The 42,539-nt window shown below is 37.2% G+C and carries 38 protein-coding genes; 33 read left to right on the forward strand and 5 right to left on the reverse strand.

Annotation, left to right across the window (positions count from 1 at the left end; genetic code table 11):
• Window positions 1-765 precede the first annotated feature (765 nt).
• The 3 genes from AW17_RS11695 to AW17_RS11705 form a co-directional block, all read right to left on the reverse strand.
• A complete protein-coding gene (locus AW17_RS11695) occupies window positions 766-1,506 on the reverse strand; it encodes an MIP/aquaporin family protein (RefSeq protein WP_029276559.1) in 741 nt (246 codons plus the stop codon).
• 108 nt (window positions 1,507-1,614) lie between these two features.
• Window positions 1,615-3,105 carry a glycerol kinase GlpK gene (gene glpK / locus AW17_RS11700; protein ID WP_029276560.1) on the reverse strand — a complete coding sequence of 497 codons (1,491 nt, stop codon included), beginning with the start codon at window positions 3,103-3,105 and terminating at the stop codon, window positions 1,615-1,617.
• Window positions 3,098-4,711 carry a glycerol-3-phosphate dehydrogenase/oxidase gene (locus tag AW17_RS11705; protein ID WP_029276562.1) on the reverse strand — a complete coding sequence of 538 codons (1,614 nt, stop codon included), beginning with the start codon at window positions 4,709-4,711 and terminating at the stop codon, window positions 3,098-3,100. The genes glpK and AW17_RS11705 overlap by 8 nt, the downstream gene beginning before the upstream one ends.
• Before the next feature lie 158 nt (window positions 4,712-4,869).
• On the opposite strand from AW17_RS11705, the gene AW17_RS11710 reads away from it, so the two are divergent.
• On the forward strand, window positions 4,870-5,634 hold the full coding sequence (locus tag AW17_RS11710) for a DeoR/GlpR family DNA-binding transcription regulator (protein ID WP_029276564.1): 765 nt from the start codon (window positions 4,870-4,872) through the stop codon (window positions 5,632-5,634).
• A 44-nt stretch (window positions 5,635-5,678) separates the two neighbouring features.
• The gene (locus AW17_RS11715) at window positions 5,679-5,852 is read left to right on the forward strand and encodes a response regulator (protein WP_209444244.1); all 174 of its coding nucleotides are present in this window, start codon (window positions 5,679-5,681) and stop codon (window positions 5,850-5,852) included.
• A 33-nt stretch (window positions 5,853-5,885) separates the two neighbouring features.
• On the opposite strand, the gene AW17_RS11720 is transcribed toward AW17_RS11715, so the two are convergent.
• On the reverse strand, window positions 5,886-6,563 hold the full coding sequence (locus AW17_RS11720) for an acetyltransferase (RefSeq protein ID WP_051691787.1): 678 nt from the start codon (window positions 6,561-6,563) through the stop codon (window positions 5,886-5,888).
• 718 nt (window positions 6,564-7,281) lie between these two features.
• On the opposite strand from AW17_RS11720, the gene AW17_RS11725 reads away from it, so the two are divergent.
• The 27 genes from AW17_RS11725 (at window position 7,282) to AW17_RS11855 (ending at window position 37,337) form a co-directional block, all read left to right on the forward strand.
• Entirely contained in the window at window positions 7,282-8,040 is a 759-nt protein-coding gene (locus AW17_RS11725; protein WP_029276567.1) for a polysaccharide biosynthesis/export family protein, read from the forward strand.
• Window positions 8,041-8,062: 22 nt separating this feature from the next.
• Complete coding sequence (locus tag AW17_RS11730; RefSeq protein WP_029276569.1) at window positions 8,063-10,351, forward strand: GumC family protein; 2,289 nt, start codon at window positions 8,063-8,065, stop codon at window positions 10,349-10,351.
• Between the two features lie 335 nt (window positions 10,352-10,686).
• Window positions 10,687-11,235: a UpxY family transcription antiterminator gene (locus AW17_RS11735; RefSeq protein ID WP_029276571.1), complete on the forward strand. Its 549-nt coding sequence runs from the start codon at window positions 10,687-10,689 to the stop codon at window positions 11,233-11,235.
• Window positions 11,228-12,526, forward strand: a complete 1,299-nt coding sequence (locus AW17_RS11740; protein ID WP_029276573.1) for a nucleotide sugar dehydrogenase — start codon at window positions 11,228-11,230, stop codon at window positions 12,524-12,526. The genes AW17_RS11735 and AW17_RS11740 overlap by 8 nt, the downstream gene beginning before the upstream one ends.
• Window positions 12,527-12,530: 4 nt before the next feature.
• Window positions 12,531-13,973, forward strand: a complete 1,443-nt coding sequence (locus AW17_RS11745) for a lipopolysaccharide biosynthesis protein (protein ID WP_029276575.1) — start codon at window positions 12,531-12,533, stop codon at window positions 13,971-13,973.
• Window positions 13,970-15,127: a DegT/DnrJ/EryC1/StrS family aminotransferase gene (locus tag AW17_RS11750; RefSeq protein ID WP_051691788.1), complete on the forward strand. Its 1,158-nt coding sequence runs from the start codon at window positions 13,970-13,972 to the stop codon at window positions 15,125-15,127. Before AW17_RS11745 ends, AW17_RS11750 begins: the two co-directional genes overlap by 4 nt.
• A 14-nt stretch (window positions 15,128-15,141) precedes the next feature.
• Entirely contained in the window at window positions 15,142-16,011 is an 870-nt protein-coding gene (locus AW17_RS11755) for a glycosyltransferase (protein ID WP_036669738.1), read from the forward strand.
• Window positions 16,012-16,017: 6 nt separating this feature from the next.
• The gene (locus AW17_RS11760) at window positions 16,018-17,112 is read left to right on the forward strand and encodes a glycosyltransferase family 4 protein (RefSeq protein ID WP_029276581.1); all 1,095 of its coding nucleotides are present in this window, start codon (window positions 16,018-16,020) and stop codon (window positions 17,110-17,112) included.
• Window positions 17,109-18,326, forward strand: coding sequence for an O-antigen ligase family protein (locus AW17_RS11765; RefSeq protein ID WP_051691789.1), 1,218 nt, complete (start codon window positions 17,109-17,111; stop codon window positions 18,324-18,326). Before AW17_RS11760 ends, AW17_RS11765 begins: the two co-directional genes overlap by 4 nt.
• A 60-nt stretch (window positions 18,327-18,386) precedes the next feature.
• On the forward strand, window positions 18,387-19,661 hold the full coding sequence (locus tag AW17_RS11770; RefSeq protein ID WP_051691790.1) for a DegT/DnrJ/EryC1/StrS family aminotransferase: 1,275 nt from the start codon (window positions 18,387-18,389) through the stop codon (window positions 19,659-19,661).
• The gene (locus AW17_RS11775) at window positions 19,658-20,260 is read left to right on the forward strand and encodes a sugar transferase (RefSeq protein WP_029276587.1); all 603 of its coding nucleotides are present in this window, start codon (window positions 19,658-19,660) and stop codon (window positions 20,258-20,260) included. Before AW17_RS11770 ends, AW17_RS11775 begins: the two co-directional genes overlap by 4 nt.
• 6 nt (window positions 20,261-20,266) lie before the next feature.
• Window positions 20,267-21,367, forward strand: a complete 1,101-nt coding sequence (locus AW17_RS11780) for a glycosyltransferase (RefSeq protein ID WP_051691791.1) — start codon at window positions 20,267-20,269, stop codon at window positions 21,365-21,367.
• 20 nt (window positions 21,368-21,387) lie between these two features.
• Window positions 21,388-23,229, forward strand: coding sequence for an asparagine synthase (glutamine-hydrolyzing) (gene asnB / locus AW17_RS11785; RefSeq protein WP_029276591.1), 1,842 nt, complete (start codon window positions 21,388-21,390; stop codon window positions 23,227-23,229).
• A gap of 4 nt (window positions 23,230-23,233) precedes the next feature.
• Window positions 23,234-24,127 carry a glucosamine inositolphosphorylceramide transferase family protein gene (locus AW17_RS11790; RefSeq protein ID WP_029276593.1) on the forward strand — a complete coding sequence of 298 codons (894 nt, stop codon included), beginning with the start codon at window positions 23,234-23,236 and terminating at the stop codon, window positions 24,125-24,127.
• Entirely contained in the window at window positions 24,102-25,223 is a 1,122-nt protein-coding gene (locus AW17_RS11795; RefSeq protein ID WP_029276594.1) for a glycosyltransferase, read from the forward strand. Before AW17_RS11790 ends, AW17_RS11795 begins: the two co-directional genes overlap by 26 nt.
• A gap of 120 nt (window positions 25,224-25,343) precedes the next feature.
• A complete protein-coding gene (locus AW17_RS11800; RefSeq protein ID WP_029276596.1) occupies window positions 25,344-26,435 on the forward strand; it encodes an NAD-dependent epimerase in 1,092 nt (363 codons plus the stop codon).
• A 211-nt stretch (window positions 26,436-26,646) separates the two neighbouring features.
• The gene (locus AW17_RS11805; protein ID WP_029276598.1) at window positions 26,647-28,047 is read left to right on the forward strand and encodes a pectate lyase family protein; all 1,401 of its coding nucleotides are present in this window, start codon (window positions 26,647-26,649) and stop codon (window positions 28,045-28,047) included.
• 78 nt (window positions 28,048-28,125) lie between these two features.
• Window positions 28,126-29,280: a glycosyltransferase family 4 protein gene (locus tag AW17_RS11810; RefSeq protein ID WP_245235049.1), complete on the forward strand. Its 1,155-nt coding sequence runs from the start codon at window positions 28,126-28,128 to the stop codon at window positions 29,278-29,280.
• Window positions 29,281-29,332: 52 nt separating this feature from the next.
• Complete coding sequence (locus AW17_RS11815) at window positions 29,333-30,136, forward strand: phytanoyl-CoA dioxygenase family protein (RefSeq protein ID WP_029276602.1); 804 nt, start codon at window positions 29,333-29,335, stop codon at window positions 30,134-30,136.
• A gap of 11 nt (window positions 30,137-30,147) precedes the next feature.
• Window positions 30,148-31,119: a hypothetical protein gene (locus AW17_RS11820; protein ID WP_029276604.1), complete on the forward strand. Its 972-nt coding sequence runs from the start codon at window positions 30,148-30,150 to the stop codon at window positions 31,117-31,119.
• A complete protein-coding gene (locus tag AW17_RS11825; protein ID WP_036669741.1) occupies window positions 31,116-31,610 on the forward strand; it encodes a GNAT family N-acetyltransferase in 495 nt (164 codons plus the stop codon). The genes AW17_RS11820 and AW17_RS11825 overlap by 4 nt, the downstream gene beginning before the upstream one ends.
• A gap of 39 nt (window positions 31,611-31,649) precedes the next feature.
• Window positions 31,650-32,687 carry a GNAT family N-acetyltransferase gene (locus AW17_RS11830; protein WP_029276608.1) on the forward strand — a complete coding sequence of 346 codons (1,038 nt, stop codon included), beginning with the start codon at window positions 31,650-31,652 and terminating at the stop codon, window positions 32,685-32,687.
• Between the two features lie 24 nt (window positions 32,688-32,711).
• Window positions 32,712-33,776 (forward strand): GNAT family N-acetyltransferase, encoded by a 1,065-nt coding sequence (locus tag AW17_RS11835; RefSeq protein ID WP_245235050.1) that lies wholly within the window; start codon window positions 32,712-32,714, stop codon window positions 33,774-33,776.
• Between the two features lie 31 nt (window positions 33,777-33,807).
• Window positions 33,808-35,736, forward strand: a complete 1,929-nt coding sequence (locus tag AW17_RS11840; RefSeq protein ID WP_029276612.1) for a polysaccharide biosynthesis protein — start codon at window positions 33,808-33,810, stop codon at window positions 35,734-35,736.
• Window positions 35,737-35,870: 134 nt separating this feature from the next.
• Window positions 35,871-36,287, forward strand: a complete 417-nt coding sequence (locus AW17_RS11845) for a helix-turn-helix domain-containing protein (protein ID WP_051691792.1) — start codon at window positions 35,871-35,873, stop codon at window positions 36,285-36,287.
• 151 nt (window positions 36,288-36,438) lie between these two features.
• Window positions 36,439-36,996, forward strand: a complete 558-nt coding sequence (locus tag AW17_RS11850; RefSeq protein ID WP_029276616.1) for a hypothetical protein — start codon at window positions 36,439-36,441, stop codon at window positions 36,994-36,996.
• 41 nt (window positions 36,997-37,037) lie between these two features.
• On the forward strand, window positions 37,038-37,337 hold the full coding sequence (locus AW17_RS11855) for a hypothetical protein (protein ID WP_029276618.1): 300 nt from the start codon (window positions 37,038-37,040) through the stop codon (window positions 37,335-37,337).
• Window positions 37,338-37,788: 451 nt separating this feature from the next.
• Here AW17_RS11855 and AW17_RS11860 read toward each other — a convergent pair whose 3' ends face one another.
• The gene (locus AW17_RS11860) at window positions 37,789-38,802 is read right to left on the reverse strand and encodes a zinc-binding alcohol dehydrogenase family protein (RefSeq protein ID WP_029276620.1); all 1,014 of its coding nucleotides are present in this window, start codon (window positions 38,800-38,802) and stop codon (window positions 37,789-37,791) included.
• A 122-nt stretch (window positions 38,803-38,924) separates the two neighbouring features.
• Between AW17_RS11860 and AW17_RS11865 the strand changes: the two genes are divergently transcribed.
• The 4 genes from AW17_RS11865 to AW17_RS11880 all read left to right on the forward strand — a co-directional run bounded on the left by AW17_RS11865 (window position 38,925) and on the right by AW17_RS11880 (window position 42,028).
• The gene (locus AW17_RS11865) at window positions 38,925-39,764 is read left to right on the forward strand and encodes an AraC family transcriptional regulator (protein WP_029276622.1); all 840 of its coding nucleotides are present in this window, start codon (window positions 38,925-38,927) and stop codon (window positions 39,762-39,764) included.
• Between the two features lie 131 nt (window positions 39,765-39,895).
• A complete protein-coding gene (locus AW17_RS11870; RefSeq protein WP_029276624.1) occupies window positions 39,896-40,810 on the forward strand; it encodes a pentapeptide repeat-containing protein in 915 nt (304 codons plus the stop codon).
• A 469-nt stretch (window positions 40,811-41,279) separates the two neighbouring features.
• Window positions 41,280-41,480 (forward strand): hypothetical protein, encoded by a 201-nt coding sequence (locus AW17_RS11875; RefSeq protein WP_029276626.1) that lies wholly within the window; start codon window positions 41,280-41,282, stop codon window positions 41,478-41,480.
• On the forward strand, window positions 41,477-42,028 hold the full coding sequence (locus AW17_RS11880) for a hypothetical protein (RefSeq protein ID WP_029276628.1): 552 nt from the start codon (window positions 41,477-41,479) through the stop codon (window positions 42,026-42,028). The genes AW17_RS11875 and AW17_RS11880 overlap by 4 nt, the downstream gene beginning before the upstream one ends.
• The last annotated feature ends 511 nt before the right edge of the window (window positions 42,029-42,539 follow it).

Here is a 42,539-nt window from a genome sequence, read left to right on the forward strand (position 1 = left end):
CCCATGAAAAAACAAAAAATGCCGGCTGAAAATTTTTCTTTCGAAGCTAGTGGGTTGGCTTGATGAGTGCGGCCCGAAAAATTTGTTAGGCCGGGTTTAAGTAGAACGGGGATACCGTGGTGCGGCCTAGTTGGGCGGAAACACAAAATCGCTTAAAATGTTGATTATTAGTAGTTTGTAAAATAACGTCAATGGTAGCGAAGTGCAGCGCAGTCGAGAAATCTGTCTAGATAGATCTCTCCATTTCGCTGTGCTTCAGTCGAGATGACGATTTTCCCGTTTTCATTGTACCTGCAGTTAGGATCTCTTTAATTTGTCCGTGATGTCAGATGTTACCATCTGACACTAAATAAGGTTTGGGATTGAAATTCTTCAATTCCCGTTTTGTTCATTGAATTTAGATTTGTTTATGGTCAGATGGTAACATCTGACTGCACAACTACAATCATGAAAGGAGAGTTGTCAACTTTCTAGCGAAAAAGCTATTAAAAGTTGACAACTCAAACGCCATTATTTATTAACCAACAAAAATGCAGCTGCAGCTAATACCGAGCAGATTGTTTGTGATGTCAGATGTTACCATCTGACACTAAATAAGGTTTGGGATTGAAATTCTTCAATTCCCGTTTTTGGTCAATGAATTTTGTTTATAGTCAGATGGTAACATCTGACTACACAACTACAAACTTTAACTGAAATCACGACAAGAGAGTTGTCAACTTTCTAGCGAAAAGGCAATTAAAAGTTGACAACTCAAATGTCATTCTATTTACTAATCAATAAAAAGGCAATAGCAGCCAATGTTGATCCAATAATTGGTCCAACAATCGGAACCCAGGCATAAGCCCAGTCGCTACTTCCTTTTCCTTTCATAGGGATTAAAAAGTGAATAATCCGGGGTCCTAAATCTCTTGCCGGATTTATGGCATATCCTGTAGTTCCACCTAATGCCAAACCAATTACCCAAACCAAAAACGCTACCGGGATGGCGCCCATCGAGCCTAAGCCGATAGGAGTGGTAACGGTTTCTTTAGTGCCCATACTGGCATCAGTAAAATAAAAGATCACAAATATTAAAACGAAAGTGCCAATAATTTCCGACACCAAATTTGACGACATATTTCTGATGGCTGGAGCGGTTGCAAAAGGCGCTGCCTTTAATCCCTGATCATCTGTGGCATCGAAATGATCTTTGTAAATAAGCCAAACCAGAAAAGAGCCTATCATTGCGCCAGCCAGTTGTGCAATAATATAGAATGGCACCAATGCCCAGCTGAAGCCCTTTCCGATGGCAAGTCCGAGGGTTACAATTGGATTTAAATGCGCCCCACTGTACGGACCGGCAACAACAACCCCTACAAATACAGCAAGTGCCCAGGCGGTTGTAATTACAATCCAACCACTATCGTTGCCTTTGGTACCTTTAAGTACTACGTTAGCCACTACACCATTTCCTAAAAGAATCATTAGTGCAGTACCAATAAATTCTGCGAGATATATATTCATCGTAAAAAATTTAAGCGATTCATAATTAATTTACTATTCAGGAATAGATTAATACTTATTCCGGAATAAAAGACCCTGAACTAAATTCAGGGTGACGACGGCTCTTTGTTAGTCTTCTGCATTTACCCGGGCCGCCTTTATAGCCCTATTCCAGCCCTTTATTCTTTCCGTATTATCAATTCCGTCCTCAGCAACAAAAGTTCTGTTAATTTTCCATTGCGAACGGATCTGATCTATACTTTCCCAGAAACCGGTAGCTAATCCGGCCAGATATGCAGCACCAATAGCGGTAACTTCTGTTACATCCGGCCTGATTACCTTACAGTTTAACAGATCGGCCTGAAACTGCATCAATAAATCGTTCGCCGTAGCACCACCATCTACCCTTAATTCGGTAATATTTACGCCTGCATCCGCTTCCATTGCTTTTAAAACATCCATGGTTTGATAGGCAATACTTTCTAAGGCTGCCCTGGCGATATGCGATTTGTTTGTGCCACGGGTTAATCCTGTTATGGTGCCCCGCGCATGTTGGTCCCAGTGTGGAGCACCTAAGCCTGCAAAAGCAGGAACAACATAAACTCCATCAGTGTCTTTTACTTTTTTAGCCAAGGTTTCTACATCTGCCGATTTGGAAATGAGTCCCATTTCATCGCGAAGCCATTGTACAACAGCGCCTCCAATAAAAATACTCCCTTCTAAAGCATAATTTACTTCTCCATTAATTTGCCAGGCAATAGTAGTTAGTAGATTATTGGCAGAGATTTTTGGCTTTGAACCGATATTCATCAACATAAAACAGCCAGTACCGTAGGTGTTTTTTACCATCCCGATTTCAGTACACATCTGCCCGAATAAGGCCGATTGCTGATCGCCAGCTATACCTGCAATAGGGATTTTTGCTGCTAATATGCGTCCTGCAGTTTCGCCATAAACTTCACTCGATGATTTTACTTCCGGGAGCATTGCCTTCGGTATCGAAAAAAGCTCAAGCAATTCGTCATCCCAGCTTAAAGTGTGGATGTTATAAAGCATGGTTCGTGATGCGTTACTTACATCGGTTACATGTTTTTCGCCTGCTGTTAATTTCCAGATTAACCAGGTGTCGATAGTTCCGAAGGCAAGTTTCCCTGCTTCAGCTTTTTCCCTTGCCCCGGCAACATTTTCTAAAATCCATCTGGCTTTTGTAGCCGAGAAATAAGAATCTATAATCAGGCCTGTTTTTTCCTGTATTTTATTGGCCAGCCCTTGTGCTTTAATTTCGTCGCAATAAGCAGAAGTACGCCTGTCTTGCCATACAATGGCGTTGTAAATCGGTTGTCCGGTTTCTTTATCCCAAACTACGGTGGTTTCTCGCTGATTGGTAATGCCGATAGAATCGATATCACCTACGGTTAATCCAGCTTTAACAATCACTTCTGTTACAACAGCCAATTGTGTCGACCAGATTTCCATTGGATCGTGCTCTACCCAACCGGCTTTGGGATAAATCTGTGTGAATTCTCGTTGTGCAATGGCAACAATTTCGCCATTGTGATTAAAAATAATTGCTCTCGAACTTGTGGTTCCCTGATCGATAGACAAGATGTATTTACTCATAATTAGGAATTTGGTTATTGGCTAAAGCCGATTCAGTTATTTTAGGTGTTGAATGATAAATATAACCATCGGCTAATTTATTAAAAGTTTCGATTTGGTTGATCTCCCAGTTTTTATCAGCAGATAATTCTTTGGCCAGGAGCGAAGCTACTCTAGGTGCCATATCTTTGGCAGCTTGTGCATTAATAAACAATATTCTTAATCTTCTGCTTAAAATATCTTCAACTGTTTCTGCCATTTCGTTTCGTGCCGACCAAAGCACTTCGGCTTCTGTATAAGGGAATGCAGGATTTAATTTATTGGCAAGACTTGGATCCTGTACAATTAAAGCCTCAATTTTACTGCGATCAGATCCATATATAGCCAAATGACTATCCGTGGTTGCGGCTACACTACCATGGATGCTTAAATTTTGGGTTACGCATGCTTTCGATTCTAAACCAGCATGAGTAATGGCTAAATCAACCGTTTCTTCTGCCATTCGGCGATAGGTGGTCCATTTACCACCAGTAATGGTAATTAATCCCTTTGCAGAAACAATAAGTTTATGATCTCTGCTAATTTCTTTTGTACTATTTCCATCTCCGTTGGTAGGAGCGGCCAATGGGCGCAAACCTGAGAATACACTTAAGATATCTTTTTCCATGGGTTTGCGGTTAAAATAACTCGCCGCTGTACTCATAATAAAATCTACCTCTTCTTTTAATGCCTTGGGTTCTAAACTATGTTCGTTTAAAGGGGTGTCTGTTGTACCCACCAGTAAATGTTCGTGCCATGGAACGGCAAATAGAACACGTCCATCAGAGGTTTTTGGTATCATTAACGCCGATTCACTATTTAAAAAACTTTTGTCTAGCACCACATGTACACCTTGGCTAGGGCGTACCATTTTTTTTGAATTCGGGTTATTCATTTGCAGGATGTCATCCACAAACACACCTGTTGCATTAATTACTATTTTGCCAATATATTTGGCTGTTATGCCAGTTATGGTGTCTTCTGTTTCGATGCCTGTAACCACATCGCCACTTTTTAACAAGCCGGTTACCTTTGTATAGTTCAACAATGAGGCACCGTTTTCAATAGCGGTTTGTGCAATGTTTATCGCTAAACGGGCGTCATCAAACTTTCCATCGTAATACCTGATGCTTCCTTTTAATCCCTTTTCTTTAATGCCAGGCATCATGGTTAAGGTTTCTTTTTTAGAGAAAAACTTAGACTTGCCGAAGCTATATTTGCCTGCTAACCAATCGTAAAGCGTAAGTCCGGTTAAATATTTTATAACAGAGAACCAATCATAACAGGGAATCAGAAATTCTTCTTTATTTACCAGGTGCTTTGCATTTTGTTGTAATAAACCACGTTCTTTTAAGGCATGTTTAACTAAACCGATATCTCCTTGTGCAAGATAGCGGACACCACCATGTACCAGTTTAGTGCTCCGGCTGGATGTTCCTTTGGCAAAATCAGATTGTTCTACCAATAAAGTTTTAAAGCCCCGGCTCGCAGCATCCAATGCCGTACCCAAACCTGTGGCACCTCCGCCAATAATAATGAAGTCCCAATTTATGTTTTCTGTCAGGTGATGCGGGTGTAATCTTTCCATTTAGATGTGTAAAAATAATAAAACGAAACAATACGCAATTATAAGAAATCATAATCGAAATAATATAATATGTGTGTTAAAAATTTATTAAATATTTGTGCAAAATATTTTAAAGAATGTTTTTATTGTTAATTTGCAGCACGCTAATTAAATATACTATGATGAATTTGGCTGAGAGGCACCAGTTTATATTAAGTCGCCTGCAACGTGATCAATACATAAATGTAGTCGATTTATATAAGGAGTTGAAAGTTTCGTCTGTAACAATAAGAAAGGACTTAAAACTACTTGAAGATAAGAGCCTGTTGTTTAGGACCCACGGTGGGGCTACTGTAAACAATCCATATACGGTAGACCGTCCGGTTAATGAGAAAGAGAAAATACAATCTACAGAAAAGAACAAAATAGGTATTGCCGCTGCTGCATTGTTAAATGATAATGATTCTATCGTTATTGCATCAGGTACTACAGTGCTTTATTTTGCCAAGAATATTGCGCCAGCAACAAATTTAACCGTTGTAACTTCTGCATTAAATGTAGCGCTCGAATTAATGCGCGAACCTAGTATTGAAGTGATACAATTGGGCGGATTGCTTAGGAAAAGTTCTTCATCGGTAATGGGTGCTTATGCGGAACAGGTTTTGCAGGATTTTTATTTTAATAAACTATTTCTAGGTGTTGATGGGATTGATCTTGATTTTGGAATAACCACGACTAATGCCATGGAAGCGCATTTAAACCGCAAAATGATTGGTGCATCACAAAAAACGATTGTACTTGCGGATTCTACTAAATTTGGGAAAAGAGGCTTCGGAAAGATATGTGGATTAGAAGAAATTGATCATATTATTACCGATAAAGGAATTTCTGAACAAATTGTTAAACATTTGGAGAGTTTAGGTGTTACTGTTACTATCGTATAGCGCATTCCACGCGAACGGTATAATCCAAACATTATAATTTGAACATGGAAAGAATACGAATACATATTTTAGAGGATGATCAAGAGATCAGAAACGTTATTGAAATTCTATTAAAAGATGAGGGTTTCGAATTGCAGCTTTCATCATCATTTGCTGAGTTAAAGAAAAATATCCAGGATGGTACGTACAGTGGTGTGAGAGGACAGATAGGGAACTAATCCCTATCTTCCTACTCGATCATAAAACATTTCTTAAGTCTGTTTTACATCTTGTGCTTTGTTGAACATCACAAAACGTTTAGAATCGCCAACGCGTTGAGGTACTGTTGCATTTGAAACAATGGCGTAATCTTCAGTATTCTTGTTTATAAAAACGCCTGCGCCAATAATGTTGTGGCTGCCAATAACAATATCTTCTTTTACAGCAGAATTAATTCCTAAAAAAGAATTATTACCAATGGTTACATTTCCCGCCAGGATATTGCCCGATAACAGAACATTGTTTTCTATCGTAGAGTGATGACCAATCCGCGCGCCGATAAGCATGCAATTATTACCAATGCTTACAAAAGGTTGTATATCGCAACACTGATCTATAAAAGTATTGTGTCCAAATAACAAATCGGGCCACACGTTGGCTTTCGATGAAATATAATTTGCAAAACTATAACCAGATTCGCTTACCCTGTGGTATGCACCTTCCCTGGCACTGTTTCTACCAATGGCAATATGCATTTTATGGGTTTCTGGGGGAAAATCTTTAATCACCTGGGTGAGACTTAAAATGGGTAATCCTAATAGCATACTTCCTGCAGGAGGTACATACGCATCATCAACACAAAAGGCAACAACATTATTGTCGCTGTCATTCATAAAGGAGTAACAGATAAACTCAGCCATTTTTCCAGTTCCATAAATAATAACTTTCATATTTAATTCTTGTTTTTAGGTTTCTAACGAATTTATGCATAAAACAGGCTTTTAAACCATTTTAAAACATACTGTACATATTTTGCTAATTCCCGTTTACAGCTTTCACAGTTGCGCATTTTTTTTACTTTTTGCGCTGTTTTAAAGGGATATTGCTTTTATGTTAATCGTTTTATCTGATTTGATCGCCAATAACATACCGCTGTTAAGGAAAACTCAATCGTGTTAAGCAGAATGTATTTTTAAACAATTAGAAATGTGTTGTAAAACAGCTTGCACAGAAATATGCGAAGCATGGCTTGTTCACTACCTGGTTAGGAAAAAATAATAGGTTAAGCAGTAAATCCAGCCTTGGTAATCGGCAGCTTTTCTTTAAAATTTTATAAAAATCATTTTATACCCCTAATAAATTGTAGTATTAAATAGCTTTTTTAAATGTTAAAACATTTTCTGATGTTTTTTGAGTTTTACCGATTAAGATCTTACTAAAAAACAGGCTTTTTTGAGTAAAAATAGAGGCCGAATATTATACAAGTTACGCGTTGTAAAATTTACAAATGATGTGCAATTTATGAGCACAGTATTTAAAATGCTGTGCATGCTGGTCATATTTTATACAATTTAAATACAACCCCAATCTGCCTATAAAACATTGACGCTTAATTGCATAGCTTAGTTCTCAATAAATCGAAACAAAAAACTAAACATTACTTAAGCTATGAAGAAAGTAATATTATTTATCGCAATATATACAAGCATTATCACCGGATGCGCTCCCAGAAGAGATCTTGTATACTTTAGTAACCTGGCCAAACAAACCAGCGAAGTTAAGCTTCAAGGTCAGGAAGTTAAAATTCAGCAAAACGACCTTTTAAGCGTAAGCATAAACAGCTTAAATCAGGAGTCGAATGTTTTATTTGCTGTTAATACCAAAAATGCAGGCGCTGAAAACAATTATAAAGTAGAAGGTTACCGGGTAAGTAAGGATGGAATGATTAACCTGCCCGTTGTAGGTAACGTTCGCCTGGAAGGTTTAACCATTGAGCAGGCACAAGCTACCATATCGAAAGAATTGGATAAATATGTTAAAAAACCGGTAGTTGACGTTCAGTTGGTCAATTTTAAAGTAACAGTAATTGGCGAAGTAAACCGACCATCAACCTTCACTGTACAGGGAGATAATATTAACCTCTTAGAAGCATTAGGAATGGCGGGCGATATGACCGTTTATGGCAAAAGGGAAAATATTTTAGTGATCAGACAACAGGATGGTCAAAGGGTGATGAAAAGACTTAACCTAAATAATCAGGATGTGATGGATTCTCCATTCTTTTACCTGAAACAAAACGATGTGGTGTATGTAGAGCCTGATAAATCAAAAGCGATTGAATACAGTCCCAATACACGCATTATGCCAGTGGTAATTGCTTCTATATCAGCAGTTGCAGTATTAATCACAGCTGTTCTTCGTCGATAAACGTCTCTTAAAACATTATATCATGCTTAAACAAAGTACAAATGGTGGCGCAAAAGATTTTGCAGAAACTATGACAAAATTTGCCAGAAACTGGCACTATTTCTTAATCAGTATCATTATTTCCATGGCTGCTGTATATGCTTATCTATACATTACCCCACCAAAATATAAAGTGAGCAGCACACTTTTAATCTCCGATGATAAAAATGGTGCAGCAATGTCTAATAGTACCGCTTTTAGTGATCTTAATATGTTTCAAACGGTTAAAACGGTTGATAATGAAATTGAGATCTTAAGGTCGAGAGATTTGATTTTTAAAGTATTGAAAAAACTAAATCTAGAAACTGCTTACTTTAAAAAAGAGGGGATTAGAGAAAAAGAGCTTTACGGAAAAACGTCCCCACTTGTAGTTACTGCTATCAGTTTAAAAAATGGTGCCTACGGAAGAAAAATTAACGTTTCTTATCTGGATGAAATCTCTTACATCGTTCAGGATAGCCTAAAAACAAATATTGTAAAGTATGGCGATACCATTAATACCAAAAACTACGCAATTAAAATAGATAAGGGACCAGCATATAAAACCGAATTTGGTAAAATTAGACTTCAGTTTAAAAACTTATATAAAATGACCGAGGCTTATAACCTGGTTTCATTAAAAATAGTTCCGGTTGTTAAAGATGCCAATACCATTACCATTAGTTTGAACGATGTGGTTCCTCAGCGGGGAATTGATATTCTTAACGATCTAATCGAAACTTATAACATCAATAACGTTAATAATAAAAATACCATTGCCCGTAATACCATTAAATTTATCGATAACCGCCTAAAATACCTGGTTGCAGATCTTACAGGTACTGAAGAGGATGTAGAAAACTACAAACAACAAAACCGTGTTACCGATGTTAATATGGATGCGCAGATGAATGCTGCACGCTCAGGAGAGTATAATCAGTTACTGGAAACATCATCAGTGCAGCTGAGGATATTACGGTCAATCGAAAATTATTTCAGAGGCAAACAAAGTCAATATAACCTGGCGCCAAGTGCAATGGGCTTAAAAGACCCGATTTTGAATTCATTGATTTCAAAATTTAACGATCTCCAATTGGAAAGAAATAGGATGTTACGTACCGCTAATGCAGAAAATCCTTTGGTACTAAACCTTAACGAGCAGATAGCAAGCTTAAAAACCAATATCTTAGAAAACTTATCTAGTATTAAACAAGGTTTCGTTATTGAAAGAAACAACCTGAGCGCCAACTACTCTCAATTCGATAATAAAATTAAATCTGTACCTACTATAGAGCGGGGCTTATTAGAAAGAAGCCGTGAACAAAGTGTAAAATCGGGTTTATATAAATATTTACTGCAAAAAAGAGAGGAAACTGCATTATCGCTTTCTGCAACCGTTCCAACTTCACAGGTGGTAGATAAACCGGCTTACAATACTATTCCTGATAGCCCTAAGCAACCACTTTTATACCTGTGTGGATTCATTTTTGGATTTTTGGTACCAGCTGGAGTAATTTATGGCAAAGGATTTTTCAACAACAAGGTACAGGATGCCAGTACTATTGAGTTAACCGGTGCCAAAATGCTTGGTGAACTTTCTCATAACCTGGATAAAAGCACCATCGTTTTTCAAAAAGACAACCGTTCTACCATATCAGAGTTGTTTAGGTACATCAGAATGAATTTAGGACTAATGTCTAACAATATCGAGAATAAGGTAATGTTGGTTACCTCGAGTATGAAAGGAGAGGGTAAAACATTCTTTAGCGTAAATCTGGCTACTACATTAGGCATGCTTGATAAAAAAGTTGTTGTACTGGAGTTCGATCTAAGAAAACCTGACCTCTTGAATAAAGTTGGTTTAAAGCAAACTAACGGGTTAACCGATTATTTAATTGGTGAGGCTGTGTTAGATGATATTATTAAACCTACCAGTGTTTCAGATAATATATGGGTTATTGGATGCGGTCAATCGCCTGAAAACCCTGCTGAAGTAATGATGAGCCCTAAAATGGATTTATTGTTTGATGAACTGAAAGAGAGGTTCGATTACATCATTATCGATACTTCGCCGGTTGGCCAGGTGGCTGATGCCTTTAGTTTGGCCGAATATGCCGATGTAAGCATTTACCTGGTGCGGTATAATTATACCAATAAATACCAGCTAGCCATATTGAAAGATATTTGCGAAAACAATAAGCTTAAAAATCCGATGGTTGTTTTTAACGATGCCAAAAGGGAGAAAAGCCAGAAATACAGCTACGGTGGTTACGGTTATGCCATGGCAAACTAAATCTACCTTGTTTTAAAAGAGAATACCTTGTCCTTTACCAAATAAACGTCCCCAAACGATTTAATTCTGTTTACAAACAATAAGGCCTAGATGCTTAAACTGTGCATCGATTAAAGGTATTAGCTGTTTGCAAACAACTCTTAATTAGATTGCCCCTTTGCCCAAAAAGCAAAATAAGATTTAAAAATAAAAATTGTCACGTAAGTGATATAGCGAAGCTGTATCCGGCCGACTGAATAAAGCCTTTTAGCTAAAAAACAGATACCTATCATGTAAGTGATATAGCGAAGCTGTATCAAATTACCTAAAAAATAAACTATAACCTCATCAAAAAAATGGAATCTACAATTAACATCAAACCCTCGTTCGCAAAAAAATGGTTTGTGATCTATACCCGCCCGCGTTGGGAGAAAAAAGTTGACCGTTTGCTGCAAGAGCAGGGTTTCGAATCTTTTTGCCCGGTGCGTAATGTAGAAAATCAATGGGCCGATAGAAAGAAAATAGTTAGTCTTCCGCTTTTTACCGGATATGTATTTGTGAAAATTGATGAGCGTGAAGGTTACAAAATCAGGTATACCCTAGGTGTTTTAAACTTTATTAATTACATGGGCAAGCCTGCAGTAGTTCGGGATAGTGAGATTGAAAAGTTGAAACACATTATGGATACCTACAATGATGTAGATGTAGTGAGTTTAACCGGTGTTTCCAAAGGAGACCGTGTTCGGATCAGTAATGGTCTCTTCCATAATCAGGAAGGAGAGGTGATCCAGATTCAAGGTAAGCATGTTTTAATGTCATTCGATCATTTAGACTGTGCCTTAGTTACCAGAGTGCCAATAAGCAACTTAACATTAACCGTAAATACGCAACAACATTATGTATAACGCTGAAGATAATCTGAAAATGACGGTAATTGGTCTTGGCTACGTAGGCTTACCGTTGGCAGTAGAGTTTGCAAAAAAATACAAGGTATTTGGCTTTGATATTAACCAGAGTAGGATAGCAGAGTTAAAAGCCGGATACGACAATACATTGGAAGTTAATGAATCTGAATTGAATGAGGTTTTAACCTTCGAATGCACAACTTTAAAAGGCCTGTACTGTACCAATGAAATCGAAAAATTACGCAGCTCGTCGGTTTACATTGTTACAGTACCAACGCCCGTTGATAAAAATAACAGGCCAGATTTAACACCTTTAATTAAAGCGAGTTCAGTTGTCGCTAAGGTTTTAAAGAAGGGAGATATAGTGGTTTACGAATCAACCGTATATCCTGGTGTAACTGAAGACGAATGTGTACCCATTTTAGAAAAAGGGTCTGGTTTGGTTTTCAATAAAGATTTTTTTGCTGGTTATTCTCCAGAGCGTATTAATCCTGGAGATAAACAACATACCGTGGCTAATATCTTGAAAATCACATCAGGTTCTACGCCCGAAGCTGCAGAAAAAATAGATGCATTGTATCGTTCGGTAATTACTGCCGGAACTTATAAAGCTTCGTCTATTAAAGTGGCGGAAGCAGCAAAAGTGATTGAAAACGCCCAACGCGACATCAATATTGCTTTTGTAAATGAACTAGCCATGATTTTTAACCAGATCGGTATCGATACTGCTGAGGTTTTAGCGGCAGCCGGAACCAAATGGAATTTCCTGAATTTTAAACCAGGTTTGGTTGGTGGACATTGTATTGGCGTAGATCCATATTATTTAGCTCAAAAAGCACAGGAAGCTGGCTATCACCCTGAAATTATTTTAGCCGGACGACGTGTAAACGATGGAATGGGTAAATATGTGGCTGATCAGATCATCAAAAAAATGATCGCTAAAAACATCCATATTGTGGGGGCAGACGTGCTGGTGTTGGGCTTTACCTTTAAAGAAAACTGTCCTGATGTACGCAATACTAAAGTAATTGATATTGTAAGGCGGTTGGAAGAATACAAAGTTAAAGTAACCATTCACGATCCCTGGGCAAATGCCGATCAGGCCAAGCATAACTATGGTATTATTTGCGAAAATGGTTCATCAAAAACCAGAAAGTACGATGGAATTATACTGGCAGTAGCGCACGAAGCTTTTAATAGTTTAAATATCACAGCATTGCGTAAACCGGAATGTGTGGTGTACGATATAAAAGCAGTATTGCCACAATCATTAGAAACGGTTCGATTGTAAGATCATGAGTTTAACATATAAAGCGCGATCGGGCATTATATGGTCGATCGGACAGCAGTTTAGTGTTAAATTCATAAACCTGTTCGTTACCGTCATATTGGCCCGCTTATTAAGTCCTGCAGAATTTGGCTTAATCGCAATGCTCTCTATTTTTATCGCCGTTGGTAATTCGTTGATGGATAGCGGCCTAACCTCGTCGCTGATCCGCACAAGGATGGCGGGACAAAAGGATTTTTCTACCATATTTTTTTTTAACCTGTTTGGAAGCATCATTGTATATGGTGTTTTGTTCTTTGCAGCACCGCTAATAGCTGGTTTTTACAGGCAGCCAACACTTACCGATATTGTTAGGGTTTATGGATTAACCTTTTTAATCAATGCCTTTTTTAGTATTCAGAGTACTTTATTAACTAAGGAAATGAAATTTAAACTGCAAACGGTCATTCAAATACCTGCAGTAGTACTAGGCGGTTGTTTAGGTATTTACCTGGCAAAAAACGGTTATGGAACCTGGAGTTTAGTTTGGATGAGTTTATTGAGTGCGAGTGTTTCTACCATCTTACATTGGTTTTATTCAGATTGGCGGCCACGACTGATTTTTAATAAAAAAAGCTTCAGAAAGCACTTTCATTTTGGCTACAAGATGACGCTTTCTGGCCTGTTGGACACCATTTATCAGAATTTATACACCGTTATTATAGGTCGCTTTTATGCGGCAACACAATTGGGCTTTTATGCCAGGGCAGATAGTTTAAGTCAGTTGCCCATTGGGATTATTTCTACTGCAATTAGTAAAGTTACCTATCCTATGTTTTCGAACATCAGTAATGATGATGTAAAGCTTAAAATGGTTTACCGTAGGTTAATGCAGCAGGTATTATTCTGGAATGCACCCATCCTGATTTTTTTAGCACTTATTGCTCAACCTTTAATCTCGTTGCTTTTAACCGATAAATGGCTGCCATCTGTACCTTATTTTCAGATTTTATGTATTGCGGGTATTCTATACCCGGTACACGCATATAACCTGAATATTTTAAAAGTTAAAGGTCATAGCGGGCAGTTCTTGAAATTAGAAATTATAAAAAAGGTGCTAAGTGTAGTTGGAATTATCTGTGTTATTCCATTTGGCATTATGGGGCTTCTATATTTTCAGCTCTTCTTTACTGTTTTCGCCTATTATATCAATTCAATATATAGTGGCAAATTAATCAATTACCCAATTAAAGAACAGCTTCATGATATAGTGCCTATTTTGATGTTGTCTAGTCTGTTAGGTGTAGCTTGTTATTGCCTCGATACCTGGTGTTTAACACATTATCACATCAACAATATTTTGCGCATTGCTGGCATAAGCATCATCTATGGCAGTTTTTACCTCGGCATAAGTAGCAGCATCAAACTCGCTGCACTCCTTGATTTTAAACAATTAATCCTCAAACAATGATACCTGTAACTAAACCCTTTTTGCCAAAACAGGCAGATTTTAAAAGCTATGTAAGTAGCATTTGGGCCAGACAGTGGCTCACTAATAATGGTCCTTTGGTAAATGAACTGGAGTTGAAGTTGCAACAATACTTAGAACTACCTCATTTATTATACGTAACCAATGGTACTATCGCTATACAGCTAGCCATACAGGCATTAGAAGTAAAAGGTGAAATTATTACCACACCGTTTTCTTTCGTAGCTACCACCAGCAGTATTGTTTGGCAAGGTTGCAAACCTGTTTTTGTTGACATAGATGAAGATACCCTTAATATTGATCCCAATAAAATTGAAGCGGCCATTACGCCTAATACCTCGGCAATTTTGGCTACACACGTTTTTGGAAATCCTTGTGATATTGAAGCGATAGACCGCATTGCAAAAAAACATGGACTAAAGGTAATTTATGATGCCGCCCATTGTTTTGGTACAAAATATAAAGGTAAATCGATCTTCGCTTATGGCGATGTAAGCACAACCAGCTTCCATGCAACTAAACTGTTTCATACCATTGAAGGTGGGGCTGTTTTTACTCAAAATCCTGATACTTTAAAGAGAATGGCGCTGATGCGTAATTTTGGTTATAGTGGGGTAGATACCTTTTCAGAGATCGGAACTAATGCTAAAAACTCAGAGTTTCACGCTGCAATGGGTCTTTGTAACCTAAAACATATCGGTCAGATTTTAAGTAAACGCAAAGAGCTATCACAGCATTACGAAATGCGCCTGAATAAAATTGAAGCGCAGTTTCAGGTTATTCAAGCCGATACGGAATTTAATTATGCATACTATCCCGTAATATTCCGGTCCGAAGAAATTATGCTCGATTGCATGAAACAGTTAGAACTGGTTCAAGTGTATTGTAGGCGATACTTTTACCCATCCTTATCGGCCTTGCCATATATTGCTAAGGTAAATATGCCGATCTGTGATTCTATTTCTAAACGCATTATGTGTTTACCTCTTTACCATACTTTAACCAGTGCCGATCAGGATCTAGTGGTCAGGATTATTTTGAGAACCCAGAATTACCGCAAAAAACAAGTGCTTAAACTCGCCGATTACAACACATTGGTTAATGGCAGTATTGGCATGGCGGTTAACGGCAATTAATAGCAGCTTCTATTATGAAACAAGACGATACAGGTATAATGGTTAGCATTTTTTGCATCACTTATAACCACAGTAAATTTATTGCGAAAGCGCTGGATGGATTTCTGATGCAGAAATGCAATTTTAATACAGAAATTATTATTGGTGACGATTGCTCTACCGATGGCACCACAGAGATTATTGATGAATATGTTGCCAAACATCCTGATAAAATTAAGCGTTTAAAAGCACCAAAGAATATCGGTGCTACCCAAAACGTAATTAGGGTTGCACTAGAAACTAAAGGTAAATACGTGGCCACATGCGATGGTGATGATTATTGGTTAGATCCATATAAACTCCAGAAACAGGTAGATTTTTTAGAAAATAATCCAGAATATGTAATGTGCTGCCATTATACACGCGAAATAAATTTTGATGATACTGAACTGTTTTACATGGATTTTAACCCTGTTCCCCTGCAGTATAGCTTTAGCGATCTGATTGTGAACAGGCAAGTAGAAACCTGTACTGCAACTATTGTTTACCGCAACATTGAAGCCATTAAAAATCTTTATAAAAACGATTGGTTTTTAAAGTGTTATGCCTGCGATAAACTGTTGAAACTCTATTGCACTTGGGTAACAGGTAAAAAAATATACGTTTTACCCGAGGTAATGAGTTGTTACAGGCGTCATCCCGGAGGTATTTGGAGTCCGGTTGCTTATGTTCCATTAAAGAAGATGCAATTGAGTGATTTCTATATCATCATTAAAATTTTCACCTATACAGGTTTACAGAAAGTTAAACTTTTAAACTTCTACTTCAGAAAATATTTCCTCTTCGAAGTGAAATATAAAACCTTTGGAAACGCTTTCCAGACCATTAAAACGATTGTAAATTAATTCGAAATGGCTACTAAATTATGCTTCGTAATCAACAGTTTAGAGGGAGGTGGCGCTGAGCGGGTAATTAGTAATCTGGCTAATCATTTCAGTGATAAAAATTGCAGTGTTACCATGATTTGCCTCAATACAGCAGAGGTTAGGTATGAAATGAATAAAAAAGTTAAAATCGTAAATCTGGTCGAGCGAAAAGACCATCCAAATTTTTTCAACAGACTAAAATATGCTTACTTAACTTTTTATCGGTTACTCTCTGTATTAAAGAAAGAAAGACCGGTTTGCACCATCTGTTTTATGACTTCTGCAAACATTTGGGCAGGTTTATGTTGTGTAATTTTAGGTTTGCCCTATTTGGTTTCAGAAAGAACGGCTCCTGTCTATACTTTACATCAATATAATAAATTGCTGCAGTGGATTGTGTTCCACATTTACAGAAAATCGAAAGCCGTCGTACTGCCCGCTTTTGAGATGTTTAAAGGATTTAAAAGAATTAAACAGTTCGAAAAGCTGGATAACTTTAAAACAATACATAATCCAATCCATCACTTTTCTCGTTCAAACGCAGGCGCTGTTCACGGTAAACGATTTATACTCTCTGTTGGCAGGCTATGTTACGAAAAAGGCTTCGATCATCTTATTGAGGCTTATAGCAAACTGGAATTGGCTGATGTTGATCTTTTAATTTCTGGAGAAGGCCCAGACAGAGCAAGTCTCGAAAGGCAAATTACGGATTTAAACCTAACAGATAAAGTTAAGCTGATTGGTTTTAAATCTAACCTGCAAGACTATTATACACAGGCCGAGGTGTTTGTGCTTTCCTCCAGAAATGAAGGTTATCCCAATGTACTGGTAGAGGCCATGGGAATGGGCTGTGCCTGTGTAGCAATGGACTGTGAATTTGGCCCTTCAGAGATTATCGAACATGGAATTAACGGACTTCTGGTTGCTGATAAAGATATAGTAGGACTTTCATTGTCTATAGATAAAATACTTAATAACAGTGATTTAAGAAATAAATTTTCAGAAAAAGCAAGATCGATCAACGAAACAAATTCTATTGAACGCATTTCTGCCAACTGGGAGCAACTCATCATGTCATGATTAAGAAAATAATGTTTCTCTTTTTGTTGTTTGGCTATGTTTATGCAACAACATTCAACATCTTTATGACCGGGGTTTTCAGAATTCCGGCACCAATAGTTTTCCTGGCGCCTTTAATCTATTTCTATCGGACTGAAGAAACAGGCTTCCTATATGGCAAAGAATTATTTGTTTTCTTTATTGCGGCCCTTTTTTTTTATCTCATAGGTCAGGCAGATGTTACTGGTTTTTTTGCCTTATTAATTGTTGCTGCATGCTTTGCCTTGTTGTTCAACTATGTTATCGGTACGAATTTAAAACGGATGAACATCGCAGTCGGATTTTTCTTCGGTGTATTGCTGCTTTCCGGAATCATCATGTTCATCGATCACCAATACAATATGGCGGCTATCCGTTCGCTTTTGGTGCAGGAAGACGTATTGCAGGCACCAGCAGGTATATCGACCACTATTTTTACTTTCGGCTACCAGATGGCTGCTTTAACACCATTTTTAGTTATTAATGCTATACTGTTTAAAAGAAGCTGGCTAATTAACCTCCTCTTATTTGGGTTATCGCTCGCTCTTATTTTCTTCGGTATGCAACGGTCGGTTTTGGTCGCTTTTGCAGTTGTAACCGGATTATTTTTTTTAAGCTATTATAAAGCCAAATCCATTTTAATATTCGGTGTGTTTTGCGCCATATTTTTTATCGCGCAAAGTTCTATTGAACAATTTTCTGAAGGGAAAAAACAACAGAATATTTTAAATAAAAGTGCCGAAAATGCGAAAGGTAAAGAAGAGCGCGGCGATTTAATGGGAGAGAACATTCAAATTATAACCGAATATCCTTTTGGGCTATTGTTTTATGGAAAAACCTGGAACGATGTAGTGCAACACAACTTTGTTTATAAAAAAGGGCCTATCGTAATTACATCCCATAATGCCTATTTAATGTTTATTACTTATTTAGGGCCTTTGCTGGGCTTTATTTTACTTATTTTATTATATAGAAAAGTAGGGAAGATCATTTTTTATGCTTTTCTGCACATCAAAGATAAGAAAAATACGCTCCTGGTCTGTTTGAGTTGTTCTTTTTTGGCAATATCCATCAACTCATTTTTTCATAACGAATGGCTTCTGGCAACGAGCGGACCAACATTGTTTCTATACTTTGCCATTCTACAACTCTCCAAAATCAAAATGGAAGATCCCATTCTGGTTCAATACAATTAACAGTTCTTGTTATCCTAGCTTCGGCAGGTTATTAAAATTCTCACAAATAAATTGACGAATATGAACATTCCATTTTCACCACCGTTTATCGATCAATCTGTGGTTGATCAGGTATTAGATACCCTTAATAATAAGTGGATCACAACTGGGCCTAAAGTGAAAGCCCTTGAGCAAGAAATTAAAAGTATCACCGGAACGAAAGAAGTGGTCTGTGTTAACTCATGGACATCTGGCGCTATTTTGATGTTAAAGTGGTTTGGCGTTAAAGCTGGCGATGAAGTAATTATTCCAGCTTATACTTATAGTGCTACAGCTTTAGCAGTTCTTCATTGTGGCGCTATACCCGTTATGGTTGATGTTTTAGATGATTTTAACATCGATCCGGATAAGGTAAAGGTTGCAATTACGAGTAAAACGAAAGCCATAATTGCAGTAGATATTGCGGGATGGCCTTGTGATTATATCGCTTTAAAAGAGTTGATTATAGATCATAAGGTGCAGGAAAAGTTTAAGTGTGAATCAGAAAAACAATTGCTGTTGAAAAGAATCCTGTTAATTTCTGATGCGGCCCATTCAATTGGTAGTTTATTTCATGATAAACCAGCCGCTCAAAAATGTGATGTAACGATATTCTCTTTTCATGCGGTAAAAAACATAACCACAGCTGAGGGTGGCGCAATATGCTTAAACCTTCCATGTCCGTTTGATTCAGAGGCAGAATACAGCTACTTAAAAATGTATACACTTAATGGACAAAATAAAGATGCACTTTCTAAATCGAGAGGTGGAGGCTGGCGTTACGATATTTTATTCCAGGGATTAAAAATCAACATGCCCGATATCTGTGCTGCTATTGGCTTGGCGCAGATCAGAAAGTATAATGACGAACTTTTGCCGCAACGGAAAAAAATTGCTCACCAATATTGTGAGGGTTTTAAGCACGAAGATTGGTTTATCGCTCCGCCATTGGTGAGTACACAAAGAGAATCTTGCTACCATCTTTTTCCAATGCGCGTTAAGGGGCTAACAGAAGAACAAAGAGATCAAGTTATTGATGACCTGGCATCGTTGGGCATTGCCAGTAATGTTCACTTCATTCCAATGCCAATGCTTACCCTGTTTAAAAATCTGGGCTACAAAATTGAAGATTACCCAATGGCCTATCAGAACTATGCAAACGAAATTTCACTACCTATCTACCCACAATTAGCGGTAGCAGAGATCGAGTTCATTATCAATTCGGTTATCAGCTGTGTGAATATACAATTGAATAACCGCATCAAAACTATGGAAGAAACTTTTATTGTACACAAACAAATGGCAGTTGCATCATGAAAAAAAATAAAAAAAGAGTGTTCGATGTGGTACTCGCAAGCTTGTGCCTAATCCTCTTTAGCCCGCTTTTAATCCTGATTGCGATCTTGGTTAAACTCGATTCTAAGGGACCTATTATCTTTAAACAGATCAGGGTTGGGCGAAACATGAAAGATTTTCACCTGGTAAAATTCAGAACCATGTGCGTTACACAAAGTAACCATAGTTTGCTCACCATTGGAAACCATGACAACCGGATTACCAGACTGGGTTATTGGTTAAGGAAATATAAACTGGATGAATTGCCTCAGCTATTAAATGTTTTAAAAGGGCAAATGAGCTTTGTTGGGCCGAGGCCAGAAGTTAGAAAATATGTTAATCTCTATAATGACGAACAACGTTATGTTTTGTCTGTTAAGCCTGGTATTACCGATTGGGCTTCAGTAGAGTTTTGCAACGAAAATGAACTCCTTCAGCACGCTGAAGACCCTGAAACTTATTATGTGGAACGTATTATTCCAGCAAAAATAAAACAGAATATGAGGTATATCAACCATAACGATATCCTAACCGATTTCAAAATTATTTGGTTAACGATTAATAGGATTGTCATCAACTAAAATAATATGTACGCTCCACAAAAAACAATTAAAGAAGAAGTTAAGCTTAAAAAGAAAGTTTTCTTTGTACTCAGTTCATTAACTTCGGGCGGCTCAGAACGGGTGTTCTGGAATTTGGCCCAGGGATTTAACAAAGATAAGTTTGATGTAACCATTGTGATTTTAGATTCGACTGTGAATTGTTTCTCGATGGATCTGGAAGGTGTCCGTTTTATCGATTTAAAAACCAAGAAAGCATCTAAGTCTTTTTTTGCGCTTTATAACTTGCTAAAAAAAGAAGAACCTTATGCTGTTTTTTCCACTACCGATCACATCAATATATTAGTCTCACTGGTTGGCAGGTTTTTAAAAATTCCGATGCTTATTGCTAGGGCTTCTAATATTCCGCACGAACAAAGATTGTTTGAAGGATTTAAGTCGAGGTTTTACGAGCTTTTTGCCAGCGCAAGTTATCGGGGTTACAAACAGATCGTTTGCCAATCAGAAGAAATGAAACAATCATTGATTGATACTTATAACGTCAATCAGGAGCTGATCAGGGTTATTGCCAATCCAGTATTGAAAACTAATAAGTTAAAGGAGGTTAAAACACCAGATAAAATTTATAAATTATTAGTTGTGGCCCGTTTTGCACTAGAAAAGGGCTTAGAACGACTGGTTGATATTATGGCGCATTTGCCCGAAAATTATCATCTCGATTTCGTGGGAACAGGAGTACTAAAAGATCAGATTAACACCAAAATCAAGAACCTTGGGCTTGATCACAGACTTAAAATTTTAGGGGAAATTAAAAACATCCACGAAGTAATGGTTCAGCATGATTTAATGGTGCTGAGCTCTTATACAGAAGGTTTCCCGAATGTGGTTTTAGAAGCGCTTACCGTAGGCCTACCAGTAGTAACCTTTAGAGTGAGCGGCATTCCAGGATTAATTATCGATGGCTTTAACGGTTTTGTTTTAGAACAGGATGATTTGGCAGGCTTTAGGCTGCGAATTATCCAGGCCTGCACTCAAGGCCAATGGAACCCAGCTGAGATTAGGAGAAATGTATATCAGAAATGTGCGCTTGATAAAATCAGCGCTCAATATGAAGAATTAATCAGTTAACAATCTAAAATATTATCGTTATGTGTGGAATATACGGCACAACCATACCTTACTCAGACGGAATTGTCCGCGAGAAAATGGCAAGAATCAATTTTCGGGGACCAGATTACACAGGCGTTCAACGTTACGAACAGGTTATTTTTGCACACAATAGATTGGCCATTATTGATCTGGATGCCCGTTCCAATCAACCGTTTTCGTATATGCACCTCCACATTGTTTTTAACGGAGAGATATACAATTACAAAGACATTAGAAAAGATCTGGAACGGAAAAACTATCAGTTTAACACCAGCTCCGATACCGAAGTAATATGCGCAGCTTATCTGGAGTATGGTGCCGATTGCTTAACCCGCTTTAACGGGATGTTTGCTTTTGTGATTTATGATACCCATAAAAACGAACTGTTTGGTGCCAGAGATCGCTTTGGCAAAAAACCTTTTTATTATGCCCATGATCACCTGTCGTTCGAATTTGCAAGTCAACCCTCACAAATCAATATAGACAGGAATCTAAGCGTTAACGAAGAAGCCATTAATCAATATTTAATTTGGGGTTATGTACCAGAGCCTCAGTCTATTTATGCAGAGGTGAAACAGTTACCTGCAGCCAACTATTTTAAATATGACCTTAAATCCCATAAGCTTAAGATTACAGAATACTGGACCTTAGATTATGGTTGGAAGAACAAGTTTGATGGTAGTTACGAAGAAGCTAAAGAAGCTTTAGCATTTATTTTGGCCGATGCGGTTAAAATCAGGATGAATGCTGATGTACCATTGGGTGTGTTTTTATCTGGCGGTATAGATTCATCACTAATTGCAGCTATGGCCACAAAAGAAATCGACCACGTTAAAACATTTTCTATAAAATTTAATGAAAAAGGTTTCGATGAAAGTGCTTATGCCAATCAGGTTGCCAAACACTTAGGTACCGACCATTATACCATTGAATGTAATTACAATGATGGCATTGACTTAATTGAAAACTTTAACCGTTTTTATGACGAGCCTTTTGCCGATTCGAGTGCTATACCTACCATGTTGCTCAGTAAAAATACCAGGAAGCATGTAACCGTTGCTTTAAGTGGTGATGCTGGCGACGAAGCTTTTTTAGGCTATCACCGGTACAAATGGATTAAACAGGTTAACAGCCTTTTTTATGCGCCACATGGTGTTAGAAAAGCATTGGCTGGATTAATTAACCAATCGCCAAGTTATCGGCATAAACTGATTGCCATGGGCATTTCTATGGAAGATATAGAAAAACTGTATGTAAAAATGTTTGGCAATATGGAAAATTCGTGGGTAAAACAACCCGATCTGGCCAAATATAATCCATTGATGCATATTTTAACCAATCCAGCTAAACCTTTGTTAGAACGGATTTCTGATTTTGATATTAAAACCTATTTAAACGGAGATATCAATACAAAAGTAGATCGTGCTTCAATGGCCTTTTCGCTTGAATCGCGTTCTCCTTTAATGGATTATCGGGTAATGGAATTTTCGAGAAGTCTGCCCACAGCATTTAAATACACCAATGGAAACCAAAAACGGATATTAAAAGATTTATTGTTCGATCGTGTTCCTGCGCATATGTTCGATAGGCCAAAGGCTGGTTTTACCATGCCATTCCAACATTGGTTCAGAAATGAATTAAAAGATTATGTGATGGATAATTTATCAGTTGATAATTTGAAGAACATTCCTGGCATTCATTTGAAAAGAACCCAAGAAATTATCAATGAGCATATGACCGGAAAGTGGAACAGGTATCCACAGATCTGGAAATTGTTGGTACTCTCTCAATGGTTAATTAAAAATAAATCAACTGTAGATAAAGTTTCTTTAGTAGCATAATAAGATGAATGCAACTGTTAACCTCTTTAATAAAATATTCGCAGCTGATAAATGGAACATTGGTTTTATTTATCAAACACCTGAAGAACTGATCAGCACAAAAAAGCTGAATGCGACTGTAAACTGGTTGCAAGAAGACAACATCGATTATGCCGCTGATCCTTTTGTGGTGAGTGTAAATAATGCACCAAGGATTTATTACGAAGAACTGGATTTTTGGAAAGGGAAGGGCGAGATTATGATGATTGATGAATTCGACTTCAAAAACAAGAAGAAAGTGCAGGGCATCAAGCCAGATGCGATCCATTTATCTTATCCCTATCTTATAGAAGAAAATGGTTGTTTATACTGCATTCCCGAAACGTCAGAAGCGAAAGAAATAGCACTCTATCAGGTTGAGCAGGAGAATCCTAGCCAGTTAACCAAAATAAAAGTGCTGGTTAGTGGAAAAGCTTTTGTAGATAGTTCGATTATTTATCATGAAAATAGATATTGGCTTTTTACCAGTGTATCCGGAGATCATCATCACCTGTACATTTACCATTCAAAAACGCTAAACGGTCAATACACAGGGCATTATCAGAACCCAATTCCTGTAGAAAAAGAATTTTGCAGAGCTGCAGGGAGTTTATTTAAAGTTGGTAAATCACTGTATCGCCCTACACAAAACCCAATTAACCGCTACGGAGGCTCAATTATCATTAACGAAATTGAAACACTGAGCGAAAAAGCGTTTTCAACCATCAATAAATTCGAAATATTACCAGATAAACCTTATAACAAAGGGCTTCATAACATCAGTTTCGCCAACAACATTATTGTAATAGATGGCAAGCGGAAAGTAATGAGTTTGATGATGCCGTTCAAAAAAATTGTTCGAAACCTTAAAAGGAAATAAATCGCCATTCGAAATGACAACACCAGAAAAAAGAATGATTTTTATTTCGTTAACCGATGCCCCCAATGGTGCTGAAAATGTGTTGCTGATGATGGCTACCGCTGTTAACGGCGAAATGTACTTTTTAAAGAAACACGCTTTTACAGGGCTTAAAATCTCGGAAGGGATTTCCAAAAAATACTTATCTAAAAAAACAATTTTTTGGGGTTTTGTAAAACTGATACCAATACTCCGGAAATATAAAAAGGATGATGTGTTAATGAGCACACATCCGTATTTAAATGCTTTTTTAGGCTTTTTAAAACGTATAGGTTACCTCAGGTCTAAATTAATTGTACGCGAATGCACTTCTGTTTTTACCCGTTTCACCGGAATTAAAAAACGCATTTATCAAATCATTTACCGCATGGGTTATCCAGCTGTAGATTTAGTGGTTTGCCAAACTGCGTTAATGAAAATACAGCTGCTTAATCATAATAGATTTTTATCGAATCAGAATGTATTGGTTCAACCCAATCCTGTCGATTTTAATAAAATCATTGCGAAATCTGATCAGCCTTTAATTAATGGCGATGCTAAACTAGATTTTATCTGCTCTGCAGGAAGGTTGATACCAGAAAAAGGGTTTCCGATTTTGATCAAAGCTTTTAAACTGATTCAGCAGGAATATCCCAAACTGAAATTACTCGTACTTGGAGAGGGAAAAGAAAGAGCATCATTAATCAATATTATCGAGGAGAATAACTTAAGCGATTCGGTTTTTTTAAAAGGACAGATAGATAATCCGGCTCCTTATTTTAAACAGGCAAAACTTTGCGTGGTATCTTCCATAAAAGAAGGTTTTCCGAATGTACTGTTAGAAATGATGTCGGTAAACAGCGCAGTCGTATCTACACTTTGTGCAGGAGGCATCAGCGAAATTCCGGCTATTACCAAAGTTGAAGTAAACAATGTAGAAGCCCTGGCCAAAGCGATGGGCGAAAAATTGAAACATAACCAAAATCCGGATGCTGAAACGGCGATGCAGTATTTGTACGGCCGTAGACCAGAAATATTTGCTCAATCTATTTTAAACGCATTGCAGCAACATAGCTAAATTCAAAATATTAAACTAACCATTACCGCATTTTCTGATGGGATGCTTTGCTGTATCCTAAAAACTAATAATTAAGCCTTCTGTGAGGCCATTCTTAACTGTTTCTCAAACTTAAATTTTATGAAAATTCTAATTACCGGTACAGCCGGATTTATTGGTTTCCATTTGGCAAAACGCTTATTGGAAAGAGGAGACGTTGTTGTGGGCATTGATAACATCAACGATTATTATGATGTAAACCTTAAACATGCCCGCTTGGCTCAAACTGGTATTAACCATACTGATTTGGTTTACGGTATTCCTCAGGTAAGTGATAGATATGAAAATTATTCTTTCATAAAGTTGGATATCTGCGATAAAGAAAGTTTAGAAAATTGTTTTAAAACCCATCAGTTCGATGCGGTTTGTAATTTGGCCGCTCAGGCAGGTGTACGGTATAGTTTAACCAATCCGGATGCCTACATAGAAGCCAATATTAAAGGCTTTTTAAATATCCTGGAGTGTAGCCGTCATTTTAAAATTGGCCATTTATTGTACGCCAGCTCTTCAAGTGTTTATGGATTAAATAAAAAAATGCCATTTTCTGCTCATGATAATGTAGATCATCCGGTTTCATTATACGCAGCTTCTAAAAAAAGTAACGAATTAATGGCACATGCTTATAGCCATTTATTTAATCTACCTACCACTGGTTTACGTTTCTTTACAGTTTACGGTCCTTGGGGCCGCCCGGACATGGCTTTGTTCTTGTTTACAAAAGCAATTTTAGAAGGCAAGCCCATCGAAGTTTTTAATAACGGGGAAATGAAAAGAGATTTTACGTATGTGGATGATATTATTGAAGGCATTGTGAGGGTTTTTGATCAACCAGCACAGGCAAACCCAAACTGGAATAACCAAAAACCTGATCCAGCTACATCAGTAGCACCTTTTGCCGTATTTAATATTGGGCGGGGGGCACCGGTTAACTTGTTGGATTTTGTTGAAGAAATTGAAAAAGAGACGGGATTAACCGCACAAAAAATATTTATGCCCATGCAAGATGGCGATGTGGCAGAAACATCAGCAGATATTGATGATTTAAAAAACTTATTAAATTATGAACCATCTGTTTCTGTGCACAAAGGTGTAAAGAATTTTGTGAACTGGTTTACAACTTTTTATCACCCAAATTTACAGTTGGAACGTAAAACAACTGTTGGTACAATTTAGTTTGTCATGACTGTGTAAACTAGATGTATAATAAATTTTATAAAACTGAATTATTAAACTGTCATTTTACTATCTGTAAGCAATTGGTTTACAGTATAAGTAATGCCGAATATTAAGCCTATTATTTAATTATCAGCGTTTTAACTGCATTTTATTAAATGTACTCATTTATCGCATATAGCGTTAAGTTGTAAATTTAAAAAAATAAAAAATGCAGAGAAAGACAAAATTGTTTAAAAAAGTGAGTTTAATTGGTTTAATGTTAACGACAATTATCTTCTTTAGTAATTGTAAAAAAAGTGTGAATGCCGATGATAAATTGGCCGACAGTACAGAATTGTTTTCAAGCGATTCAACATCAGTATTAGCAGCTATTAGTGGTAGTACAGGTAAATTAAGCCTTATAGGAGTAAAGTCTGAAGGAGGTTATGCATATAAAATTTCACAATCCATTTCAGGAGGCGACAATGCTACTTCAAAAGAACAATCAATTTTAAGGTTATTTGAAAACGGAGTAGAGCTTGGCCCTGCCCATAGTGTACACGATGACATTAGGAATTTAGGTAAAGGAAGGTTTAGCCATTGGGGTACTACAGTAATATTTTCAGCGTCTGATAATACCGACCCAAGAACTAACGGTCGTTCTTATACTTATGTAATGGGTGGTACAAGTGCTCTTTTACCTCCAACAGAAACGGTAACTCCACCTGCAAATACAACTATAAATGCAGCTTTAGTAGGTTATGCTTTAGTAAATGGTAAAACAACAGGTGGCCAGGGTGGTGTGGAAACTACAGTAACAACCCTTGATCAATTAAAAGCAGCTGTTGGCGATAACATTACACGTACTATTTATGTAAGTGGTACCATTAAAGGCGCTGGTAAGGATATTGTTTATGTAAAATCAAACAAATCTATTATTGGTAGATCTGGAGCTGTTATTGAGGGTGTGAATCTATTTATTTATACAGTAAGTAACATTATAATTCAGAACATCACTTTTAAAAATTACGTAGAACAGGCAGCAGTGCAAATTAAAGAGGCTGCTCACCATGTTTGGGTAGATCATTGCGATTTCTCTACAGATCGTACTCATGGCTGGGAGTATTGGGGTAAAGATATTTGCATTACCAGAGAATCTGATTATGTAACTGTTTCTTGGAGTAAATTCCACGATACCAACCTATCAGTACTAATTAGTGGCGGTATCGAAGGTCACGAAGCAGATAAAGGTAAATTACACGTAACCATGCACCACAACATGTGGTACAATATTACCGAAAGAGAGCCATCAATGAATTATGGTAGTGTACACATGTTTAACAACTATCACCTTAACAATTCTGGTTACTCTATTGGTACAAGAGCAGGTGGTATAGTAAGAACAGATAATGAGTATTTCTCAAATTGTGTTAAACCATTAACTACAAAAGTGGCAAGTGATCCGGAAGGATATTTTAGCGGTATTACCACCAATATTTACGATAAATGTGGTGCAAACAATATAACAACGGCAGTTTCTACCTGGGTTCCAGAGTATGAGTATGCATCATTCCTTAACGATGCGGCGAGTGTGCCTGCAATCGTAACGGCGAATGCTGGTGCCAAGTAGGTAAAGCAAAACCTTCATATTTTTTCTGCAATAAGCCACCTGGATAGGTGGCTTTGCAGTTTAAATTAAAATTTTGACATGATGAATATAACTAGGAAAAAGATTTTTATCGTCTGCGACTCTTCCAGATCCCTGCTCGATTTTAGGGGAAAGCTGATCGAAAAGATGCAACAGCATAACCAGGTTTATGTGTTTACACCAAAAATTGAACAAGAATCCGTTCGGAGTAAACTGAAAGAACTGAATGTAATTACCTACGAGAGTAACTTAGATGGTAGTAATGTTTCTATCATATCCGATTTAAGGTTTATCTTTTCGCTGTATAAACTCATCAGGCAAATAAAACCTGATATTTTTTTTCCTTACACCTTTAAACCTGTTATTTACGGCTCTTTTTTAGCTAAAATATGCAAGGTGAAACTAATTGCCCCCATGCTTACCGGTTTGGGTTATAACTTTACCGATAATTCTTCCGGTAATAAACTAATTGTTAAAATAACAAGGTTATTACTAAAACTAAGTCTGAAACCCAATCCACGTTTAAATATTATTTTTCAGAACAAAGACGATTCTCAACGTTTAATCGATCTGAAGATCCTGAATAAAAAACACCAGGTTTATGTGGTTAACGGATCGGGAGTAGATTTAAGTCATTATCACTATTCTAAACCAAGTACATCGCCCATAACCTTTTTAATGGTATCGCGGCTCATTAATGCAAAAGGCATTAAAGAATATTACGATGCCGCTAAATTAGTTAAGCAACGGTTTCCGCAAGCCGTTTTTAAACTCATTGGACCATACGATCCGAATATTGATGCCATTGCACCCGAGCTGTACCAAAAAATTGCAAGTGGAGATACGATTCAATACATCGGTCAGGTTGACGATGTGCGCCCAGATATTGAGCGCTCTTCGGTAATGGTGCATCCTTCTTATTATGGAGAAGGCGTTCCACGCTGTGTGCTCGAAGGAATGGCTATAGGCAGGGCAGTGATTACCTGCGACTCTGTAGGATGCCGTGAAACCATTAATAACGACCCTAAGCAGGCCAATGGATTTCTTATTCCGGTTAAAGATGCTGGCGCACTAGCCAATAAAATGGAATACTTTATTAATAACAGTGATGATATTATTGCTTTTGGAAACAAAGGACATGAATTTGCAAAAACAAAATTTGATGTGAATATCGTTAATGCACAACTTTTTAAGATTATGCATTTACAGGCTTAACCAACCTTTGCACATCAATAACTAACCAAATAAATAAACTAAACCTAAAATTGTGAACAATACATTTATTTACAAACGAGCCACTTTAGCCGACTTTAGGGAAGCTATTGATGAGTATGGATGGGTTGTATATGAAAAGGCAATCAATCAGAAATTAATTTCAGAAATAACCACCGGTTTCGAAACTTCTTATCTGTTAAGAAGAGAAATACAGGTTTTAAATGGAATTGATGAAAATATGGAAGGAACATTACATCATTTGCTTGAGAAAGATAATTTCGCTATCGAGCTTTTGAGTAAATTGTACTGCCACAGAGAAATCCGTGATTTTTTGGGCGGAAACTACATTCTTAATGGGATAAACGGAGTAATTAACACCAAGAAGGCCAAGTCGTATATTCAGGATATCCATCGCGATGTACGTACATTTTCCGCTGAATCTAAGTTTATGATCCAGATGATTATTGTGCTCGATGATTTTACCATATTTAATGGTGCCACACACTTTTTGTCGGGTTCTCATAAATTGGATATCAAACCCGAAGAAAAACACTTTAAAGCTTTTGCTAAACAAGCTATTGCCAAAAAAGGAAGCATTATATTATTCGATTCCAATATCTGGCATGCCGGGGGGATTAATTTCACCCGCAAACAGCGTAGAGCTCTTACCTTAGGTTTTACCAAACCTTACATTAAACAACAATTCGATTATCCCAGATTTTTGGGATACGAATTTGGCGAAAAAATAGATAACGATTTGAGGCAGATTATTGGTTACAATGCAAGGGTACCTGCCAGTTTACAGGAATATTACAGACCTGTAGAAAGCAGAATGTATAAAACAGATCAAGGGTAGAGGATAAAACGATGGAAACAGAAACGCACTCACCCAAAACAATTGGTGGCTACATTCCGCTAGAATTATCAAAAGGGGAGCTTTATTACCCTGATTTAATTGCACTTAATACAGGCAGAAATGCACTGGAATATGTGTTAAGGACAAGAAAATACGCTACCATATACCTTCCATACTTTACCTGCGAGGTTTTGTTAGAGCCGCTCCAAAAACTAAATATAAATTATCACTTTTACCATATAGACGAAGATTTAGATCCGGTAATAGATTTTGAAATAGACGAACATTGCTGCTTGCTTTACACGAATTACTTCGGAGTTAAAACGGAAACTGTTAAAAAGCTAGCCAAAGAAATCAAGAACCTGATTATAGATAATGCCCAGGCATTTTTTTCTAAGCCGGTAAACAATTGCGATACCTTCTACTCATGCCGCAAGTTTTTTGGCGTGCCCGATGGTGCTTATCTTAATATCTCGAGTACGCTGGGTTTAAATTTAAAACAGGACCAGTCAACAGATCGCTTCGCTCATCTGATTAAAAGTATCGATATCAATATTGAAGAGGGGTATGCCGATTACATAGAAAACAACCAACAGCTGTGCAATAACGAAATCAAAATGATGTCGGTACTAACAAAAACCATTCTTTCCGGCATCGATTACGATAAGTGCGCCGATATCAGAAGAAAGAACTTTGCTTACCTGGATGAACACTTAGGACCGGAAAATATCTTGAGACTAAACTTGTCAGAGGAAGACGTGCCAATGGCTTACCCACTCTTGGTTGAAGACCCATCTATTAAACAGCAGCTCATCAATCAAAAAATATTTGTAGCCACCTATTGGCCTAATGTTTACGAATGGACACATGTTGATAGTTATGAATATTTTCTGGCTAAACATCTTGTTTCGTTACCAATTGATCACCGCTACAGCATAGCGGATATGAAAGTAATTGTTAAAGCTTTAAAACCGCTCATATGAACACTCAAATTTACTTAAGGCCATTAGCATTAAAAGATGCTGATGTGTCGTACAAGTGGAGAAACGACCCTGAAGTATGGTCGTATACCAAATTTGTGTTAAAAGACCCCATTACCGCAGAGGTTGAAAAACAATGGTTGTTAAATAAACTAAATATGGCCAACGAAAAACGTTTTGCCATCTGCGTAAAAAACACCAATGAATACATTGGCAATATTCAGTTGCTCGATATCGGAAACGATAGTGCAGAATTTCACCTCTTTATCGGTGAAAAGAAATACTGGGGGAAGGGCATAGGCTATAATGCCTCTTTAATGTTGTTAAAATATGCCTTTTATAACCTTAACCTTAAACACATTTTCTTAGAAGTACATTCAGATAACCTGGCTGCTTATTCTATTTATAAAAAAGTAGGCTTTCAACCTGTTTCACAGCAGGAAGATTTCATAAAAATGGTAATTAATTCTTCTGTTTTACTTGCCACAAACTGAACTATTTACTTTAAATCTACCCTAATTTAATAGCTTAAAATGAGAAAGATTATTACAATTGATGATAAACAAGAATGGTCTGCATATGTAAAGCGCGCTTTGCATTACGATTTTTATCACACCTGGTATTACCACTCTTTAGATAAAAGTGGTTTACCTATACTGTTTGTGTATGAGGAAGGCGAAAATTACATAGCATTCCCACTTCTGAAGAGAAACATCCCTGGTTCCGATTTCTTTGATTTTACATCGGTTTATGGATATACAGGGCCTATTTCAAACATGGACTTCAATGCTTTGAACGATGATTTTATGGAACGCTTTAAAAATACATTCATAGCGTATCTCGAAACTGGTCAAAATGTAACCGTTTTTTCCAGATTGCATCCGTTTTTTAATCAGGAAAGGTTAATGGATAAGTTTTCTGGAGTACATGCCAATGGAAAAACAGTTGCGATTGATTTAACCACAAGCATTGAGAGTCAAAGGGCGGGTTATCGAAAAAGCGTAAAAGAAAAAATCAGGCGGTTGCGAAAGCGCGATTATGAAGTCAGAATTTCGACCGAAATTAATGATGCGAGTATATTTTCTGAAATATATACCGAAAATATGATTCGAATAGGCGCAAAAGACCATTACCTTTTTAATAATGCCTATTTCGTTGCGCTACTTTCTTCTGATGAATTTGATAGCAAGCTTTTTTTGGTGTATAAAGATGGAATAGCCATATCAGGCGCCATTGTAGTTTGTACCAAAGAAATTATGCAGGTGCACCTTTTGGCTACCAGAACCGCTTACCTGTTCGAATCGCCAGCTAAATTATTGACTGATGAAATTACCATAATTGGTAGACAATTGGGATATAAATATTTTAACCTGGGTGGGGGTGTTAATTTTAAAGAAGATAACCTTTTTGGTTGGAAGATGGGTTTCTCTAATTTATGTTTCGAATTTAATAGTTGGCGGTATATTGCCAATAATGAATTATACAATGCACTTTTAAACGAAAGATCGCTTGATCCTTTTTCGACTGTTGATTTTTTTCCACTCTACCGTAGTCCTGTAATTGCTTCGTAATTAATTATTATTTCTTTTAATAAAATGGATATGCTAATTGAAAATAATGCTACAGGCACTACTTTGCAATTAACTTTAAAACAGAAGGATGATTGGGTAAAGTATATTAGCTTGGCTGCCGATTATGATTTTTATCATACCTGGCACTACCATGCTATGGCAACCAACGGAAAGCCCATTTTATTTGTGTATTGCGAAGCCAATAGTTTTATCGCTATCCCTTTATTGGAACGTGCAATCCAGGATACGCCATATTACGATCTGCATTGCGTTTACGGGTATTCAGGTCCTGTTTCTAACCTGAAATTTCCCGATATGAGCGACAGTTTAAAAGGAAATTTTTTAAATGCTTTTTCAGCATTCTTATATAAAGGTAGCTACGTTTCTGTTTTCTCCAGGCTTCACCCTTTTTTTGATCAAAATATACTGTTGCAAAAAACTGATAGCATATATGAAAATGGAAAAACAGTTGCCATTAACTTACAACAAAGTATAGAAGAGCAGCGTAAACAGTATAGGCAAACAACGAGAGATAGTATTAAAAAATGTAGAAAGTTTGGTTATACTGCTGTTGAGGCTGCCACTCAGGAAGATATCGCTGCTTTCACGAAACTTTATCTATCTAATATGAACCGTATTAGTGCTGCTGATTTTTATCTTTTTACTGAAGAATATTTTATCAGGCTTGTTCAGGCTACAGAATTCGACTGTAAGTTAATTCTGGTTTATTCAAACGATGATTTAGTTTGCGGCAGTATCGTGATGTGTACCAATAGCATTATAGAGGGACACTTAATTGCCACAAATGTTGATTATCTTAAAAATTCTCCTGCTAAATTTTTGGTGGATGAAATTAGTGAGTTAGGCCGTAAGTGGAAGATGAAATACTACCATTTAGGTGGTGGACTTGGCTTTAAAGAAGATTCGCTATTTGAATGGAAACTGGGTTTTTCGAGTATGGTTTTAAATTATTGCAGTTGGCGTTTTATTGCCAATAAAGCTGTTTACAATCAGTTAGTAGAAAAATCGGGTAACCAGATACATACCGATATAGACTTTTTTCCCCTTTATAGAATGATACCTCAATAAACTTTAAACAAATATTTAATGATTCTCAATTATGAAAAATTTCCTTTTTCCAGACAGAGCACACTCAAGGTGGTTAATTTTATTGATTGATCAGATGATCGTTGTATGGACATTGTTTATATCCATTGTATTAACCAATACATTAAACTACACCGACGTTTTTAACTCAGGCAATGCTGTATATGTGGCACTTTATTGTTTCATCGCTGCAGGTGTTTTCATTTCATTAAGAATACACACCGGTATTATTCGCTATTCCAATACCGAAGATATTTTGAGGGTCTTCCTTGCGGTTTTTGTAACCAGTTTACTCTTTGTTAGTGTAAATAAAATACTTTCGCAACGTTTTCAATTGCTTTGGCATCAAATGGATAAGGCATTGATATTGAACTTTTTTATCTCCTCATCGCTACTTATTCTCATGCGTATTTTGGTAAAAGGAGTGTTTTTATTTTTTAAAGAACTCAAATCAGAAACCAAAGAGAATATTCTGATTTATGGATCAGAAAAAAAAGCAATCCTCATCAAAAAAGCAATAGAACAGAACGGAGATTCTAACCTAAACATCATTGGCTTTGTTGATGATAACAGAGATCGGGTTGATAAATACCTCGAGCAGAAAAAAGTATACCACTCTTGCTCGGTAGCGTTATTAAAAGAAAAACACAATATAAAAAAGATACTTTTTGCAGAAGATGCACTAAACACTTTAAACAAAAAGAAAATTATCGATATCTGTGTTAACGAAGGTATGAAAGTAATTATGGTGCCACCATCAGATAAATGGTTGTACGGCAAGTTGGATTCGCACCAATTACGCGACCTGAAAATTGAAGATCTGCTGGAACGTGAACCGATTAAGCTCAATAAAAAGAATATTCTGAAAGATTTAAGCGGTAAATGTATTTTAGTTACAGGCGCTGCGGGTTCTATCGGATCAGAGATTGTTCGACAGGCCTTACAGTACAATCCTAAATCTGTAATTCTCTGCGACCAGGCAGAAACACCGCTTCACGATTTAAAACTCGAACTGGAAGATAACTTCCAGGACGCGAATGTGAAGATATTTATGGCCAATGTGCAGAATTTAAACCGGATCAGAACATTATTCGAACTCTATAAACCTGAAATTGTTTTCCATGCTGCGGCTTACAAACATGTTCCCATGATGGAGAATAATCCAGCTGAGGCCATTTTAACCAATGTACTGGGCACTAAAAACATGGCCGATATATCAATGGAATTTGGCGTAGAAAAGTTTGTAATGATTTCTACCGATAAAGCCGTTAAGCCAACCAATATAATGGGGGCATCTAAACGTTTGGCCGAAATTTATATTCAGTCACTAAACAGTCCTGAAATTATTTCAACTGGTAAAATTACCACACAAGCTTCGCGCACCCGTTTTGTAACTACCCGTTTCGGAAATGTTTTGGGCTCAAATGGCTCTGTTATTCCAAGGTTTAAAAGCCAGATAGAAAAAAGAGGCCCTATAACAGTAACCGATCCGGAAATTACCCGCTATTTTATGACGATTCCGGAAGCCGTTCAATTGGTAATGGAAGCCGGAGCAATGGGTAAAGGGGGAGAGATATACCTTTTCGATATGGGTAAGCCAGTTAAGATTGTCGATTTAGCTGTAAATATGATCAAATTAGCGGGTTTAACACCTTATGTGGATGTCGATATCGTGTTTACTGGCTTAAGACCCGGAGAGAAGCTGTATGAAGAACTTTTGCTTATTGATGAAGAAATTATACCCACCCATCATCCAAAAATTAAAATATCGCAAAAAGTAGCTTACAATTATTTGTACGTTAATCAGATTATTAAAGATCTGATAGTGTTGAATAACCATGGCAACGATTTGAATATGGTGAAGAAAATGAAAGAAATTATACCCGATTACATCAGTAATAATTCAAGATTTGAAGAATTAGACCTGTTGGTTGCCAATTAATTACCGTAAAAATACCCTAATAAAATTATTTTGCTTTTGTTCGTGAAATAATTATTAAACTGCATTAAATAGTAATAGTCGTCCCAGATTGTTGATCGAGTTTAAATGTTTTATTTTAAATTAAATTAACTGCTATGAGTTTAAATGTAGGCCAAGTTCTTGAGCGTGTTGTACGCAGAGACAGAATGGGAATAAGTGAATTATCCCGGAAATTAAATGTAAGTAGAAGAACTATTTACAATTGGTTTGATCAGAAAAGTCTAAACCCTGAAATTATTTGGAAAGTGGGTACCGTAATCGGTCACGATTTTTCTGTTGAGTTACCCGAAACTTTTGCTAAAAACAGTAACTATATCCACGAAGCTTTAGATGCACATACAGGGGATCAAACCAAAGGTGATGCGAATTCTGTATACTTCTGGATGAATAAATACATCAAGTTACTTGAAAAATACAACGAAATATTAAGCAATAACAACATAGATAAGAGTGTTTCAGAAACGGTTGCACATCATACTATGCCAAGAAATAACAATCGGTCTATTTCTTAAGCCATCACTGATATTTTATTTATTTTAAACCCATATCTTCTTAGGGTTTACCATCCCGGTGAACTCTCCCTTTTTTTATAGTATCTCTCTAAATAATTCACCATAAGTACAATTATGGTGATAGATTTCTATTCACTAAAATTTCGAAATCATGAAAACAATTAACGCACTAACTCTACTGTTGTCATTGTTTGCTTTGCAAGGCGCCAAAGCACAATCGCAGGTTTATGGAGGCACAGGTATTCGGTATTCCGTAGGTATCGAAACAGGTTTAGCTACCGGCTATTTGGCCAAAAAGTACGAGGCACCGCTTGGCGTTTCCGTTCAGGCAGAATTTCCCATTACCGAAAGCATTTTATATGCTTCAGTAAATACCGGATTTAATAACATGTTTGTATCAGGTAATTATTCACGGTTGGTAGATGATTTACAACTTGTACCAGTTAAAGCAGGCTTAAAATATTTCTACAGAAGTAATCTTTATCTGCAGTCGGAAATAGGCTTCTCCTTCCTTTTAAATAAAACAAATTGTGTTGAGGGCAAAAAAGCCGCATTTGTATACGCGCCACAGGCAGGAATGATATTTTATCTGCACAACAATAATTATATCGATACAGGATTACGCTATGAAAGCAATGGCAAATTCTATCACTGCGACCATACGAACAACTTTGTAGGCTTCAGAATCGCCTGGGGCTTCAGTTTATAAAACGGATATTCCTTAGTAATCATCTTTAATAAGCTTCATAAATGAAAGCAAGTATACAATACAATACGATGAACGGATTGTGGATCCTTTTTATTGATTGTAAATATGAGGATTCTCCGAAATACATTAGGATGATTACGAAAATTATAATCAAAATGTTATCAGGAACAGTCATTCCAGGCAATCGGCGAAGGGTTAGATCTGGCAGGCATTACCTGATCCATGAGCATGTGATAGAGTTGCACACAGACGAATGGTTTCCATTGGTGCTGGCAAGCGAGAGCAAAGAGCTTTTGGAAGGGATCAAATCCATCTTTATGGATATGAGTGGGAAAAAATAACCCGCCCAGTTTATTTTATCGATCAAAAATACGGGAAGGTTGCTCCGAAAGGAGTAGCCTTTTCTTGGTTTATGGCTAAGCGAAAGCAATTAAGGCTGTAACATATTTATAATCAATGCTAATCTGTCACGATAAAGCCTCTCGGTGAAAATCCTATTGTGTGGAACGATTAATTAAGCATTTAAACTTGTCTTTCTTCTAGTTACAATTGACCTATTCTAAAGAGAAATCGTCCTTGCGAGGCACGAAGATAACCGAACGAAGCGAGCTCATGAATGCCTTTAAAAACAATTGCAAAAAATGAATAATCTTAATGCGCACCGCTAGTAGCGATCGTTGTAAGATTGCTTCGTCGGCTGAAAAAGCCTTCTCGCAATGACAATTTCTCGCAGCTTACAATACGATAAAAACATTCTGTAATTTATATTAATTTTCATGCAATAAATTATCCCTAATATTCGATTACAACCTTACCAATCGTTTTTCCGCTTTCTAATAAGCGGTGTGCTTCTTTTAGGTTTTCTGCTGTAAATCCTTTCAGTGTGGTGTTTAAGGTAGTTTTAAGCGTACCATTGTCAAAAAGTTCGGCGAGTTTATTTAAAATATGGTGTTGCTCTTCCATATCGTCGGTTTGATACATCGAACGGGTGTACATCAATTCCCACGAAAAAGTAACACTTTTGTTTTTTAACTTATTCAGCGCAATAGGAGTGGCTGAACCGGTAATGGAAACAATGTGTCCCTGAGGTTTGATCAATTCTACTATGGCATCCCAATAGCCATTTAAATCAACAAAATCTAGTATAAAGTCTACTTCCTGATAACCTCCTACATGTAATTCTTCAATCAGGTTTTTATGGTCTACTACCAAATCGGCTCCCATATCCAGGCACCATTCTTTGGTTTCTGTACGAGAAGCTGTGGTAATTACCTTTAGTCCGCTTATTTTTTTTGCGAGCTGTATGGCAATTGAACCTACACCACCGGCACCTCCAATAATGAGTATACTTTTTCCTTTATCTTTTTGTTCGCTGATGCGGATACGGTCGTATAACGATTCCCATGCTGTAAGGGCGGTTAGGGGCATAGCAGCAGCTTCGGCATTGCTGAGTGTGCTTGGCTTTAAACCCACAATACGTTCATCTATCAATTGATATTCGGCATTACTGCCACTTCGCGTAAGGTCACCAGCATAATAAACCGCATCGCCAGGTTTAAAAAAAGTAACCGCCTCTCCAACAGCTTCTACCGTTCCGGTAGCATCCCATCCGATCACCTTCGGGCTTTCCAATATCGTATCTTTAGCACTATTCTGGCGTACCTTATAATCAACCGGATTTACACTGATTGCATTTATCTTAACCAGTATATCGCGTCCGCTAGGTCGTGGAACAGCTGTTTCAAATTCGATAAAACTTTCTTCTGCCGAAATGGGTAGTGAGGTTTTAAATCCTATAGCTTTCATGGTGTCTTTATATTAATATAAAATTTTATAATTTCTGTAAGGCAAATATAAACTGATATAGCGTTATTTTTCAGTATAAGTTTGCTTTTAATTGGTAAATTTGCGCCATGGATTAGCACAAGATGAATAGAGAAACTTTATACGAACCTTTTGAAATTGTTTATAAGAAGTTAGACGAATGCCCAAAGGAAGGTCATAAACATTTGTTTTTTGAACTGGTATACATTTTATCCGGTACGGGAAAGCAATGTATCAATAACAATAAATTTGATTATTATGCCGGTAATATGTTTCTCATCACGCCGGATGATTGCCATTCGTTTGAGATAGAAACCACTACCGAATTTTTCTTTCTGCGTTTTGGAAATGTATATATCCGATCGAAGGATTTTCGTACCGATGATGTACAGCGGATGGAATATATTCTGCAGAATGCCAGTCATCAACCAGGCTGTATCCTAAAAAATTTCTCAGATAAACCTTTTATTCGGTCGCTTATTGATGCGATGATGGCCGAGTATGTAAACCGCGACTTGTATAACAAGGAGTTAATTGCGAAAATGGTCGATACAATGATTGTTGTGGTAGCCCGCAACATTGCCAAGTACCTTCCTGCCGCCGTTAAAGAAGATGCCGAAGAGAAAACCCTGGCCTTACTAAACTATATTCAGGCAAATATTTACAATCCTGAGAAGTTAAGGGCCGAAAAGCTGAGCAGCCAATTTGGTATTTCGGAGAATTACTTTGGTAAATATTTCAAGAAACATACCAATGAAACACTCCAACAATATATTGCCAATTTAAGGATTAAACTGATTGAGGCGCGTTTACGTTTCAGTAATATGCGGATCAACGAAATTGCCTATGAGCTGGGCTTTACAGACGAAAGCCATTTGAATAAATTTTTCAAATCGCAGAAAGGATTAAGCCTTAAAGCTTTTAGAAATTCGCTTGTGGCTTAAATACAACTTACAGTTGCTGAAAAGCAACAAAAAGTAGCGTAAATACAACTATAAGGATCGGCTGATTTGCTGAATCTGGCTAACAGGCCGGCTACATTTGCAATGTCGAAAGAGTTAAAAAGACAGTACATATGGATGCAAAAATGATCGGCAACAAAATTGCCGGAGCACGGAAAAAAATAAACATGTCTCAGGCCGGACTTGCTGGACATGTATTTGTAAGCCCACAGGCCGTTGGAAAATGGGAGCGGGGGGAATCAATGCCAGACATTATTACCTTGAACCAACTCGCCAAGATTCTGGATGTAGACCTCAATTATTTTTCAGAAAACCGCTCTTCTCCAAATGCCAGCAGTGCGGTTGAAGAGACAATACCAGAGGTAAGCAGTTTAACAGATTCACATCAGCCTCAGCTGTTGACCAATTTTAGCGGAAACGATCTCGCTAAGACTGATTTTGCTGGTATTATTGCGCATAAGCTAAAATTTAACGGGAGTAATTTACGCGGCTCAGATTTTACTGGTGCTGACCTGACTGGCAGTTCGTTTCTGGGTAGCGATGCACGTGAAGCCAGTTTCCAAGGGGCAAACCTCACCGATTGCAGCCTGTCGGCTACTGATCTTACAGCTACTAATTTTGATCAGGCCATTTTGGTGCGGACAAAATTCTATGCTTTAGAACTGGCTGGGGCAAAAATCAGTAATACCAAGCTAACTGAGGTAAAACTGAGCAAGACCGATTTAAGGAAAACGGTTTTTGAAAACTGCGTGTTTGAGGGGGTAGATTTTGACTATTCGGATTTACGTGGACTGAGTTTGGATGGGCAGACTTTTACAGGGGTGCTGTTTCACAACGCAGCACTTAACGAAACTACATTTAAAGGTGCAACCCTTAAAAATGTATCTTTTCGCTCTACCTTCGCCCTCACCAATAAATATTACAAGGCTATTAAAACGATCTGCTTTGAAGGGGCAACGATGGATAAACTGACTTATGCTTCACTTAAAGGCTTGGGTGCTGATTTATCAAAGGTTAACCTGGTGTAATTGGGCATATTTAAGGAAATGCTGAACGGCTAGCGTTGGTTTCTGTCTTGTTGTATTTTACAAAAGGCTATTTGGTTTCAGGTAGCCTTTTTTATACATTCATTTTCATTCTATTGGTTTGGTAAAGGTCACTACTGTCCAAATTTTTGATAGATTCAAAATACATATGATGCCAGCTTTCTGTTCAAAGCATTGGATTTTGCGATTTAGATTTCTATTGGAGGAAATGGGTGGCGAGTCTGCTTGCGCTATGCATTAGTCGTTCTTGTTTGACTTGGAACGTAATGAAAAAGCAGGCTAAGGAAATTTTTAAGAATAAAGATATTAGCCGCTTGTTCGAGGATTAACAAGACGATAATGAGAAGAATGCAGCTTGAACAAACGGGTACTGTTAGTGGTTTATGCTATAAGTAAGTAAATTTTATTCATAATATTCTTTATATTTGTATTATTAATATCAATCTTAAAGATGGCAAGTTTATCAAATAAGAAAATTGTTCCCAAAGGTGTAAGACTAGGATGGGCATCTCTTAAAGATGCCAAATTCGCAAAGGTGACAATTTCATTAGCATCAATAAAAGGCGTTAAAGTCAAAAAAAGTAAAGCTGTTGCTGCTCATACTGCAGTGACTGGTCGTTTTGTTACCAAAGAGAATTATCTGATCCCTTGAGGTTTACCAAACAAGGTTATCTACCCGAGTTTATTCAGAAACGCCAAAGCAATGACGGTTCGGCGCATCTGTTTACCTTGATTTATAAATTTTATTCCCCGGTAACGCATTATATTTACATTATACATGCAGATTATCACCAGGAAGATGTATTTGCAATTAAGTTTTATGCAAAGCCCCATCGCCAAAGTGAGTATAAATATTCTAAGTTGACCAATAAGGGTGATGTATCTAATATACTGACGACCTGTTTGAATGTGATCCCTTTGATTTTGGTTGATTATCCGGAAGCATCTTTCGGCTTTATAGGTTCTAGGACAATAGATACTGCTTCTCGGACCGTTGAGGATTACCGCAATACGCAAAGATTTAGGGTGTACAAGGAAATGGTAGAACAAAAAATAGGTCATGTTACCTTTCAACATTTTACCTATGAACAGATCAGCGGTTACCTTCTGGTTAACCGGTCTACAGCAAATATTCAATCTAAGGAACGGTTATTGGTTAAAATGTTCGATGCAACCTATAATAACCTATTAGAGTTATAATAATTAGCCTTACTAGCGCAATGGGCTGACAGACTTGTGCTTTCATAATATCTTAACCCTTACTAGCGCAAGTCTTATGTGTGGGAGACATTGGACCGGCTGACTTGCGCTTTCATCATATTTAACTGAATGAGGTCTTTAAGAGCAATTAATGTATTGATTTATCGAATGTACATTCAGGCGATGGCTTATGTCTGGGGCACCAAGACTTGCGCTCAATGCCGTTAAGTTAAGCGTTTTAACCATAGATAAACACGGATTCTCATATCTGTGTGTATCCTTTCTATCTGTAGTTAAATTATTTTGTTGTGCCGAATGGCTTACCATATTGACATTAGACCGGATCAAGCAAAAAAGTTGGGGAGTATTAAAGTTTGATTATTTTTGTGAAAATACTTTGTTTTGGACACCACACTACTATCTTTCATACTTCCTGAAGGCTTAACCGAATACTTTGAACTTGATAAGTTTGAACTTTCTGAAGGCTCTTATCATATTTATCTTTTAGAAA

Origin of the sequence: Pedobacter borealis DSM 19626, from assembly GCF_000708285.2 — a bacterium.
GTDB classification, from domain to species: domain Bacteria; phylum Bacteroidota; class Bacteroidia; order Sphingobacteriales; family Sphingobacteriaceae; genus Pedobacter; species Pedobacter borealis.

What these genes read in the sequence shown, in the direction of transcription:
- AW17_RS11875 (WP_029276626.1), top strand. Translation starts at nt 41,280, where the DNA reads ATGGCAAGTTTATCAAATAAGAAAATTGTTCCCAAAGGTGTAAGACTA.
- AW17_RS11710 (WP_029276564.1), top strand. Translation starts at nt 4,870, where the DNA reads ATGATGAATTTGGCTGAGAGGCACCAGTTTATATTAAGTCGCCTGCAA.
- AW17_RS11745 (WP_029276575.1), top strand. Translation starts at nt 12,531, where the DNA reads ATGAGTTTAACATATAAAGCGCGATCGGGCATTATATGGTCGATCGGA.
- AW17_RS11735 (WP_029276571.1), top strand. Translation starts at nt 10,687, where the DNA reads ATGGAATCTACAATTAACATCAAACCCTCGTTCGCAAAAAAATGGTTT.
- AW17_RS11730 (WP_029276569.1), top strand. Translation starts at nt 8,063, where the DNA reads ATGCTTAAACAAAGTACAAATGGTGGCGCAAAAGATTTTGCAGAAACT.
- AW17_RS11755 (WP_036669738.1), top strand. Translation starts at nt 15,142, where the DNA reads ATGAAACAAGACGATACAGGTATAATGGTTAGCATTTTTTGCATCACT.
- AW17_RS11800 (WP_029276596.1), top strand. Translation starts at nt 25,344, where the DNA reads ATGAAAATTCTAATTACCGGTACAGCCGGATTTATTGGTTTCCATTTG.
- AW17_RS11830 (WP_029276608.1), top strand. Translation starts at nt 31,650, where the DNA reads ATGAGAAAGATTATTACAATTGATGATAAACAAGAATGGTCTGCATAT.
- AW17_RS11855 (WP_029276618.1), top strand. Translation starts at nt 37,038, where the DNA reads ATGAAAGCAAGTATACAATACAATACGATGAACGGATTGTGGATCCTT.
- AW17_RS11725 (WP_029276567.1), top strand. Translation starts at nt 7,282, where the DNA reads ATGAAGAAAGTAATATTATTTATCGCAATATATACAAGCATTATCACC.
- AW17_RS11695 (WP_029276559.1), bottom strand. Translation starts at nt 1,506, where the DNA reads ATGAATATATATCTCGCAGAATTTATTGGTACTGCACTAATGATTCTT.
- asnB (WP_029276591.1), top strand. Translation starts at nt 21,388, where the DNA reads ATGTGTGGAATATACGGCACAACCATACCTTACTCAGACGGAATTGTC.
- AW17_RS11775 (WP_029276587.1), top strand. Translation starts at nt 19,658, where the DNA reads ATGAAAAAAAATAAAAAAAGAGTGTTCGATGTGGTACTCGCAAGCTTG.
- AW17_RS11790 (WP_029276593.1), top strand. Translation starts at nt 23,234, where the DNA reads ATGAATGCAACTGTTAACCTCTTTAATAAAATATTCGCAGCTGATAAA.
- AW17_RS11820 (WP_029276604.1), top strand. Translation starts at nt 30,148, where the DNA reads ATGGAAACAGAAACGCACTCACCCAAAACAATTGGTGGCTACATTCCG.
- AW17_RS11805 (WP_029276598.1), top strand. Translation starts at nt 26,647, where the DNA reads ATGCAGAGAAAGACAAAATTGTTTAAAAAAGTGAGTTTAATTGGTTTA.
- AW17_RS11760 (WP_029276581.1), top strand. Translation starts at nt 16,018, where the DNA reads ATGGCTACTAAATTATGCTTCGTAATCAACAGTTTAGAGGGAGGTGGC.
- AW17_RS11810 (WP_245235049.1), top strand. Translation starts at nt 28,126, where the DNA reads ATGATGAATATAACTAGGAAAAAGATTTTTATCGTCTGCGACTCTTCC.
- AW17_RS11835 (WP_245235050.1), top strand. Translation starts at nt 32,712, where the DNA reads ATGGATATGCTAATTGAAAATAATGCTACAGGCACTACTTTGCAATTA.
- AW17_RS11870 (WP_029276624.1), top strand. Translation starts at nt 39,896, where the DNA reads ATGGATGCAAAAATGATCGGCAACAAAATTGCCGGAGCACGGAAAAAA.
- AW17_RS11780 (WP_051691791.1), top strand. Translation starts at nt 20,267, where the DNA reads ATGTACGCTCCACAAAAAACAATTAAAGAAGAAGTTAAGCTTAAAAAG.
- AW17_RS11825 (WP_036669741.1), top strand. Translation starts at nt 31,116, where the DNA reads ATGAACACTCAAATTTACTTAAGGCCATTAGCATTAAAAGATGCTGAT.
- glpK (WP_029276560.1), bottom strand. Translation starts at nt 3,105, where the DNA reads ATGAGTAAATACATCTTGTCTATCGATCAGGGAACCACAAGTTCGAGA.
- AW17_RS11845 (WP_051691792.1), top strand. Translation starts at nt 35,871, where the DNA reads ATGAGTTTAAATGTAGGCCAAGTTCTTGAGCGTGTTGTACGCAGAGAC.
- AW17_RS11750 (WP_051691788.1), top strand. Translation starts at nt 13,970, where the DNA reads ATGATACCTGTAACTAAACCCTTTTTGCCAAAACAGGCAGATTTTAAA.
- AW17_RS11765 (WP_051691789.1), top strand. Translation starts at nt 17,109, where the DNA reads ATGATTAAGAAAATAATGTTTCTCTTTTTGTTGTTTGGCTATGTTTAT.
- AW17_RS11770 (WP_051691790.1), top strand. Translation starts at nt 18,387, where the DNA reads ATGAACATTCCATTTTCACCACCGTTTATCGATCAATCTGTGGTTGAT.
- AW17_RS11840 (WP_029276612.1), top strand. Translation starts at nt 33,808, where the DNA reads ATGAAAAATTTCCTTTTTCCAGACAGAGCACACTCAAGGTGGTTAATT.
- AW17_RS11715 (WP_209444244.1), top strand. Translation starts at nt 5,679, where the DNA reads ATGGAAAGAATACGAATACATATTTTAGAGGATGATCAAGAGATCAGA.
- AW17_RS11705 (WP_029276562.1), bottom strand. Translation starts at nt 4,711, where the DNA reads ATGGAAAGATTACACCCGCATCACCTGACAGAAAACATAAATTGGGAC.
- AW17_RS11720 (WP_051691787.1), bottom strand. Translation starts at nt 6,563, where the DNA reads ATGAAAGTTATTATTTATGGAACTGGAAAAATGGCTGAGTTTATCTGT.
- AW17_RS11860 (WP_029276620.1), bottom strand. Translation starts at nt 38,802, where the DNA reads ATGAAAGCTATAGGATTTAAAACCTCACTACCCATTTCGGCAGAAGAA.
- AW17_RS11740 (WP_029276573.1), top strand. Translation starts at nt 11,228, where the DNA reads ATGTATAACGCTGAAGATAATCTGAAAATGACGGTAATTGGTCTTGGC.
- AW17_RS11865 (WP_029276622.1), top strand. Translation starts at nt 38,925, where the DNA reads ATGAATAGAGAAACTTTATACGAACCTTTTGAAATTGTTTATAAGAAG.
- AW17_RS11850 (WP_029276616.1), top strand. Translation starts at nt 36,439, where the DNA reads ATGAAAACAATTAACGCACTAACTCTACTGTTGTCATTGTTTGCTTTG.